General features: G+C 62.2%; 49 protein-coding genes (2 of these 49 running past the window's edge). 26 read left to right on the forward strand and 23 right to left on the reverse strand.

Going from position 1 to position 57,529, the window contains the following annotated elements; genetic code table 11:
* Together denD and QD228_RS09195 are read left to right on the forward strand one after the other, a co-directional pair.
* Positions 1-134, forward strand: partial view of a D-erythronate dehydrogenase gene (gene denD / locus QD228_RS09190; protein ID WP_279875310.1) — the end only. Its footprint begins 862 nt before the window's first position; 134 of the gene's 996 nt are visible here — the last part of the coding sequence; its start codon lies off the left edge, out of view; it ends in the stop codon at positions 132-134.
* 156 nt (positions 135-290) lie between these two features.
* On the forward strand, positions 291-1,667 hold the full coding sequence (locus QD228_RS09195) for a gluconate:H+ symporter (protein WP_279875311.1): 1,377 nt from the start codon (positions 291-293) through the stop codon (positions 1,665-1,667).
* Between the two features lie 94 nt (positions 1,668-1,761).
* Here QD228_RS09195 and QD228_RS09200 read toward each other — a convergent pair whose 3' ends face one another.
* Positions 1,762-2,706, reverse strand: a complete 945-nt coding sequence (locus QD228_RS09200; protein WP_279875312.1) for a hypothetical protein — start codon at positions 2,704-2,706, stop codon at positions 1,762-1,764.
* A gap of 411 nt (positions 2,707-3,117) precedes the next feature.
* Here QD228_RS09200 and QD228_RS09205 point away from each other — a divergent pair, with 411 nt between their 5' ends.
* The 3 genes from QD228_RS09205 (at position 3,118) to QD228_RS09215 (ending at position 6,425) form a co-directional block, all read left to right on the forward strand.
* Positions 3,118-3,453: a hypothetical protein gene (locus QD228_RS09205; protein WP_240499702.1), complete on the forward strand. Its 336-nt coding sequence runs from the start codon at positions 3,118-3,120 to the stop codon at positions 3,451-3,453.
* Complete coding sequence (locus QD228_RS09210) at positions 3,446-4,957, forward strand: sodium:solute symporter family protein (RefSeq protein WP_077371197.1); 1,512 nt, start codon at positions 3,446-3,448, stop codon at positions 4,955-4,957. The genes QD228_RS09205 and QD228_RS09210 overlap by 8 nt, the downstream gene beginning before the upstream one ends.
* A 241-nt stretch (positions 4,958-5,198) precedes the next feature.
* Positions 5,199-6,425, forward strand: coding sequence for a GGDEF domain-containing protein (locus QD228_RS09215; RefSeq protein WP_279875313.1), 1,227 nt, complete (start codon positions 5,199-5,201; stop codon positions 6,423-6,425).
* Here the strand turns inward: QD228_RS09215 and QD228_RS09220 are convergent.
* From QD228_RS09220 to QD228_RS09230, 3 genes are all read right to left on the reverse strand, one after another.
* On the reverse strand, positions 6,409-8,028 hold the full coding sequence (locus tag QD228_RS09220) for a sigma 54-interacting transcriptional regulator (RefSeq protein WP_279875315.1): 1,620 nt from the start codon (positions 8,026-8,028) through the stop codon (positions 6,409-6,411). The two genes, QD228_RS09215 and QD228_RS09220, sit on opposite strands and share 17 nt — an antisense overlap.
* Before the next feature lie 65 nt (positions 8,029-8,093).
* Complete coding sequence (locus QD228_RS09225; RefSeq protein WP_077371203.1) at positions 8,094-9,527, reverse strand: hypothetical protein; 1,434 nt, start codon at positions 9,525-9,527, stop codon at positions 8,094-8,096.
* An 89-nt stretch (positions 9,528-9,616) separates the two neighbouring features.
* Positions 9,617-10,786 (reverse strand): iron-containing alcohol dehydrogenase, encoded by a 1,170-nt coding sequence (locus QD228_RS09230; RefSeq protein ID WP_077371205.1) that lies wholly within the window; start codon positions 10,784-10,786, stop codon positions 9,617-9,619.
* 342 nt (positions 10,787-11,128) lie between these two features.
* On the opposite strand from QD228_RS09230, the gene QD228_RS09235 reads away from it, so the two are divergent.
* From QD228_RS09235 to QD228_RS09245, 3 genes are all read left to right on the forward strand, one after another.
* Complete coding sequence (locus QD228_RS09235) at positions 11,129-12,223, forward strand: helix-turn-helix domain-containing protein (RefSeq protein ID WP_254696513.1); 1,095 nt, start codon at positions 11,129-11,131, stop codon at positions 12,221-12,223.
* Between the two features lie 63 nt (positions 12,224-12,286).
* Complete coding sequence (locus tag QD228_RS09240) at positions 12,287-13,141, forward strand: trimeric intracellular cation channel family protein (RefSeq protein ID WP_347882128.1); 855 nt, start codon at positions 12,287-12,289, stop codon at positions 13,139-13,141.
* A 160-nt stretch (positions 13,142-13,301) separates the two neighbouring features.
* The gene (locus QD228_RS09245) at positions 13,302-14,192 is read left to right on the forward strand and encodes a LysR substrate-binding domain-containing protein (protein WP_084208438.1); all 891 of its coding nucleotides are present in this window, start codon (positions 13,302-13,304) and stop codon (positions 14,190-14,192) included.
* Here the strand turns inward: QD228_RS09245 and QD228_RS09250 are convergent.
* Both QD228_RS09250 and umuD read right to left on the reverse strand, forming a co-directional pair.
* Complete coding sequence (locus tag QD228_RS09250; protein WP_279854889.1) at positions 14,149-15,480, reverse strand: Y-family DNA polymerase; 1,332 nt, start codon at positions 15,478-15,480, stop codon at positions 14,149-14,151. The genes QD228_RS09245 and QD228_RS09250 overlap by 44 nt on opposite strands.
* An 8-nt stretch (positions 15,481-15,488) precedes the next feature.
* Positions 15,489-15,950, reverse strand: a complete 462-nt coding sequence (umuD, locus tag QD228_RS09255; protein WP_176503848.1) for a translesion error-prone DNA polymerase V autoproteolytic subunit — start codon at positions 15,948-15,950, stop codon at positions 15,489-15,491.
* Between the two features lie 203 nt (positions 15,951-16,153).
* Between umuD and QD228_RS09260 the strand changes: the two genes are divergently transcribed.
* The gene (locus QD228_RS09260) at positions 16,154-17,068 is read left to right on the forward strand and encodes a LysR family transcriptional regulator (RefSeq protein ID WP_176494115.1); all 915 of its coding nucleotides are present in this window, start codon (positions 16,154-16,156) and stop codon (positions 17,066-17,068) included.
* A 21-nt stretch (positions 17,069-17,089) separates the two neighbouring features.
* On the opposite strand, the gene QD228_RS09265 is transcribed toward QD228_RS09260, so the two are convergent.
* The 7 genes from QD228_RS09265 to QD228_RS09300 form a co-directional block, all read right to left on the reverse strand.
* Positions 17,090-17,839: a 2OG-Fe(II) oxygenase gene (locus QD228_RS09265; RefSeq protein WP_176503849.1), complete on the reverse strand. Its 750-nt coding sequence runs from the start codon at positions 17,837-17,839 to the stop codon at positions 17,090-17,092.
* A 110-nt stretch (positions 17,840-17,949) separates the two neighbouring features.
* Entirely contained in the window at positions 17,950-18,270 is a 321-nt protein-coding gene (locus QD228_RS09270; protein ID WP_136939268.1) for a multidrug efflux SMR transporter, read from the reverse strand.
* Positions 18,271-18,284: 14 nt separating this feature from the next.
* Positions 18,285-18,653, reverse strand: coding sequence for an SMR family transporter (locus tag QD228_RS09275; RefSeq protein ID WP_279875317.1), 369 nt, complete (start codon positions 18,651-18,653; stop codon positions 18,285-18,287).
* A 202-nt stretch (positions 18,654-18,855) separates the two neighbouring features.
* The gene (locus tag QD228_RS09280) at positions 18,856-20,259 is read right to left on the reverse strand and encodes an NAD(P)/FAD-dependent oxidoreductase (protein WP_136939270.1); all 1,404 of its coding nucleotides are present in this window, start codon (positions 20,257-20,259) and stop codon (positions 18,856-18,858) included.
* A 171-nt stretch (positions 20,260-20,430) separates the two neighbouring features.
* A complete protein-coding gene (locus QD228_RS09285; RefSeq protein ID WP_279875319.1) occupies positions 20,431-21,288 on the reverse strand; it encodes a PAS domain-containing protein in 858 nt (285 codons plus the stop codon).
* Complete coding sequence (locus tag QD228_RS17155; protein WP_347882129.1) at positions 21,285-22,172, reverse strand: response regulator transcription factor; 888 nt, start codon at positions 22,170-22,172, stop codon at positions 21,285-21,287. The genes QD228_RS09285 and QD228_RS17155 overlap by 4 nt, the downstream gene beginning before the upstream one ends.
* Positions 22,169-23,476 carry a histidine kinase gene (locus QD228_RS09300; protein ID WP_279875320.1) on the reverse strand — a complete coding sequence of 436 codons (1,308 nt, stop codon included), beginning with the start codon at positions 23,474-23,476 and terminating at the stop codon, positions 22,169-22,171. Before QD228_RS09300 ends, QD228_RS17155 begins: the two co-directional genes overlap by 4 nt.
* A 274-nt stretch (positions 23,477-23,750) precedes the next feature.
* On the opposite strand from QD228_RS09300, the gene QD228_RS09305 reads away from it, so the two are divergent.
* From QD228_RS09305 to QD228_RS09315, 3 genes are all read left to right on the forward strand, one after another.
* Positions 23,751-26,177 (forward strand): aminomethyltransferase family protein, encoded by a 2,427-nt coding sequence (locus QD228_RS09305; RefSeq protein WP_279875321.1) that lies wholly within the window; start codon positions 23,751-23,753, stop codon positions 26,175-26,177.
* Positions 26,178-26,532: 355 nt separating this feature from the next.
* Positions 26,533-27,891, forward strand: a complete 1,359-nt coding sequence (locus QD228_RS09310) for an ammonium transporter (RefSeq protein WP_077371230.1) — start codon at positions 26,533-26,535, stop codon at positions 27,889-27,891.
* Positions 27,892-28,029: 138 nt separating this feature from the next.
* Positions 28,030-28,197, forward strand: a complete 168-nt coding sequence (locus QD228_RS09315; RefSeq protein WP_157109453.1) for a hypothetical protein — start codon at positions 28,030-28,032, stop codon at positions 28,195-28,197.
* A 140-nt stretch (positions 28,198-28,337) separates the two neighbouring features.
* Here the strand turns inward: QD228_RS09315 and QD228_RS09320 are convergent, their stop codons facing one another.
* Entirely contained in the window at positions 28,338-29,747 is a 1,410-nt protein-coding gene (locus QD228_RS09320; protein ID WP_279875322.1) for an NAD(P)/FAD-dependent oxidoreductase, read from the reverse strand.
* An 899-nt stretch (positions 29,748-30,646) separates the two neighbouring features.
* Between QD228_RS09320 and arfA the strand changes: the two genes are divergently transcribed.
* On the forward strand, positions 30,647-30,826 hold the full coding sequence (gene arfA, locus QD228_RS09325; protein WP_077371234.1) for an alternative ribosome rescue factor ArfA: 180 nt from the start codon (positions 30,647-30,649) through the stop codon (positions 30,824-30,826).
* A gap of 111 nt (positions 30,827-30,937) precedes the next feature.
* On the opposite strand, the gene QD228_RS09330 is transcribed toward arfA, so the two are convergent.
* On the reverse strand, positions 30,938-32,149 hold the full coding sequence (locus QD228_RS09330; RefSeq protein ID WP_279875323.1) for an oxidoreductase: 1,212 nt from the start codon (positions 32,147-32,149) through the stop codon (positions 30,938-30,940).
* A 118-nt stretch (positions 32,150-32,267) separates the two neighbouring features.
* Here QD228_RS09330 and QD228_RS09335 point away from each other — a divergent pair, with 118 nt between their 5' ends.
* Both QD228_RS09335 and QD228_RS09340 read left to right on the forward strand, forming a co-directional pair.
* The gene (locus tag QD228_RS09335) at positions 32,268-33,161 is read left to right on the forward strand and encodes a LysR family transcriptional regulator (RefSeq protein WP_279875324.1); all 894 of its coding nucleotides are present in this window, start codon (positions 32,268-32,270) and stop codon (positions 33,159-33,161) included.
* A 100-nt stretch (positions 33,162-33,261) separates the two neighbouring features.
* Positions 33,262-34,071 carry an NYN domain-containing protein gene (locus QD228_RS09340; RefSeq protein WP_279875326.1) on the forward strand — a complete coding sequence of 270 codons (810 nt, stop codon included), beginning with the start codon at positions 33,262-33,264 and terminating at the stop codon, positions 34,069-34,071.
* 144 nt (positions 34,072-34,215) lie between these two features.
* On the opposite strand, the gene QD228_RS09345 is transcribed toward QD228_RS09340, so the two are convergent.
* Positions 34,216-35,328, reverse strand: a complete 1,113-nt coding sequence (locus QD228_RS09345; protein WP_084208453.1) for a CNNM domain-containing protein — start codon at positions 35,326-35,328, stop codon at positions 34,216-34,218.
* 569 nt (positions 35,329-35,897) lie between these two features.
* Here QD228_RS09345 and QD228_RS09350 point away from each other — a divergent pair.
* Positions 35,898-36,914, forward strand: coding sequence for a helix-turn-helix transcriptional regulator (locus tag QD228_RS09350; protein ID WP_279875328.1), 1,017 nt, complete (start codon positions 35,898-35,900; stop codon positions 36,912-36,914).
* 137 nt (positions 36,915-37,051) lie between these two features.
* On the opposite strand, the gene QD228_RS09355 is transcribed toward QD228_RS09350, so the two are convergent.
* The 3 genes from QD228_RS09355 to QD228_RS09365 form a co-directional block, all read right to left on the reverse strand.
* Complete coding sequence (locus tag QD228_RS09355) at positions 37,052-39,031, reverse strand: tripartite tricarboxylate transporter permease (RefSeq protein ID WP_279875330.1); 1,980 nt, start codon at positions 39,029-39,031, stop codon at positions 37,052-37,054.
* 79 nt (positions 39,032-39,110) lie between these two features.
* On the reverse strand, positions 39,111-40,244 hold the full coding sequence (locus QD228_RS09360) for a tricarboxylate transporter (RefSeq protein WP_254696510.1): 1,134 nt from the start codon (positions 40,242-40,244) through the stop codon (positions 39,111-39,113).
* Positions 40,245-40,450: 206 nt separating this feature from the next.
* Positions 40,451-41,566 (reverse strand): 4-oxalomesaconate tautomerase, encoded by a 1,116-nt coding sequence (locus QD228_RS09365; RefSeq protein ID WP_279875332.1) that lies wholly within the window; start codon positions 41,564-41,566, stop codon positions 40,451-40,453.
* Between the two features lie 134 nt (positions 41,567-41,700).
* Here QD228_RS09365 and QD228_RS09370 point away from each other — a divergent pair, with 134 nt between their 5' ends.
* Together QD228_RS09370 and QD228_RS09375 are read left to right on the forward strand one after the other, a co-directional pair.
* Positions 41,701-42,591 carry a LysR family transcriptional regulator gene (locus tag QD228_RS09370; RefSeq protein WP_084208457.1) on the forward strand — a complete coding sequence of 297 codons (891 nt, stop codon included), beginning with the start codon at positions 41,701-41,703 and terminating at the stop codon, positions 42,589-42,591.
* Between the two features lie 267 nt (positions 42,592-42,858).
* A complete protein-coding gene (locus tag QD228_RS09375; RefSeq protein WP_279875334.1) occupies positions 42,859-44,691 on the forward strand; it encodes a dipeptidase in 1,833 nt (610 codons plus the stop codon).
* A 203-nt stretch (positions 44,692-44,894) separates the two neighbouring features.
* Here QD228_RS09375 and QD228_RS09380 read toward each other — a convergent pair whose 3' ends face one another.
* Positions 44,895-46,343: an amidase gene (locus QD228_RS09380; protein WP_279875335.1), complete on the reverse strand. Its 1,449-nt coding sequence runs from the start codon at positions 46,341-46,343 to the stop codon at positions 44,895-44,897.
* Between the two features lie 275 nt (positions 46,344-46,618).
* On the opposite strand from QD228_RS09380, the gene QD228_RS09385 reads away from it, so the two are divergent.
* Positions 46,619-46,813, forward strand: coding sequence for a DUF3008 family protein (locus tag QD228_RS09385; protein WP_077371330.1), 195 nt, complete (start codon positions 46,619-46,621; stop codon positions 46,811-46,813).
* A gap of 233 nt (positions 46,814-47,046) precedes the next feature.
* On the opposite strand, the gene QD228_RS09390 is transcribed toward QD228_RS09385, so the two are convergent.
* On the reverse strand, positions 47,047-47,838 hold the full coding sequence (locus QD228_RS09390) for an OBAP family protein (protein WP_136939284.1): 792 nt from the start codon (positions 47,836-47,838) through the stop codon (positions 47,047-47,049).
* A gap of 262 nt (positions 47,839-48,100) precedes the next feature.
* On the opposite strand from QD228_RS09390, the gene QD228_RS09395 reads away from it, so the two are divergent.
* Complete coding sequence (locus QD228_RS09395) at positions 48,101-48,829, forward strand: HAD family phosphatase (protein ID WP_176494099.1); 729 nt, start codon at positions 48,101-48,103, stop codon at positions 48,827-48,829.
* A 230-nt stretch (positions 48,830-49,059) separates the two neighbouring features.
* Positions 49,060-50,112 (forward strand): capsular polysaccharide synthesis protein, encoded by a 1,053-nt coding sequence (locus QD228_RS09400; RefSeq protein WP_279875336.1) that lies wholly within the window; start codon positions 49,060-49,062, stop codon positions 50,110-50,112.
* A gap of 267 nt (positions 50,113-50,379) precedes the next feature.
* Here the strand turns inward: QD228_RS09400 and QD228_RS09405 are convergent, their stop codons facing one another.
* Positions 50,380-50,811, reverse strand: a complete 432-nt coding sequence (locus QD228_RS09405; protein WP_279854749.1) for a hypothetical protein — start codon at positions 50,809-50,811, stop codon at positions 50,380-50,382.
* A 388-nt stretch (positions 50,812-51,199) separates the two neighbouring features.
* Here QD228_RS09405 and QD228_RS09410 point away from each other — a divergent pair, with 388 nt between their 5' ends.
* A complete protein-coding gene (locus QD228_RS09410) occupies positions 51,200-52,831 on the forward strand; it encodes a BCCT family transporter (protein WP_176503865.1) in 1,632 nt (543 codons plus the stop codon).
* A 102-nt stretch (positions 52,832-52,933) separates the two neighbouring features.
* Here QD228_RS09410 and QD228_RS09415 read toward each other — a convergent pair whose 3' ends face one another.
* Positions 52,934-53,944, reverse strand: coding sequence for an LLM class flavin-dependent oxidoreductase (locus tag QD228_RS09415; protein ID WP_176503866.1), 1,011 nt, complete (start codon positions 53,942-53,944; stop codon positions 52,934-52,936).
* Between the two features lie 232 nt (positions 53,945-54,176).
* Between QD228_RS09415 and QD228_RS09420 the strand changes: the two genes are divergently transcribed.
* The 4 genes from QD228_RS09420 to QD228_RS09435 form a co-directional block, all read left to right on the forward strand.
* Positions 54,177-54,947, forward strand: a complete 771-nt coding sequence (locus QD228_RS09420) for an extensin family protein (protein WP_279875337.1) — start codon at positions 54,177-54,179, stop codon at positions 54,945-54,947.
* Positions 54,948-55,217: 270 nt separating this feature from the next.
* Complete coding sequence (locus QD228_RS09425) at positions 55,218-55,598, forward strand: hypothetical protein (protein WP_084208465.1); 381 nt, start codon at positions 55,218-55,220, stop codon at positions 55,596-55,598.
* An 80-nt stretch (positions 55,599-55,678) separates the two neighbouring features.
* Positions 55,679-56,425 (forward strand): SAF domain-containing protein, encoded by a 747-nt coding sequence (locus QD228_RS09430; protein WP_191237161.1) that lies wholly within the window; start codon positions 55,679-55,681, stop codon positions 56,423-56,425.
* Between the two features lie 133 nt (positions 56,426-56,558).
* Positions 56,559-57,529 carry the 5' portion of a pilus assembly protein N-terminal domain-containing protein gene (locus QD228_RS09435; RefSeq protein WP_279875338.1) on the forward strand. 1,012 nt of this gene lie beyond the right edge of the window, so only the first 971 of its 1,983 coding nucleotides appear in the window; its start codon is at positions 56,559-56,561; its stop codon lies beyond the right edge, outside the window.

The following is a 57,529-nucleotide window of genomic DNA, read 5'->3' on the forward strand; positions in this document are numbered from 1 at the left end:
CGCGGATCACCGCCATCGTCGGCAGCTGGCCGGCGCGCTTTGACACCCGCAAGGCGCGTTCGCTGGGCTTCGTCGGCGATGCCGACCTGCACGAGATTCTCAATGCGTATCGCGACGAGAGTGCCATCGCCTAGCCAGCGTATGGGCATCTCATCCAGAACGAGCTCGCCAGACACTTTTGCCAGACCTGCTCGTCACATCAGTACGTCAATAACAACGATCGGCGTCATGCCAGCCGGCAGCGCCGACACCGCACGCCACACAATAACAAACTACAGGAGTAGCACCCCATGACAGACGCCGCCGTCGCGGGGCCACAGGTCATCATCGGCCTGGGCATCGCCATCTTCGTCATGATCTATCTGGTATTGAAAACCCGCGTGCATGCCTTGCTGGCCCTGATCATCGCCGCCTCGCTGGCGGGGTTGATCGGTGGCATGCCGCCCAATGAGGTCATCAGTGCCATCACCACCGGTTTCGGCAAGACGCTTTCCACCATCGGCCTCGTGATCGGCTTCGGCGTGATGATGGGGCGTGTTCTGGAAGTGACCGGTGCCGGGCAACGCATGGCCTACGCCATCCTCAATCTGCTGGGCAAGAACAAGGAAGAGGCCGCGATGGCGCTGACGGGCTACATCGTCTCCATCCCGATCTTCTGTGATTCGGCCTACGTCATCCTCAACCCGCTGGTACGTTCACTGGCGCGCAACAGCGGACGTTCGGTGATCGGTCTGGGCATCGCGCTGGCGGCCGGCCTGATCATCACCCACTCGAGCGTGCCACCGACCCCGGGCCCGCTGGGCGTGGCCGGTATCTTCGGTGTCGACATCGGTCTGATGATCGGCTGGGGCCTGGTGATCACCGCTCCTGCGCTGATCGCACTCGTCATCTATGCCCGTATCATGGGCCCGCGCATCGAGGCGATGCTGGAGTCCCAGCCGGGTGGTTTCGAAGGTAGCGTCAAGCATGACACCGACAGCATGCTGCCTGAATCGGAGCTGCCGTCCCTGCTGATGTCCTGCATGCCGATCGGCCTGCCCATCGCGCTGATCTTCCTCAATACGCTGGTCAGTGCCGTGATGGGCGATACCAGCAATGCGCTCACCAGTACCATCGCCTTCATCGGCAACCCGGTGATCGCCGTGGGCATCGGCGTGCTGGTCGCCATCTATGGCCTGATGCCGAAGACCCCCAAACAGGAAGTGTTCGATCATCTGGAAAAGGGCGTCGAGACGGCGGGGATCATCCTGCTGGTCACCGGTGCCGGTGGTGCACTGGGCTCGGTACTGCGTGCCAGTGGCGGCGGCGATTACATCGCCATGCAGGTCGCGGCACTGGGGCTTCAGCCGCTGTTGATTCCGTTCATCATCGCAACGCTGGTGCGCTTCATCCAGGGGAGCGGCACGGTGTCGATGATTACCGCAGCCTCGATCTCCGCGCCGATCCTGATGGGCATGCCGGACGTCAACATGGTGCTGGCCGCGCAGGCCGCCTGTATCGGCGCGATGTTCTTCAGCTACTTCAATGACAGTTATTTCTGGGTCGTCAATCGCATGCTCGGCGTCAAGAGCACCAAGCATCAGATGCTGGTGCTGACCCTGCCGACGACACTCGCCTGGGCCATTTCCATCATCACGTTGTTGCTGCTCAACGCCATCGTCGGTTGAGCCAGTCAGGACAGTCTTTCGCCTCAAGAACGCCGGGCCTCATCGAGGCCCGGCGTTGCTGTGTTGAGCTGCGTGTTCTTGAGCCGTGTATCCATCAGCCCTTGAGCTGCTCCTGATAATCGATCCTGTCGCTCTTGCCGATCAGCGCCTTTCGGGTCTTGAGATAGATCACCGGGAAGGACAGCACCAGGCAGAGACATGCGGCCCACCAGGGGTAGGTCAACCCGGGACCCAGCCCCTCGGAGAAGTGATCGATGAGGGCGATGATGAGGGAAGAGAGGAAAGGCAGCATGAGCAGAAGCACCATGACCAGAGCCAGCAGAGGTTTCCTCATCCTGCGTCGCCAGAAGAAGTGCTTGCCGTACTTCTCGAGGACACCATCGATGTTGATCTTGTCGTCATATTGCAGCACGACCATGTAGCCGTGGTCTGGGCTTCCCTGGCGCGCGAGTCTCAAGAACGGGAAGAGAGTCCGAAACGGTGGCGATACGCCGTCAGGAACATGGGCACCAATGACGGATATCTCCTCGCCAAGGGCTGGACGGACGATGGCGTCAGCCCCGGGCGGCAAGATCAGGCGGGTATTGCCCAGATAATAGTGGCGAGTGGTGATCTTTCTGGGGTTGCTGGAGTGATAGCTGATGCCTTCATGTGTCTGTTTCCATCCCTGTCTTTGAAATCTGTCCTCGATGATCGAGTCCGGAGGGGTAGTGGGGGTCGAGGATGTCACTTCCTCAAGTTGCCCGGTCATCCGTCCTGCCGTCGGTGGCACGCCATGACGGGCGTGGTAGGGCAGGCTCATGAGAAACAGGCCCACCCACACGATGACGATCACCACCAGGTCGGCAGGCCAGGGAAGGCTGTCCTTCGCCGGGAAGAGCAATGGCGCCATCAGGAATACGCATGAAAGACCCACCAGCAGGATGCCTACCAGCGCCAGGCTCCAGGCGGTATATAGCTTGCGTCTGCGGATCGGGGCGACATAGTCCTGTTCGTGCCGAGTGAAATATCGAATGTCCTTTTCGAAGATGGGGGTCACGGTACTAATGCCTTGTCGGTAGATGAGGGAGAGCTCGCTCAGCGCGCTGCAAGTGAGCGAGGCGTCTCAGGAGGTGGCTCTCGGCAGAATTTCTGCTCAGGAGGCCTAGGGATCAAGCACCTCTCGATGCTCCTCGGTTGAATGCGTCTTGTCTGATGAAAGATCGCGCGAACGCTACCACAGCCAGCCGATGCCCTCCATTCAGCGCTGGTGGAGACTCATCGCATCCGCATGACCGGACTCTGCCCTGACTCTGCCCTGACTCTGACCGGATGAGGAGATCGAGCATGGCCACTGACATCCCCGGCGGTCAGACCTTTTACCCTCATGGCAACTCCCCAGCCGCGCTTCAAGCGGCTACACTGCGCGCCGAGATTTTTCATTCACTCCCTGTTCATATCGGAGCTTGTCTTGGCTACGCCTGACACCTCGTCGTCTTCCTCTCCTTCCTCCGCGCCGGACACCGGCGAGGTTGCCTCCACGTCACGCCTGCCATGCGTCGTCATGCCTGCCAGCTGGCGGGGCTGGAGTCTCTTGGCGGTCTTTCTGCTGTTGATCGCGCTGGGTATCTGGCCGGTGATCGGCTGGGTCAATCAGCAGAGCTCGCTGTGGGGCATGCCGTCGTTGATCCTCTGGAGCTACCTGATCATCTTCGCCTGCAGCGGGGCTATGCTGCTGGGCAATCGTCTGTTGCCGGATGAGGAGGATGGCGCGCCGCGCGAGGATGAGAGGGCGTCACATGAGTGAGTCACTGACCCTCACGTCCTGGCAGGGCAGCGTGCCGCTGATGATGACCCTGGGCTATATCGCGCTGGCGATGCTGATCGGGTTGGGCGCGCGCGGCGGCCGACGCATGGATTCGCTGGAGCAGTGGGGCGTGGCCGGCCGCTCGATGGGGCCGATGACGCTGTATCTGTTGATCGCGGCGGGCAGCGTGAGTGCCTACACCTTCATGGGCGCGCCGGGTTGGGCCTACAGCAAGGGAGTGCCGGTCTTCTATGTCGCGATCTATCTGGCCTATCTGGCGCTGGTGGCCTGGTACTTCGGGCCCAAGGTGTGGAAATTCGGTGAGCAGTTCGGGCATGTCACCCAGGCAAGCGCGATCGCGGATCGCTATCAGAGCCCCGCACTCGGCGCGCTCTCGGCGCTGGTGATGTCGATCGCCTCGGTGGCCTATGCGGTGCTGCAGACCATCGGCTCGGCCTACATCCTGCTGGTGATGAGCGGCGGGCGTATCCCGCTGTGGGCCGGCGTGCTGCTGGTGCTTGCGGCGATCGCCGTGTATCTGTTCGTCAGTGGTCAGCGCGCCATCGGGCGTACCAATGTCTTCCAGGGCGTGCTGATGGTGGTGGTGGCATGGGTCATCGGCCTGTGGGCGGCGCACCTGGCCACGGGGGAGTGGGGCTTCAGCGGAGTGTTCGAGCGCCTCGAGCGGTCACATCCCGAGTATCTCCGCCTGCCGGGGGCGGGGGGCGACATGAGCTTCAGCTTCTGGACCACCTCGATCATCGTCTCGATGCTGTCCTTCATGCCACCGGTGTGGACGCAATGGATGAGCGCCTCCTCCGCGCAGACCATCCGCCGCAGCGCCAGCTGGCTGCCGACCTACTACGTGGTGATCCTGCCGCTGGTGGTGGTGGGCTTCATCGGCATCTTCAGCCTGCCCGAGCTTGAGCGTGCCGATACGGTGGTGCTGGAGTACGCGATGGCCAACATGCCGGTCTGGCTGGTGGGGCTGCTGGGGGCGGGGACGCTGGCTGCCTCGATGTCCTCCAGCGAGCCCTTCATCCATTCGGTAGCCCTGAGCCTGAGTCGGGATGTGCTGCAGCCCGGGTTCAAGCTCAGTGATGCACGCGCCGGCCAATGGGCACGGTGGCTGATCTTCCCGGTGATGTTTCTGATCATCGCGCCGCTGGCCATCATCGAGCCGGGCAATCTGGTGATGATCCTGCTGATCGGGCTGGGCTTTGCCTCCCAGGTGCTGCCGGCGTTTCTCGGCATGTTCTTCTGGCCGCGTGCCTCGGCCGCCGGGGTGTCTGCAGGCATCTGCGCCGGCTTTGTCGTCACGGTGCTGTTGACCATCGTCTGGCCGCATCCGCTCGGGATTCACGCCGGTTTCTGGGGCCTGATGCTCAATCTGCCGGTCTTCGTGCTGGTCTCGCTGATCACGCGTCCCGTGGACGAGGCCGTCACGCGGCGCTTCTTCCGGATTGCCGCGCCGTGGCGCTTTTCATTGCCTGCCGATCGCTGAGGGCGCACTGCCGATTGTCGCCTGCAGGGGGAGAATCTCGGGTGATGAGCGAGACGGGAGGGACCCCGTCGCCTCGTCCCACCCGCCGGGGCGTGGGGGCAATGTCCGAGGCCTCGAATATTTGGACAATCGTTTGACAAGCGTGAACGATTGTCACGTTTGGCCCGCATGCCTTATTCACCGGTGTCGCCTTGTATAGAGTGTGATCATTGATTGACTGTCCTCAAGGGAGGGGGCGTGGATGAATGATCTGATGGTACAGGTGGACAGGCAGATACACCGCAACGGCGGGCTGGGTATCGATTTCCCGGACGAGATCGAGGCGCGGTTCGAGCGGGACATCCACGCAGAGCGCAGTCACAAGCTTGTCTGCATGGGGGCGGTGGCGATCAGCATCTACCTGCTGTTTCTGATCAATGACTGGCGCTTTCGGCCGGATCACATGCTGGAAGCCATCATCATCCGGGTCGGAGTGATGACGCCCATCGCGTTGCTCTGCATCTACCTGCTCAAGCGCGGTGTGACGCCGGTGTTGCGCGAGATGCTGATGACCGCTCTCGTGTGCTTCGCAATGATCTTCACGGCCCTGTTGATCCAGTTGTCAGTGTCACCGCATTCCTTTCTGGATCTGTTCGCGCTCGGGCTCATCGTGCTGGTGGGAAATGTCCTGTTCCAGCTGCGTTTCTGGTACGCCCTGTGTTCCTCGGCCTTCCATTTCTGCGTGATGCTGTACCTGGTCACCGCCCATCCTGCCCCCTATGAGTCGGCAGGGTTCATGGCGTTGATGGTGTTCTTCTCCATCACGCTGTTTTCCATCATCTCCAATCTGCGCAGCGAGAAGGCCGAGCGGCTTTCCTACCTGTTGCTGCTGCGCGAGCAGTTGCGGGTCGAGGAGTTCACGGAGAAGAATGAAGAGTTTCGGCGACTTGCCTCCATCGACCCCCTGACGGAAGTCTACAACCGCCGCCACTTCGACAGCCTGGTGAGTTCCCTCATCGGCAAGCAGGTCGATCGCCGACTCCAGTACGGCGTCGCCATGATCGATGTCGATCAGTTCAAGGCCTACAACGATCACTACGGTCACGTGAAAGGCGATGTCTGCCTCAAGCGCATCGCGACGGCCATCTTCGAAAGCGTGCACCCCGATGTCGACATCGTGGCGCGTTTCGGGGGGGAGGAGTTCGTGGTGCTTCTGCCATCCTGCTCCCCGCAAGCGGCGCTGGCGCGAGCGGAGGAGATTCGCGAGCATGTCAGCGGACTGGCGCTACCGCATGCGGGCAATCCGCAGCAGGGGATCGTCACCATCAGCGTGGGGGTCTCCGCCGCAGGCAGCGGGGAGGATTACGACTTCGAGAATATCCTGAATCAGGCGGATGAAGCGCTCTATCACGCCAAGGCCAGAGGCAGGGACCGCTGCGTGCTGTCACCTCGCTCGCTGCCCGAGACCCCGGTCACCGCTGACGCCTGATGGCGTACTTCTGCATCTTCTTGACCAGTGTCGATTGATTGATGCCCAGCGAGGAAGCGGCAGCACGCGTCGTGGCATGTCGCTCGAGCGCCCGGTGGATCAGTTCCCGCTCCAGGGCCTGGGTGCATTGCGTGAGTGTGGCGTGGTGCTCGCGCACTCCGGCAGGTATCGTCGCAGCGGCAGAGGGGGCCGCGAGACCGCCTGGCCCCAGGCATTCTGCGGGCAGCATGTCCGTGGTGATGAGCGTCTGGTCGGTGGTGACGACCAGTCGCTCGACCAGGTTGATCAGCTCACGGATGTTGCCCGGCCACTGATGCGAGGCCAGCAGTTCCAGCACCTCGGGATCGAAGTGGCGAACGCGGGCATGGCGTTGGCAGAAGTGACCCAGATAGTGGCGTAGCAGCGGGATGACCTCACCACGGCGCTCGCGAAGCGGGGGCAGCGTGATGGGGACGACGCTGAGGCGATAATAGAGGTCTTCGCGAAAGCGCCCCTCCCTCACGCGAGCGGCCAGGTCATGATGTGACGCGGTCAGCAGGCGCACGTTGGTCCGCCTGAGCTCGGTCCCGCCCACGGGCATGAAACGTTGCTCCTCGACGACCTTCAGCAGCTTGGCCTGCAGCGAGAGTGGCAGGTCGCCAATCTCGTCGAGAAACAGCGTGCCACCATTGGCCACATCCAACAGCCCCTGTTTTCCCCGGGCATTGGCACCGGTGAAGGCCCCGGGCGCATAGCCGAACAGTTCCGCCTCCAGCAGTCCTTCGGGCAGGGCGGCACAGTTGAGTTCCAGAAACACGCCGGCAGAGCGTTCGCTGTGCTCGTGAAGATAGCGGGCCAGCAATGTCTTGCCCGTGCCCGTCTCGCCTTGGATCAGGACCTTCACATCGGTGGCGGCCACGCGTTCTGCCAGCGCGAAGCAAGCGGCCGTGGCCTCGCTGGTGACGAGTTCCAGTGCCTGCTCGTCGGTACCGGCGTTGACGCTGTAGGTCTCGTGCAGGGAGTGCAGCTGGCGAAGCTGTTCCTGGGCATGCTTGGCGCGCAGCAATTCGGTGATATCACGCACGCTGGTGACGACGTGACTCAAGGCGCCATCCCGCGCGTGCATGGGCAGGCCACTGACCAGGATCTTACGGCCATCGTGCAGGCTCTGGACCAGAGTGACGGGCTTGCCGTCACGGATGACCTCCAGAGAGACCGACTTGGAGATATAGCCTCTGCGCACCAGTTCCTGCATGTGCCGGCCCAGCACATCACTGCGCTTGAGCCCCGTGATGCGCTCATAGGCCTGGTTGATGGCCACGGTCACCCCGAGGGCGTCGGTGATGTAGACCCCGTCGTGCAAGGCATCCAGCACTCGCTGCACCGGAACCTCGGCCAGCAGGTCCGTGGCGGTGTCCGGTGGGCCGTCCGGCCCGGCGGCGAGGGTGCGCTGATTCGACCGGGCGAGGCGTTCCTTGCGCTCGGCGGCGGATTCCACTTCCTGGCGCGTCAAGACGCCGATCACCTCGCCGCGGGTGTCGATGACCTCGACGGCCTCCAGTGACTGACGTTCCAGCAGTGCCAGCGCCGCTTCCAGCTTGAGATCCTGTTCCACGTTCTGCATTGAGGGTTCCCCTGACAGAAGCCCCCGCGCACTCAGGCGGCGGGGGGCCATGGGGTTACGATACGTCAATGCGAGGATGTCGTGGAAACGGTTGGCGTCACGTCACTGGCGGGAGCGTCGATATCGCCCTTGCCGAGATCGCGGCTGAAGGTCTCGTCGTTTTCCCCCGAGAAGAAGCGCTTGCCGTAGATCAACAGGCACAGGGCGATCCCGATTCCGAAGGCCCAGGCGGCGCCCTTGATCACCAGAACGGCGGCGATCACGCCGGCAATGCCGAGGTCACGCTGGCTGCGGGCTTCGAGAATCCCCAGTCGTACGCTGACATAACCCTGGATCAACAGGGTCAGCGCCAGCGCGATCCCCAGAATGGGCTGGACCAGACTGACGATGGGCAGCAACAGCAGGCCGGTATTCGTGCCCCAGCGGAAGGAGCCTGAGCCCCCGAACAGCGAGTGCATCGCCTGCTTGCCTTCCTTGTAGCGCTCGACCACGACGACCTGCATGGCGGCCCACAGCGGCCCGCACATGGTGACGTCCGGACCGAACAGACTCATCAGCGTATTGCGGCCACCGAAGATCATGTGGGCACGGTTGGCGTCATAGTCGATCTTCTCGTCAGGCCGTGACTCATCGGCTTCCTCGACCAGCGCCTTGGATTGCAGGACATCGCCGAACAGCACGATATAGGCGGCCAGTACGGTGGGCAGGGCGGTCAGGAACATCGACAGCGGCGGCAAGCCCACGCCAAAGACGGTGTACTGGCTGAACATGGTCACGAAGTCCGGCTGACTGAAGCCCCACTGCACGTCAGGCCAGGCGGCCTCGCCGACCAGCGGTGCGACGATGATCGCCAGCAGGATGATCGGGAAGATCCCCAGCTTGCCCAGGTTGCCCCAGAACGGATTCGAGGTCTTCAGCCTTGCGAAGTGGCGCGAGAAGATGATGTAGAACGCCAGACCCACGGCGATGCTGATGGTGATGGGATAGGTATCGAAGCGTCCGCCTTCCTTGAAGACCACGCTGATCGCGGCCAGGCCTGCCCCCATGATGATGCCGGCCTTGATGGCCGAGGGAATCAGGTTGACCACCTTGCTGGCCAGCCCCGTTCGTCCGAGCACGATGGCCAGTATCCCGAGCATCAGCTGGAAGGCGATCAGGGCATGCACCCGCGTCTCGCCCTCGGGGAAGGTGGCCACATAGGCCATCAGCAGAGGGATGGCCGGCGTGATCCAGCCGGGAATGACCGGGTCGCCCAGCAGATGGTGAACGAGATACAGCAGCCCGTTGAGCATCACGATGGCCAGGGCGGCTTCAAACGGCATGCCCAGCAGCTCCGTCATCAGCGGGATGGCGGCGAGATCCACCGCGCACATCAGAAGTCCCTGCAGATAGTCGGGCAGCTCGAATCGGTAGTGCAGGAAGGGCAGGCGAATCTTGAAAGGCCCCAGGGCGTAGTAGGGGCTTTCCTCTCCGGGTTGGCGGGTTTTCCAGTGGCTCATGATGGCGTTCCTGTTGTTATCGTTATTCATCTTCACCTGGGGTGGAGATGGTGTTCACGAGAAGGGGCAGTGCTCATGCCTGGCGGGCTTCACCAGGCGGCGCGATAGATGCACTCGATGTCGTGCTGGGTCAGTTGGCGCGGATTGTTGCGCAGCAGGCGTTCCACCTTGACGGCATCTGCCGCAAGCGACGGAATATCCTTTTCGGAAATGTCGAAATGGCGCAGGCCACTGGGGATGTCCACGTCTCGGCACAGCTGGTGCAGGCGCTCGACGACCAGTTCGGCCGCGGCCTCATCCTTGAGTGCATGATGCGCAGTATCCAGTGCCTCTGCGATATCCCGGAAGCGTTCGACGCAGGCCAGCGCATTCCAGCGCATCACATGCGGCAGCAGCAGGGCGTTGGTCACGCCATGGGGCAGGTGGTAGCGCCCGCCCAGCGGGTAGGCCAGGGCGTGGACCGCCCCGACCCCCGCATTGCCGAAGGCCATGCCTGCCAGCAGACTCCCCGTGGCCATGGCTTCACGCGCCTCGAGATTGCCGGGATTGGCATAGGCCTTGGGCAATGCCTTGATGATCAGGCGCATGGCCTTGATGGCCAGCGCATCGGTGATGGGCGTGGCGAAGTTGGACAGGTAGGCCTCGATGGCATGCACCAGAGCATCGACGCCGCTGGCGGCAGTGACATGGCGGGGACAGCTGACCGTCAGCTCCGGGGCGACGATGGCGACGTCCGGCAGCAGGTAGTCATTCACGATACCTTTCTTCATGCGTGCTTCGGTGTCAGACAGAATGCCGATGTTGGTGACTTCGGAGCCGGTGCCTGCCGTGGTCGGCATCGCGATCAGCGGTGCACCACGCACACGGGCCTTGTCTTCCCCGAACAGGCTTTCCAGATCGCCGTCATGGGTGGCGTACACCGCCACGCATTTGGCGATGTCCATGGCGCTGCCGCCGCCCAGCGCGATCAGGCCATCGCACTGCGCCTCGAGGTAGACGCTCATGCAGTCCTCCACGATGTGCACTTCCGGCTCGGCACTGACCTCGCTGAAGATGCGGTAATGGGTCAGCTGGCCATTGGCCTTCAGTACATCGAGCTGATCCGTGATCGGCTTGAGGGTACCCGACCCCAGCACACCGGGGTCGGTGACCACCATCGGGCAGCGCATGCCCAGGCGAAGGATTTCTTCACTGAGGCGTGATGAGGCCTGTTGGCCCGTTATCAGGCGGTGGGCGGATTTGAAGCTGGCGATGCTCATGGCGATATCCTGTCCTGGATGACATGGGGAAGGGCGCTGGTTGGCGTCTCCTGTCATGATGGATAGCAAATGGCATGCCAGTTTCTTGCTCTTTACAAGCCGCTGAATTCATTGGGTTTTTATTGAGTTTTCGCCTAAGGTCGCTACGCCCAAGGTCGATGTTCTGATGCCATATGGAATCACTCGCGTGGCTTGAGTGATGCGTTATGTCATCAAACGCGATGCGATGATGGCAGGTGACGGACGATCGAAAGCCGCGATTCTGCACGGGTCACTGGTCTCTTTGCCCCAATGTCATTATCGTTTGATGAAAACCGCCGAAGAATTGATGAAAATCGCCATATGCCTGATACCCCGACCGCGCTGGACATGAAGCCCTTGAGCACTGGCGCGCATCCCTACCCGCGGCCGGACTCACCACCCGTGCTGGCGCCCGGCGCCGCCGAGAATACGCTGAATGTCTGGCTGGTACCGCGCTTCTCGATGTTGACGCTGTTCTGCCTGCTCGAGCCCTTGAGGGTCGCCAATCGCTTCGGGCGGGATCTGTTCGCCTGGCGGCTGTTGTCAGCGGATGGTGAGGCGGTGGTGGCCAGCAATGGGGTCCGTATCGATGTCGATGGTCGCCTCGATCAGCTGATGACGGGGGAGCCCCGGCAGGCACCGGAAGCGGTGTGTGAACAGGCCTCGGCGTCCATGGCCCGGATGCGCCTGATGGTGGTGTCGTCCTATGAGCCAGAAGCGAGTGTTGACAGTGAGTCGCGTGCCGTGCTGCGTTGGCTGGCGGCCCATGGTGCCTGGCTGGGGGGACTGGATACCGCCCCCTTCATTCTGGCGCGGGCCGGTGTGCTGGCGGGGCATCCGGTGGCGTTGCACTGGGAAAGCGTGCCGGCCTTTCAGCAGGAGTTTCCTGAGCTGGACGTCAGCTCGGCCCCTTATGAATGGCAGGGTGAGCGTCTGACCGGCTCCGGCGGGGCGGCCAGCATCGACATGATGCTGGCCTGGATCGAGCGGCTCTATGGCCCTTCGCTGGCCGATGCCGTGGGACGTCAGATCATGCACCAGCGCACGGCCGTGAATGTGGAGAGCCCGACTCCGCGCGATTCGTCGTTGCCGCGCAGTGTCGTGCGGGCGCTGGCGGTGATGGAGGCCAATCTTGCCCAGGCCCTGCCCATTCCGGTGGTCTGCCGGCTCGCGGGGCAGTCACAGCGCCAGCTGACGCGCCTGTTCGTGGCGCAATTCGGCGAGACCCCCAAGCAATGCTATCTCGGCATGCGTCTGGATCATGCACAGCGGGTGCTCGCCGACAGTCGGGTCAGTGTCTCCCAGGCGGCCTTTGCCACGGGATTCACCCATCTGGCGCACTTTTCTCGTGCCTATCAACAGCGTTTCGGTGAGGCGCCCAGCGTGACGGCGCGTCGCGGACTGGCCGCTGAATGAACGGCCATCACGCTCGCGTGTGGCGCATGAATGACAGTTTCGTCGTCTGAGGATGCTATGGGTATGAACTGGATAACCTGGCTGGATCTGGCCGGTGTGATGATCTTCGCGCTGACAGGTGTCGTCGTGGCCTGTCGTTCGCGGATGGACCCGATCGGCATGCTGGTGCTCGGCGCCGTGACCGGTATCGGCGGCGGCACCCTGCGTGATCTTGTGCTGGGCATCAGACCGGTGTTCTGGGTCGAGCAGCCGGTCTATCTCTGGGTGATCCTGCTCACGGTGGGCGTGGCGACATTGGGCTTTCACTACATTCACCGTCTGACGCGGGTCTTTCTGCCCGTGACGGATGCCTTCGGCCTTGCGCTGTTCACCGTGCTGGGCGCTCACAAGGCCCGCATGATGGGGGTAGAGGGCATCGTTGTCGTGGTGATGGGCACCATGAGTGGCGTGGCAGGCGGCATGATCCGGGATGTACTGGCGCGCCGCGTGCCGATGGTGCTGCGTCAGGAAATCTACGCCTCGGCGTCGCTTGCGGGCGGGATTCTCTATATCGCGCTGCTCGAGCTCGAGATGCCGCTTGCCTGGGCGACAGGCGCGGCCATCGTGATGGTATTGATGATTCGACTTCCGGCTATCTACTGGAATCTGACGCTGCCGACCTTCGCCTGGGTCATCATCCCGCCACCGGACCTGTCAGCGAGTGGTGAACCCCGCACGTCGGGCACGCCCTCAGACAATCAGCGCGAGCAGGGTGACGCCGAATTCGCCACCACCCTGGGGGGCTCAGTGGGGCTCAGCAAGCTCGAGGCCTCGATGAAGATCGACCAGCCCCCCGAACCGCCGATGCTGCCACGCCGTACTCCCAAGGCGCGGGTGCGCATGCTGCGCCCCGGGGAGAGTCGGCGAGGCAGGAACTGAGCACGGAAGGCCATGGCGTGATCGCTTGGAAGCGGTGCGTGATTGTGGTGCAAGAAGTGCCTGACAGGTGCCGATCATTGCGATTTCTGCAAAGATACGGGCCGAACAAGGGGTCATCAAGGTCTGACAAGGGCCATCGTCTTCTGGGAGAAGTTTCATCATGCGCAGTCGCTCACAAGACCTTGAATGGTTGCTGGCGGTGGTCGACAGCGGAGGGTTCAGTGCTGCCGCCAAGCAGCGGGATGTGCCCGTGGCCAAGGTGTCGCGGGCCATCCAGCGGCTGGAAAGCGAGCTTGAGACACCGTTGTTGACTCGTACCACCCGCAGTGTCGCCCTGACGGACGAGGGGCGTGCTTTCGTCGAGCGCATCAGGGAAGGGCTGCAGCAGTTGAGCGAGGCCGAAGACGTCTTGCGTCAGCAGCGTGATCAACCCAGCGGCCGTCTGCGGGTCGATGCCGCCAGTCCTTTCGTCCTGCATCAGCTGGTGCCGCTGGTGGGAGAGTTCGAACGTCGCTATCCCGGCATTTCCCTGGAGCTTTCGGCGGGTGACGACATCATTAATCTGCTGGAGCAGCGCACCGATGTCGCCATTCGCATCGGCGAACTCGAGGATTCGACCCTGCACGCCAAGGTACTGGGGCGCTCGACCCTGCACCTGGTCGCCAGCCCCGCTTATCTGGCAAGGCATGGCACGCCGACGAGCGTCGCGGCGCTGGCGTCGCATCGCCTGCTGGGATTCCTGCCGCCCAGTCGCCTGAATCGCTGGCCACTCAAGGGTGCGCCCCGGGAGCTGGAAACGACGCCGCACCTTTCCACTTCCAGCGGTGAAGTCATGCGCCAGCTATGCCTGGCCGGCCACGGCATCGCGCTGATCTCCCGCTTCATGCTCGCCGATGACCTGGCGTCGGGCGCTCTGGTGGAAGTGCTGCCGGGGCAGGTCCAGTCGCCCAATCCGCGTGAGCTTATCCAGGCGGTGTACTACCGCAACAGCACGCTCTCGCCCCGTATCAGTGCCTTTGTCGAGTTTCTTGCGTCGCGCCTGGCGTTGTAGGGAGCCGAGGGGGGCTCCCCAGTCGTTTCAGCTCCTGCCAGCGGGTGGTATAGCGTGAGCTGCGATGCGCGCAGCGCAGCTGCCAGGCGGCATCCGGGCGCGCGACGCCCAGACGCACGGTGCCACGGCCCATCTTCTGATTCATCGCATCCAGTGTCGCCATCAGCTGCTGGTTGCGTTCTCGTCTGGCGATATCGGCCTCGCTGTCGAGCAACGAGAGCTGCTCTCGGGGCTGGTCGATGAGGTCCAGCAGCATCACGCCTGCCTTCATGAAGCGATAGCCGCGCAGATAGATACGCTCGAGCGCCTGATGGGCGGCGGCGAGTATCTCGCGGCTGTCGCTGGTCGGTTCGGGGAGTTCGATGATGGTGCTGGGCGAGTATTGCGGGAGATCCGGGCGGTGGCGGTTGCTCTTGAGGAAGACCAGCACGGCACGTGTCTGGCTGCCCTGATGGCGCAGCTTCTCGGCGCCGCGCTGAGCGTGCTGGCGAATGGCATCCTTGAGCTCATTCATGTCATCGGTCATGCGGCCGAAGGAGCGTGAGGTCATGATGCGCTGACGGGCATCATCGGGGTCGTTCATCTCGAAGCAGGGCGTGCCTTGCAACTCGCGCACGGTGCGCTCCAGCACGACGGAATAGCGCTGACCGATGGCGCGCGGGTCCGCACAGCGCAGGTCCCAGGCGGTATGCAGCCCTTGCAGTGCCAGCCGTTCGACCAGGCGATGGCCCACGCCCCAGACATCGCCCAGCGGTGTGTCTTCCAGCAGGCGCTGGGTGCCGACTTCGGCAGGTTCCAGCACGCAGACGCCGCCGAATTCCGGCCGCTTCTTGGCGGTACGGTTGGCCAGCTTGGCCAGGGTGCGAGTGGGGGCTACGCCGACACATACCGGGATGCCGGTGAACTTGCGCACATTGCGGTGCAGGGTACGACTCAGCGCCAGCATCGCGTTGCGGTCAAAGCCATCGAAGCGCACGAACATCTCGTCGATGGAGTAGGGTTCGACCCCCGCGCTGTATTCCTCCAGCACGTCGCGCACGCGCGCCGACATGTCGCCATACAGCTCATAGTTCGAGGAGAGCAGGTGGATGCGTCCCTCGCGTACCAGGGATTGCAGCTGGAAGGCCGGGGTCCCCATCTCGATGCCCAGCGCCTTGAGTTCCTGAGAGCGCGCGATCACGCAGCCGTCATTGTTGGACATCACCCCCACGGGGCGGCCTTCCAGGCGCGGATCAAAGACTCGCTCACAGCTGGCGTAGAAGTTGTTGCAGTCGACCAGCCCGATCATCGGCGCGCTCATACCGCGTATTCGTGGATGACGGAGCGCACCACCCCCCAGACCTGACACTCGAGATCGACGATGGCCACCGGTGGATACAGGGCATTGCCGGAGCACAGATACGGCCGCTGGCCGATCAGTTCGTAGCGCTTGACCACCACCTCGCCCTCGACCAGCGCCACCACGATATGTCCGGGGCGGGCATCGATGGAGCGATCCACGACCAGGGTGTCATTCTCGTAGATGCCGAAGCCTTCCATGCTGTCACCTGCCACCGTCATGAAGAAGGTCGCTGCCGGACGCTTGATCAGCCGCTCGTTGAGATCCAGCGTCCGGCCAGCGTAATCCTCGGCCGGTGACGGAAAGCCGGAAATTCCCGCACGCCCCGTGATGTGGGGGTATGGCAGCTCACATGGCGCAGGAGCGGGATGAGGGCGAGCCAACGTCTCGTGAGTGGCAAGGGGGGCAGATGCGGTCATGGAAAGCTCTCCTGTCATGGCTGTATTTATATACAGTATCCGTGGCAGGCAAGCGTTAGGCAACCGCTAATATGCAAAGCCGCCTCAAGTGAAAGTGGCCGCTGCGAAGCCCGGATGGCGAGGGTGTTATGCTCGGCATCGGCGAATGCCATCGGGCGCAAGGTCCGGTGTCTACGTGAAAGGCGGATTCACTGTGGAGAGCCATGAACGAACTGACCCAACGACTGCGCACCTTCCTCAAGGTGGCGGAGCATCAGAGCTTCAATGCGGCTGCGCGTGAGCTGGAGATCGCCAGCTCCACGGCGACGCGTCACGTCAATCATCTGGAGCGACAGCTGGGCGAGCCGTTGCTGGTGCGCACCACGCGCCATGTGCGGCTTTCGCCTGCCGGTGAGCGAGCCGTGATCCGTTTCCGTGCCATCCTGGGCGAGGTGGCTCAATTGACGGATGAGCTCGAGACGCTGAGTGAGCGAGTCGCGGGGCCGCTGCGCATCTCGGTGCCGTGGCGATATTCGCGCCTCTATCTTGCGCCGCTGGTGAGTGAATTCATGCAGTGCTACCCCGAGGTGGCGCTGGATATCGTCAGCAGTGATCAGCGTGTGGATCTGATCGAGGAGCAGTTCGATGTCGCCATCCGCATCGGCCATCTGGAAGACTCGAGTCTGATCGCACGGCACATCAGTGACCAGCGTTTCGTGCTGGCCGCGGCGCCGTCCTATCTCAGTGCCCAGCCGCCCATTCGTCAGCCTGAGGACCTGGAGCGGCACCGCCTGCTGACCTTCAGCTATACCACCGCCAATCATCACTGGCGGCTGGTGCAGGGTGAGCGGGAGCACCGCATCTCGGCGCGAGCACGCGCGTTGCGCACCAACAACGCCGACATTCTGACCCAGGCAGCCCTCGAGGGAGCTGGTGTCGTGGTGCAACCGCTCTGGGCCATCCGTGAAGAACTGGACCAGGGACGCCTCGTGGCGGTGCTGGAGGACCATCAGGTCACGTCGTCGGATTTCGACACTGGCATCCATGTCGTCTTCGCGCGCGAGAATCAGCACAATCCGCGCGTGCGTGCCTGGGTCGACTTCCTGCTCGCCCGCCGCGAGCGGCTGGCCGGTCGCTAGCAGGTTCTCATCAGGCAGCCATCAATAGAGGATATCGCTGCGGATGATGTACTTGGCACCGTCGCGGATCGGCTCGCCGGCATGCACGCAGTGCTGCGGATGCGAGCCATGCGGGAAGCACAGTACGCCACCCTTGGGCGTTGCGACCGAGACTGTCTGGATGTCGTCCCGTGACTGGGCAGGCCTTTCGGGGTCGCGACGGCTGACCAGAAACTCGGTGCGCCCGCCGGTATAGCCATCGCTCAGGAAGATGAGGAAGGTGTACTGGCTCATCAGGCCCGGATAGGCGTCCTGGACGATCTCGCCATTGATGACGCGACTGCCCGGCCAGGCACCATCAGTATGCGGCTTGAAGAAGTCACCGGTCTCGTAGCGATAGACACGAAAGCGCGCATTGATGCCTTTTGCGCCCTCGCCTTGGATCTGCTCGGTCACCAGCGGCGCCGAGCGCGCCCAGATGACCTGATCGATGGCGTCACTGACGACCCAGTTGACGTTGTGGTTGTGGCGTACCGAACGCGGCAGGGAGACGGGCGCATCCTCCTCGAAGCCCATTGCCTCCAGGGTGGCGACGAAGTTGTCGGCCTCGGCAGGCGTCAGCACATTGAGCAGCTGGAAGGCGCCCGGGACACCCTCGACCTCCTGACGGACCACCTCTGGTGTCGCCTCGGTCTCGAAGAGGTCAGACACGTCACCGTTGTCGGTCCAGATGGGCAGGGGCGTGGGAGAGAAGCCGCGTTCGTGACTGACGGCGTAGAAGGACAGGCTCATGGCAAGACTCCTGAATGGCATGATCACGAATGTTGCCCGAGAGGCTAGTGCACTGCCGACGACAGAAAAAGGCACCTGACGGCAATTGGTCATTGCACGAATGGCAATGATCAATGTCCGCCTGTCAGGTTGAGGCCGACGATCGACAGCACGATGAGGCCGATGCAGGCCATGCGGCGAAACGAGAAATGCTCCCGCCAGAACAGCACCCCGATGATGGCGCTGACCACGGTGCCGATGCCGGAGAATACGGCATAGGCGATGCCCAGGCTGATGGTGTCCATGGCCAGATACAGCAGGCTCAAGGAGGCGCTGAAGCCCAGCGCGACCAGCAGCACACCCCGTCGGCGGCGGTGGTTGGCGTATTGATTGAAACCGGTGACGCCGACGACTTCACAGCAGCCGGCGGCGATCAGATAGACCCAATCCATGTCATCCCTCCTGCTCATTCACTGACGGTGGTCTGTGGTGTGGCACTCGCGCGAGGTTGCTTGTCGGCAGGCGCGCCGGGGGCCGTCTTGAGCACGATGATGCCGATCAGCATCAGCACCACGAAGCCCAGCGTGGACCACTGGAACTCGAGATCGAAGAACAGCAGGTCAGTCACCACCGTCCCCAGCGTGCCCAGGCCGACGAAGATGGCGTAGGTGGTGCTGGCGGGCAGTGTCCTGGCGATCTGGGTGACCAGACTCAGGCTGATGATGACCAGCAGCACCGTCAGTGCCCATTCCAGTGGACTGTCGGCGACCTTCAGGCCCGTGGCCCAGCCGATTTCGCACAGGGTCGAGATCAGGAAATAGAGCGTGATGCGCATGGTGATCGGGCGTCCTTGTGAGGTGTCGGGAAAATGAGGCGTTCAATCGCCAGCGAAAGACATGCGTTGCATGAATGCGAGTCTATATGAGTTTTTGTTGATGTTTCTGGCCATGAAAAGGCGGAGGGAGCCCCTCCGCCTGGTGCCTGGCAAGTCGTCCGCGCAGCTCCTTCTCACAAGAGCGTCAGATGACCAGAAAGCGTCAGGAGGCCAGCGGCGTGGTCGTCGCCTGAGCAGCTGACTCCTCGTCGGATGGCGCCTCGGCCGGCTGGGCCAGATAGGCTTCCAGCGAGTCATCCATCGCCTCAAGCCACGGCGTGTGATGTCTGGGCGCCAGGGTGCCGGTCATCAAGGAGCGATAGCCGTGATCGCGGAAGGTCATGATGTTCTCGTGCTTGTGATGCTCCCACTCGAGGAAGGTGCGATTCACGCCATCGATATCGAAGCTCGGGTAGTCGGTCTCGCTGATCAGCGATTTCACGTAGTCGCCCTGGAAGACGATCATCGCCTCGTCGCTATCCAGCGTTTCCTCACGCTCGCGCCATGCCTGGCTATCGGCTTGCATCGCCGCTTTCGCCGGCAGTGTCTGGGTGCCGAGAATCGCATCGCGCACCCACCAGGCCTGGGCATCGAACATGTTGAAGGTGTACCACTGGTCCTGCATGCCGAGATAGAACAGGCGCGGATTCTCTTCCCACACCACGCCCTTGTAGAGCCCCAGTGGCCACATGCGGTTGGCAGTCTTGAGGCGCAGCGACTCCTCGAGGAACGGGAAGTGATGCAGATAGCCGGTGCACAGGATGATGGCATCGACTCGCTTGTGGCTGCCGTCACTGAAATAGGCGGTATCGCGATCGACCTTCACCAGCAGCGGCTTCTCTTCCCAGTTGTCCGGCCATTTGAAGCCCATCGGAGCGGTGCGATAGCTGGTGGTGATGCTGCGCGCACCGTATTTGTAGCACTGCGAGCCGATGTCCTCCGCGGAATAGCTGCTGCCGAGCAACAGCAGATCCTTGCCCTTGAATTCCAATGCATCGCGGAAGTCATGTGCATGCAGAATGCGGCCATTGAAGGTCGCGAAACCGGGGAATTCCGGCACGTTCGGAGTCGAGAAATGCCCGGAAGCCACGATGACGTGATCGAATTCTTCGCTGGTCACCAGATCGAGCGCCTGATCATGCACGCTGACCGTGAATTGCTGGGTAGTCTCATCGAAGGTGACCTGACGGACCGGACAGCCGAAGCGAATGTACTTGCGCACGCCAGCCTTCTCGACACGCCCCTTGATGTAGTCGAACAGCACGGCGCGCGGCGGGTAGGAGGCGATAGGGCGCCCGAAATGTTCTTCAAAGGAGTAGTCGGCGAACTCGAGACACTCCTTGGGACCATTCGACCACAGGTAGCGATACATGCTGCCGTGGACCGGCTCACCGTGGGCATCCAGGCCGGTGCGCCAGCTGTAATTCCACAGACCACCCCAGTCATCCTGCTTCTCGTAACAGACAATCTCGGGGATCTCGATGCCCTTGTCGGCTGCGGATTGAAAGGCGCGCAATTGAGCCAGTCCACTGGGGCCTGCGCCGATGATCGCGATACGTTGGGTCATGGATACCATCCTGTTCTTGTTGTGTCTTGATGCGTTACCTGAGGTTTCGTGACGTGATGACGTCGAGAAACACTGACAACGAAACAGGCTAGCGAGATGTGACCTGGCTGCACATTGCTCGGAAAGGGTAGCCATAAAGGAGTATGCGACGTCGATACCATGCTCGCCGGATCATGCGGAATCCCCTGCCAGGTCCGAGGTGTCGACGGCGAAGATGATGCCTTCCACGGCCAGCGGCGTGCCGTCAGGTGAATAGATGCCATGGCCCTTTTCCTGTACCCGGCGCACGTCGCCATCGCGGTGGCGAATGCGGTAGGCAAGGGTGAAGGGCGTGTGTGCCTGAAGGGCGGCCTGTACCTGGTCCCACACGCGGTCGGCATCCTCGGGGTGGATCATGTCGCCGTAGGTGAGGGAGGGATGATCGAGCAGGTCGCGCGGGCTGAGGCCGGTGATGGCCAGGCAGCCGTCACTGATGTACTCCATCGACCAGTGGCGGTTGTTGCGCGCGCGATAGACCATCGCGGGCAGGCCCTTGATCAGGCGCGTCAGGCTGCGCAGGTTGGCGGCGTCGATCTGCTCCTGCTGCACGCGCTCGCTGATGTCATGCAGAGTGAGCGTGGCGGGCCAGGGCGAGGCCAGCGAGAGCGACTGGCTACGGACTTCACACCAGCGATAGTGGTGGTCCGGCCCGAGGATGCGCAATCGCCAGCAGTCAGGCCGCTCACGGCGTGACACGTGCCGGGCGAGCACGTCCCAGCGGGCGTGATCTGCGGGGTGCAGTGCTTCCCGCAGGCGCCGCGGTGCCGTGCCGCCCCCCTCCGTCCGAGAGGCGGTTGGCGTGTCTTCCCGTGGGCCGCTCGATTCGTGTCCGCTCAGGGCCTGCCAGCCACGCGAGGCATAGAGCAGCGTGCTGTCAGCATCCACCACGACCACGGCATCACTCAGGCTGTCGAGAATCGCCTGTGCGCTGAAGGGCGAGGCCGTCGAGGCGGGTGAGGCGGAGGCGAACTGTTCGAGAAAGCGCATCATCTCAGGCTCTCCTTTTCGGCCCGTGTCATGGCCTCTTTGGCGCTTGTCGCGTCCTCGGCGGGCGCTCGGCTGGCATCACTCGCTGGCGTCAGCGGGTGGGCGTAGACCCAGGCGGCCAGCTCCAGTCGCGAATGCAGATCCAGCTTGCGCAGCAGATTCTTGACGTAGACCTTCACCGTGCTGTCACTGATGCCCAGCTCGCGGGCAATCAACTTGTTGCTGAGGCCGCGCCCGATCCATTTGAGGGTATCGCGCTCACGCTCGGTCAGACCGCGATGCCAGTCCGCCGTCTCGGTCTCAGCCATGCCGTCAGTCAGGGCAGCGTCTGTCGCCTCGGTCAGCGGCACGCCCGGACCCGGCGTGGGAACGCCACCTTCCGGCGGTGCATGTTCGCGTGCCGAGCGCTGGCGGTGGTCCTGCTGCAGGCGCCTGGCCAGCAGCAGCAAGGTCTCTTCCTCCAACCCCAGCTTGCCGTCGATGACGGCCTGCAGGCGCTCGAGAATGCGTTCGGGGGCGGTGTCCTTCATCAGGTAGCCATCCGCCCCTTGCTGGATGGCATCCAGCAGATGACGGCTGTCGTCGGAGGCGGTCAACAGTACGACCTTGAGGGCGGCATCACGCTGCTTGAGATGGCGCATCAGGGTCAGGCCATCGAGTTGCGGCATCTGCCAGTCGACGATCACCAGCTCGGGGGCGAGGGCGGGGAGGCGCTCGAGCAGATGCGCACCATCATCGAAGTCGGCCACGACCTCGAACAGGCCACCTTCACTCAAGAGCTCGGCAAGCCCGCGCCGAAACAGCGGATGGTCGTCGACGAGTACCACTCTTGTCGGGAGTGTCGGGTGCGTCGAGGGTGTCGAGGGTGTCTGTCGTGTCGCGGTCATGTGTCGCGGCGCTCCCAGCTCAGTGTCACGCGGGTACCGCCCTGGCGGGGCTGGGTGATGGCGAACTCGGCCCCGAGGTGGCGCGCGCGATCCTGCATGATGCCCAGCCCGAAATGCGCGGCGGGGATCTCGGCGGGATCGAACCCGCAGCCGTTGTCCTCGACGGTCAGCAACACCCGTGCCGCCGGCTGCGGCCCTGAAGATTGATAGAGCAGTTGCAGGCGCAGGTGGGTGGCCCTGGCATGACGCACGCTGTTGGTCATCGCTTCGCGCACGATGAACATCACCTGCAGGGACTGGGCATCGGGGAGGTGCAGTGACTGGATGCGATTGTCGAGCTCGAACACCATGCTGGAACGGGTCTCGAATTCCTCGATCAAGGCCTCCAGCACACAGGCAAGCGGCGCGTCTCCCCAGGTGGCGTGCGCGCCATTGATCAGTTCACGGGTCTGGCGGAAGGCGCGCCGGGCCTGGGTATGCACCTCCTCAGCCAGTGCCTGCACCTCCTGTGGCGCATGGCGGGCGGCACGTGTCAGGCGTGCGCTCTGCATCTGCAGATAACTCAATTCCTGGGCGAGGGTATCGTGCAGCTCCGCCGCCAGTTGTCGGCGTTCGTTCTTCAGGGCCTGCGCCACCGCTGCCTGCCTGTCTTCGGCGTGACGCGCCTGTTGCTGCTGCAATGCCAGCCCACGGCTCAGAGCGTCGATGACGGCGTGTGCCAGCGGTGTCTCGCGTGAGGGGGCTGCGGCTGCCGGCTCTCCAAGCCACAACCAGTCATCGCCCGTCGCCCCTCTGCCCGTCTCCCCTCTGTCAGCGGCGTCCGTGAGGGCGATCAGCACGCCACCCGGCGTGCCGGCTATGCCTGACGCCTGCTGTCGGGCGCCGGGATCGCGAGCGATATCCCTGACGACTTCCTGCAATCTCTGGCGCGCAGCGGCTGACAAAGCGATGCCGGCAGGGGAAATCACCGCATGGGTCGCCTGACCGGGTGCGCGATGCACGACACAGAGTTCGCCAATCGAGGAGTGCGCCATGCCGCTTTCAGGACAGCCGTTCAGCATGTCCAGCAGCTCTCTCAGCACGGATGGCAACGCCTCCTCGAGGTCAGCGCAGGTAGCGATGCGCAAGGTGATGGCATCGAGGTGGTGTCTGTCACGCAGATCAGGCGGCGGGATGGCAGCAGGGCGAACGGGAGTCTCGGCATCGGCGCGACAGCCTCGTGCGCGCTGGACATCAAGGCGATGCGCTATCCCTTGCGATGCAGGCGCCTTGCCTGTCTTCGATGCGCCGAGACTGAGTGCCATGCGAGTTCCTCTGTCGTTTCGCCGCCCCTGCGGCGCGCCATGATTCGAGTGTCACACCAGCAAGCTTCATGCCAGCGAATGGATTACTCCTTCATGGGTACCTCTCTTGATGGATTGTCGGCGCATCTACTGAGAGTAAATTTAATTAACCATGAAGAACGTGGTGCGCGACGCAAGGGGTCATGCACCATCCAGGCACATCTGATCCAGGCTTGCCCTTCGAGGACTTCCTTCGACTGGCTCGCCTGCCATGACAACAAGAGGTATCACCAGGATGGGACTTGCAGTCGAGATACCCGCAGCCACGCCGAACCAGCCGTATCGTTACCGAATCGCCGGCCTGGAGGTGTTGGCACTTGATCTGTCGCCTGGCGATAGCGTGCAGGTGTCATCCGTGGACGGTGCGCAGTCCTGTGAGTGGCTGGCACTGAAGGCCACGGGTGGTGAAGTCGCCGAGGCGGCACAGCAGAGCGGGGAAAGCCCCCGCGAAGCGGTGAAGGGGGCAGGCACGACAATCGAGGCGTCGCTTGCGCACTTCGCGAGCGTCGTCAGTCCGGGAGATCACGCCTTCGCCAGTCAGCCTCAGGCCAGCGAGGCGCAGGAGACGTCCGGCAACAGGAGTCCGCACACTCGGAGTCCGCACACTCAGGCACGCCTGGAGGCGCTGGGGGTCGCGCATTGCCCGCCATCGTACTGGCAGCGCCTGTCAGCGGCCGAATTGCCGGCCGAGATTCGCTGGCCGCTGGAAGCGCCTGCCGCACGCCTGATTCTGCTGGCCCCCGGCAGTGACATGACGATAGAAGGAGAGCGGCTGGCCACCGAGCTTGAGGTGTCCCATTTCTGCACCGGGCTTGTGGGGCTGGAACATCTGCCGGTGCCGCTGGCGCCGATCCGCCAGGAGACGAGAGTCGCGGCGGGGACGGTCGAGGTCTATGAGGTCAAGCAGGGCGAGTGGATCCAGATCATCGATGTGGCGGGGCGTCAGTGCTCCGACTTCGTGGCCTTCGACGCCACTGCCTGGGCACAGGGCGAGGAGCTGGGGCTGGATGCCGGCGCCACGCGCAGCCTGTCCGGGCATTGCATGCCCAATCCGGGACTGTATTCGGTGTTCTTTGATCAGCACCTGCATCCGATGCTCGAGGTGATCCAGGACACGGTCGGACGCCATGACAGCTTCATGCTTGCCTGCTCGCCGCAGTATTACGAACACCACGGCTACTTCGGTCACGACAGCTGCACGGTCAACTTCAACAATGCCCTGTCGGCGTCTCATGGTATCCGACAGCGTGCCAGCTGGCCGGCCATCAACTTCTTCTTCAATACCTGGGTACAGCCCTGCGGCACCCTGGCGGTGGATGAGCCCTGGTCACGACCCGGCGACTATGTGCTGCTGCGCGCCGACCGTGACCTCATCTGTGCCTCATCCGCCTGTCCGGACGACATCGACGCCGCCAACGGCTGGGTGCCGACCGATATCCATGTGCGTATCTACGCCGCTGAACATGACTTCCCCCGCGGTATCGCCTATCGCAACCGGCCCGAGGAATTGCCGCGCATGACATTGCCCACCGCCTTCCATCCCTGCACCTCCGCCTTGACCAAGCAGTACATCGATTACCACGGCTACTGGCTGGCCACCCATTACGAGGGGTGGGGGGCCAAGGCGGAGTATCTCGCCTGTCGCGAACGGGTCGCGGTGATGGATCTCTCCGCATTGCGCAAGTTCGAGGTCGCCGGACCGGACGCCGAACGCCTGTTGCAATATGCGCTGACCCGCAACGTGCGCCGACTCTCCATCGGAGAAGTGGTGTATTCCGCCATGTGTCAGGAAACCGGCGGCATGCTCGATGACGGCACCCTGTTCCGCATGGGCGAGCAGACCTTCCGCTGGATCTGTGGTGATCCGGCCAGCGGCCAGTGGCTGCGGGATCTCGCAGAGCAGCAGGGCTATCGCGTCACGGTGCGCGACTCCACCCATCAGCTGCACAACATCGCGCTGCAGGGGCCGAAGAGCCGCGAGGTGCTGGCGCCGTTGATCTGGAATGCGCGTACCCAGCCGGAGGTGGAAACGCTGGGCTGGTTCCGCTTCATGGTCGGTCGCCTGGCGGGGCCGAATGGCATCCCGCTGATGGTGTCGCGGACCGGCTATACCGGTGAGCTGGGCTATGAAGTCTGGTGTCATCCCAAGGACGCCCCGGCCGTGTGGGAGGCGATCTGGGCGGCCGGTGAGCCGCATGGCATCGCGCCGCTGGGACTGGATGCCCTCGACATGCTGCGGATAGAGGCGGGGTTGATCTTCGCTGGCCATGAATTCTGTCCGCAGACGTCTCCCTACGAGGCGGGCATCGGCTTCACCGTGCCGATGAAGAGCAAGGAGGATGATTTCGTCGGGCGTGCGGCCATGCAGCGCGAGACGCCGGAATCCCGCCATCGGATCATGGGCCTGAGGGTGGACAGCAGCGAGCTGGTCAGCCACGGCGACCTCGTCTATCACGGGCGTTATCCGGTCGGGGTGATCACCAGCGCGACCCGCTCTCCCTTGCTCAACCAGTCCATCGCCATGTGTCGTCTCGCCCCGGATTTCTCAAGCCCCGGAACGCAGCTTGAGATCGGCCAGCTGGATGGCCATCAGAAGCGCCTCGCCGCAGAGGTGGTGACATTGCCTTTCCATGATCCTGAGCGCCTCAAGGTGCGTAGCTGAGGGATGCATGGCGCATGACCGAGACCTTGCGCGTGAGGCTGGCCGGTGACGATCCGTATATGCAGTACGACTCACGTCATATCACGGTGCAGGACGCCGCCTGCCTGCCTCAATAACGAACACCCTCTTGCCAGGTGGTGATTTTCGGGCTTCATATGTGAAGAGGTGTCCACGATTTCGAGAAGATATCAATGAAAACAACGTATTGCTGAAGGTGGCCATCAGGGGTCATCTGGCATGTCGCTTGCTTTATCCAGCAGGTCCCCCTTGAAAAACAACAACAACCTTCGGGCAGACAGGGTTTCCACCGGCAGGCATGCGGTGGCAGACCCGGCCCGGAAAAGGAGAAAAGACGATGGATGAAAAGACGTTGCAAAGCATATTGGATATGCACCAGGCGATGAACATCGAGGTGTTCTACTGGTGGTGTACCGCCATCATGTTCCTGATCCACGCAGGCTTTCTGGCCTATGAAATCGGTGCCTCCCGTTCCAAGAATGCCCTGGCGTCCGGCATGAAGAACGTGCTGACGCTGGCCTCGATCATCCCCGCCTTCTACTTCGTGGGCTGGTGGATCTACAACGCCTTCCCCAACGGGCTGATTCCCATCGAGGCTTCCGCGGCACTGCCCTGGAGCGCGAGCATGCGCCCGGACGCCGATGACATGGGCACCGGTATCTTCTTCGCGGCCTTTGCCCTGTTCGGTGCGACCACGGGCTCGATTCTCTCGGGCGCGGTGATCGAACGCATCCGCCTGGGCGCCTTCCTGTTGCTGGCGGTGATTCTCGGTGCGGGTGTCTGGATCCTGGCGGGTGCCTGGGGCTGGCATCCGGATGGCTGGATGCTGCACAAGCTGGGCTACCACGATGTCGGCGCGGCGGGCGTGGTGCACGCCGTGGCTGGCTTCTTCGCGCTGGGCGTGCTGCTCAATCTGGGCGCGCGCATCGGCAAGTACAGTGACGATGGCAAGCCGCAGGTGATCGCACCGCACAACATGCCGATGACCTTGATCGGGCTGATGCTGATCATCGTCGGTTTCTTCGGCTTCCTCGGTGGCTGCATCATCTTCAACACCGGTGACATCGGCTGGACCACCATCTATGGCAATCGCACCAACCTCTCTGCCTTCGCCTTCAATACCCTGATGGGCTTCGGTGGCGGCGTGATCGGTGCCTATCTGTCCTCGCGTGACCCGTTCTGGACCATGTCAGGTGCACTGGGCGGTATCATCACCGTCGCGGCGGGGCTGGATCTCTACAACCCGGGCCTGGCCTTCGTGCTGGCGGTCACCGGTGGCGCCCTGATGCCGAAGATCGGCGCGCTGCTCGAGAAGCGTGGCCTGGATGACTCCGTCGGTGCCTTCGCGGTACATGGCTTCTGCGGCTTCTATGGTGTGGTACTGGTGGGTGTCTTCGCCGCGGGCTTCCCGAATGTCGGCGAAGGCGTGCCGGACGTCTCCTTCACCGGGCAGCTGACAGGCGCGGTGGTGATGGCAGTGACGGGCTTCGTGCCGGGTTGGGGCGTTGCCTATCTGCTCAAGAAGTTCAACCTGCTGCGTGTGCCGCCGCATGTCGAAGTGCTCGGGCTGGACCTGTTCGAAGTCCCGGCCAAGGCCTACCCGGAGAGCATGGCAACCGAGTCATCTTCCAGCGTGCCGGCACGTTCCGGTGGGGTAGTGGCAGCACCGATGGACAAGCGTCCCGATATCAGCTGAGTCGGTTCTGACGATTACCCGCATGAGGATTGGCTCGTTTGTTGCAGCGTTCATTGCCATCTGTCCTGAAGTCTGGCTGCCAGCCAGTGACGGAGCGAACGGGCCGATTCGTTTTCTTTCTTCTCCAGGAGTCTTGTCATGGAAACTGTCGATACTGCGGTACATGCTGCCAACTATGCGTTCTTCTTCAGCAATTCAGGGATGGTGGCGGTCAGTCTGTTGATCGCGGCTGGCGTCTGCATCTCGTTGAGCGTCAATATCCTGCGCCATGAGAAAGCGTCATTCCGCAGCAAGAAGACCCTCTGATCCATCGGGGCCTTCTTGCTCCGCAACCACAGAATGCACAACGCCGCGAAGCCATGCTTCGCGGCGTTGTGCATTCTGTGGGCCCGATGTCACATGTCAGGTGACACAAGGCCGTCAGTCACTCAGATCCTGTCCGTCACTCAGACCTTGTCAGTCGCGAGGGAGCGTTCGGCGGCTGTCTCGCCGCCTGCTTGTCTGGCGCTCTTGTCGGGCTGCGCCAGGAAGGCTTCCAGCGAATCATCCATCGCGTCGAGCCAGGGCGTGTGATGGCGCGGGGCCAGGGTGCCGGTCATCAGCGAGCGGTAGGAGTAGTCACGGAAGGTCATGATGTTCTCGTGCTTGTGGTGCTCCCACTCGAGGAAGGTGCGATTGACGCCGTCGATATCGAAGCTCGGATAATCCGTCTTGGAAATCAGTGACTTCACGTAATCGCCCTGGAAGCGGATCATCGATTCATCGCTGTCCAGTGTCTCTTCCCGGTCACGCCATGCCTGACTGTCTGCCTGCATGGCCTCGCGGCTGGGCAGCGCGATCTCACCGCGAATCACGTCACGCACCCACCATGCCTGCGCATCGAACATGTTGAAGGTGTACCACTGATCCTGCATGCCGAGATAGAACAGGCGCGGATTGGCTTCCCAGGCAGCGCCCTTGTAGAGACCGAGCGGCCACATGCGGTTGGCTGTCTTGAGGCGCAGCGGTTCATCGAGGAACGGGAAGTGATGGAGGTAGCCGGTGCACAGGATGATGGCATCGATCTTCTTGTGGGTGCCATCGCGGAAATAGGCGGTGTCGCGGTCCACTTTCTGCAACAGCGGCTTCTCTTCCCAGTTCTCCGGCCAGGTAAAGCCCATCGGGGCGGTGCGATAGCTGGTGGTGATGCTGCGAGCGCCATACTTGTAGCACTGTGAACCGATATCTTCGGCAGAGTAGCTGCTGCCGATCAGCAGCAGATCCTTGCCCTTGAACTCCAGCGCATCGCGGAAGTCATGTGCATGCAGAATACGGCCATTGAACTCCGAGAACCCCGGGAACTCAGGCACGTTGGGGGTCGAGAAGTGACCGGAAGCGACGATGACGTGGTCAAAATGCTCCTGAACGACCGCATCGGCCTGCTGGTCATGGACACTGACGGTGAACTGCTCGCGGGTGTCGTCAAAGCTGACGTGGCGCACCGGGCAATTGAAGCGGATGTACTTGCGCACGCCTGCCTTCTCGACCCGACCCTTGAGGTAATCGAAGATGACCGCGCGAGGCGGGTATGAGGCGATCGGGTGGCCGAAATGTTCCTCGAAGGAATAATCCGCGAACTCCAGACATTCCTTGGGGCCGTTGGACCACAGGTAGCGATACATGCTGCCGTGGACGGGCTCACCATTCTGATCAAGACCGGTTCGCCAGCTGTAATTCCACAGGCCGCCCCAGTCGCTCTGCTTTTCAAAACAGACTATCTCGGGAATGTCGATACCCTTGTCAGCGGCAGATTGAAAGGCGCGCAGCTGTGCCAGGCCACTCGGCCCTGCGCCAATGATCGCAATGCGTTTTGTCATGGGTATTTCCTGTTGAGACTGTAATGAGACGTCGTGTTCCGTGAACCCCGCGTTGCGGGATGTCGTGTTGACCAGGTGCTTTTTCCTCTGTAGTGGAACGCGATAATAATGAGCATTATCCAGCGCTTGGGTGGCCTGGAAAGGTAAGGAATCCAGTTGACTGGCCACCTGTCATTTCGCTGAGCCTGAGCACGGAAGGCGTATTTTTTATTGCCTTGAGAGTCATCTACGGCTCGCGGAGCGTGAAGCATCCTCGCAGAAATGATGCGTCATCTCAAATGTGAGGTATTGATTCTGAGTGCATGAAGTGTACACGATCATGAGAGTATTTAGACTTTAGTGGCAAGATCCTTGTGGATTGTGTCTTTCTCCAGAACGGCCAGGGTGAAGGATGTGATTTATCGGCTCATGGTTGGTGTGGCTCTTTAGTAAATTGTTGATTTTCAGCATTTTTTTATGTCGTGGTGGTTTGCCATGGCGTTGTCTGGCGTGTTTTCCGTGTAGAAAAAAGAAGATTTACGTGTTGCAATGCTGCTTGTAAGATGGATGATTTTCTGTCTCTTCAATGCGTAATTTGTCAAACGGGTGGTGGTCTGAAATATCCTCATTGTCAAGCAGGTTGGCGCTCGTGATTTTGAGGTGTGGAGTAAATAAGGGTGTGAGAAGGATGTAAGCGTAGTGTCAGAGTAGTGAGTGGCGTGAGAATGGAGAAAGAACAGAAATCAGAAAGGAAAAGGGTGCCAGATTATCGAATGATCCTCGCTGGAGGATTTTCTAGAGGATCTGCGGGGCTATTCACTCACCAGACCAGTGACGAGGGGAAAGCGGAGGTTGATCACTCTGCATGGCGAAAGGGCGTATACTGGGCCGGTAACAGAGAGGCCACAGGAGAAGACACCATGACTCACAAGCGCAAGGTGCAGGACAACGCCCTCAAGGCAGTGCTGCGTACCCCGATGTTCAAGCAGCGTGTCGTGAAGGCGCGCAAGGGCAAGGGCAGCTACCAGCGCAATGGCAAGCAACAAGGGGGTAGCGGTGGCAGTGAGGCTCCTTCAGTCGGTGTGTATTGCGCCGCTTGAAGAAGCCTCATTGCCGCCTCTGAAGGGAGCCCCTGTCTGAGGCGCTGGTCACATGAACGCCGCAGCATCAGCGCTGCGGCGTTCGTGTATCTGGCCACTTCGAGAAGCGGCTCAGTCGCGGAAACAGTCGGCGAAGTGCGCGTTCCAGGTCTCGGCGCGTGCGGCGTCACGGGCTTCATAGTCGGCCAGCACCGTCTCCAGTTCGCCCAGTGACTCCTGCTCACGGTCCTCGCCCAGCTGGGTCAGGCGCAGGGTATACCAGGCGGTCACGCCGCCTTCCGGCGGGGCGCTGAAACGTGGGAACTCTGGCGCGGGGCATTCTCCCGCTCGCCATAGCGTGGGCAGTGACGGGTGCAGCGCCAGTGGGCGGGCCAGGCCGACGAAGTCGACGGCGCCTTGTGCCACGGCGTCTTCGGCCTGCGCCAGAGTCTTGAAGCCGCCGGTTGCCATCAAGGGCAGGGACGTCACCGCGCGTGCACGCCTGGCGAACTCGACGAAGTAGGGGCCGCTGGCACTGGCGTCCGACGCGGAGCTGGCGCCGGGGAAATAGGTGCCGCCACTGATGTCGATCAGATCGATGGGCAGCTCATCGAGCGCTGCTATCACTTGTAGCGCTTCGGCTTCCTCGAAACCGCCCTCAAGTTGATCACTCGAGTTGAGTTTCACCATGACCGGGTAGTCGTGGCCAACGGCCTCACGCACGGCAATGATCACCTCACGCATCAGCCGCATGCGGTTGTCGAGGCTACCGCCGTAGTCATCCGTGCGCTGATTGAAGAGGGGAGACAGAAACTGGCTGAGCAGAAAGCCGTGTGCCGCATGTACCTGAACCCCGCCAAACCCGGCGTCACGAGCCAGGCGCGCTGTGGTTGCCATGGCGGCAGGCAAGGCCTTGATGGCCTCCAGGCTCATGGCCTCGCAACGTAGCCCGGGGATATCCAGCGCGCTGGGGCCATGTGGCGTACTGGTCGGCGGGTAGGCCATCGCGCCGGCATGGCCGAGCTGCAGCCAGAGCTCGGCTCCGTGCTGCTGGCCGCGCTGCGCCAGTTGCGTGAAGGCCGCGAGATCGGATTGCGCATTGAGGACCAGATTGCCGGGCTTCTCGGCGTGGTGGTGGTCCGGTTGCACTTCCCCGACCAGCGACGCCGCCACGCCGCCTTCCGCCCAGCGCTCATAGAGGCGCATCTGGGCGTCACAGGGATGCCCCGTACCATCACCGAGAGAATCCGACATCGCGGCCTTGATGAGGCGATTGGCGAGCACTCGCCCGCAAGGCAGCGTGAAGGGCGTGAACAGGGCGGAATCGGTCGGCTGATCTATCATGGTGGCGATGTCTCTGGGCACTGAATATGGCATGGAAGGAACAGATGCCATGGTGACATGGGCAGTGTCTGGTGATAATCCGGTGTGTGAGCACAGCATCCGTGAGCCAATGGAACATATGAAAACGTATACGGATCTCGATATCTTTCATGCCGTGGTCGATGCCGGCACCTTCACCGGGGCGGCGCGCCAGCTCGGCATTACCCACTCGGCGATCAGCAAGCGCATCGCGCATCTGGAGCAGCGCCTGGGCGCGCAGTTATTGATTCGCTCCACTCGGCGGATGCGCCTGAGTGAAGCGGGTCAGCTCTATGCCTCGGAGACACGGGAGCTGCAGGAGCGGCTGCGCAATGTCGAGCAGGAGATCGCCGAGGGCAGTGGTGCACTCAAGGGGCGCATTCGTCTCTCGTGTTCCAACGCATTGGGAAAATTGCAGGTAATGCCGTTGCTGATGCGCTTCATGGAGCGCTATCCCGAGGTCATCGTGGACCTGACCCTGACGGATGCCGTGGTCGACCTGGTGCATGAGGGGATGGATCTGGCCATCCGCAGCACCGCAAAGCCCGAGCCCGGCCTGATCGCCAGGCGGTTGGCCACCAATCAGCGTGTCATCTGTGCATCGCCGGAGTATCTGGCAAGACATGGCACGCCGCGCTCAGTGGCGGATCTGGCGGAGCATGTCAGCCTGATCCTGAATCTCCCCGGTGGCTTCAACGCCTGGTGGCTCACGTCACTGCCCGAGATGCGCTGCGGCTTTCTCTCGAACTCCCTGGAAACCCTGCATACCGCCTGTCTGGGAGGGCGTGGCGTTGCCTGTCTGCCGTACTACCTGATCGCCGATGACCTGGCCTCTGGGCGCTTGATCTCGCTGCTGGAAGACATTCGTGGCGACGGTGCCGATACCAGCATCTTCCTCGTCCGCCCGGAGGCGTCGATTCTGCCGCGCCGGGTGAGAATGCTGATGGATGCCTTGATCGCGGGTTTTGACGCAGAGGAAGCTCAGCGTACGTGAGTAAACGACGATTTACCGAGTGATTGTCTTGCAGGATTCATGACATATTGACCCAGGGAGCGACCTTGAGACTCCTGTGACGTAGATCATGGAGCGAGACATGTCACCAACGGGAAAAGATCGATTTGCGGTACTGATTGATGCAGACAATGCCCAGGCAGCCGTCTGTGAGGAATTGCTGGCGGAGATCGCGAAACTGGGAGTCGCCAGTATCAAGCGCGCCTATGGGGACTGGACTACCTCCAACCTGACGCCCTGGAAGGAGCCACTTCTGCACCATGGCATTCAGCCTATCCAGCAGTTCCGTTATACCCAAGGCAAGAACGCGACGGATTCCGCCTTGATCATCGATGCCATGGATCTGTTGTATGCGGGCAATGTGGAGGGATTCTGTCTGGTGTCCTCGGACAGTGATTTCACGCGCCTGGCGACACGTCTGAGGGAAAGCGGCATGCGCGTGCATGGCTTCGGGGAAGTCAAGACCCCTCAACCCTTCGTTTCCGCCTGTGACAGTTTCCTGCGTACCGAGTGTCTGCGCAGGGAGCCGGATACGCCTGCCGTGGCGAAGCCCTCGAGCAAGTCGCCTGTCGTGAAGAAGTCCCCGAGCAAGCCGCCGGCCGAGACGGTTACCCTCGTCAAGCCGACCAAGGCACAGCGACAGCTGAGGTCGCATATCCTCAATGCACTGAACGAGCTGCCACAGACGGATGGCTGGACGGCCCTGTCAGCGCTGGGAAGTTACCTGAAAAAGAAGATGCCCGGCTTCACGCCGGCGGATCATGGTGCCAGCAAGCTGGGGGGAGTGATTCAGCAATTGGAGTATCTGGACAAATGGCAACGCCCTGTCAAAGGCGGTTCCGTGCATTTGTATGTCCGGAAAAAGGCCAGGGAGACGGCAAACGCCAGCTGAATCCTCGTCATCTGACGATGCACGATGTCTTTCGACACAGAAGCCCCGTGATGGCCAGTCTCCTGTCTGGCTGTCACGGGGCTTCTGTCGTTCAGCGTGGCGGTGGTTTCACGCCTGACGCGCGCGGGGCTCGCGCAGTCCATGTCACGACTGGCCGGGCTTGGAGTCCTCCGTTGATGCCTTGTGTTCTGTCGGTGATGTGTCGTTCTGTGAAGAGCTCTCTCGGGCGTCGTCCGGTGTCGAGGGGGCGGCACCGATGCGCTTGATCCAGCGCTGGCGGGCGAAGCGACGCAGATTGGCCACGTTGTCCGTCTCGTCGATGATGTCCTCGCCGAGAATCGTCTCCATCACGTCTTCCAGCGTGATGACCCCCAGCCAGTTGCCGAGATTGTCGTAGACGACACACAGGTGCTGGCGCTCGCGCTGCATGCGAGCGAAGGCCTGTTCGACGTTGTCTTCGGCGTGCAGTTCGCTGATCGGGCGCATCAGGTCCTTGAGCGGAGTGGTGGGTTCGGCCTGATGCGCATCGGCGCGGTGGATCATGCCCAGCGTTCGCTCATCGGCGGTCATCACCGGGTAGCGGCTGAAGGGCCAGACCGTCAACTGGTCATTGAACTCGGCCACGGTCATCTCGGGGCTGACCGTCTGGCAGACAGGACGTGGCGTGAGCACATCACGCACCTTCATCTCATGCAGGTTGAGGATGTTGGTGATGACGCGTTGCTCATCATTTTCCAGCGCCTTCTTTTCCAGCCCCAGTTGTGCGAGCGCCTTGATCTCGCCACGCAGATCAATGTCATGCGAGTGCTTGCCGATCCGCGAGGTGATCATTTCCGACAGCCAGATCAGAGGCTTGAGCGAGATGACCATGATGTTGAGCACGCCGGGCAGCATGGGGGACAGCTGACGCCAGTAGGTGGCACCGATGGTCTTGGGGATGATTTCCGAGGCCACCAGGATCAGCAGCGTCATGACCGCCGAGGCAACGCCGACCCAGGCCTCGCCGAACACGACGGACACCTGTGCCCCCACGCCTGTCGCACCGACCGTATGTGCGATGGTATTGAGCGTCAGGATGGCGGCCAACGGCTTGTCGATGTTGTCCTTGAGGGTGGCCAGCGCCGCATGGCGCTTGGGGTGTTGCTCACGCAGGCTTGCCACATAGCTTGGGGAAAGCGACAGCAGCGCCGCTTCCAGCACGGAGCAGATGAACGAGATGCCGATGGCGATGGCGGCAAAGAGAATCAGCAGAAACATGCAGCGTGCTCCTTGGGTGGATAGGCCACCATTAGTGACAGATGCCCGGTGGCTGTCAAACCTTTGGCGTTGATTGCCTGGCGCTTGTCATCGCGACGCGCATGCGGGCGTCGGAGGGACTGTCGGGAGAGGGTGCGTGGGAGAAGGTGAGTGGAGAAGGTGAGTGGAGAAGGTGAGTGGAGAAGGCGAGTGGAGAAGGCGAGTGGAGAAGGTTAGGGGAGAGTCGCAGCGCGAAATATGAATGAGATTGTTTTGCTTTTGAGATCTGTTGTATTTTAAAGCAGCTCTTATCAAGGGAATTTGCATAAATAAAGGTGTGAGGCAGTCAATTCCTCGATTTTTCGATGTCATGGCACGTCGCTCGCACGCCCAGAGGCAACTCCTACCTATCCATGACTCCAGGGAATGGCGCTTTCATGCAGCAGGGCTTGAGACAGCAGGGCTTGAGACAGCAGGATGCTTCCTCCTTGCCTCCGTGTGGTGTGCGGAGGGAGGGCTGGCAGTCCGTCCGCTATGCACACAGCATCGGCTGGGTTCAGGAGATCCCGGTCTGGCCCGGAGGGCGTCTGGTGCTGTGTGATCTGACGATCCGTGACGGCTATCAGGAAGTGCATCCCTTCCATGAAGGACTCTATGTCTGCCTGATACTGGAAGGCACGCTGAGGCTGTCGGGCATGGCAGCGACGCCAACTGCCACGTGTCCGTGTCCTGAGCCCTTGTCGAGTGCAAGCGAGAAGGTCGCGGAAGAGGCGCGAGTCCAGATCGATGTCACCCGGGGAGAAGGCGGCGCCTTTCGTGCCCCGATGGTGGGCTCCCCGCATGCTCTGAACGTCGGGTACTTCCCCGGGCGGCTGCGGTGTGTGGTGCTGCATATCGAGGATGAACGTCAGCAGTCCGACAACATCCTGCAGCGCTTTGCCGAGTGGGATCTGCATTCGCCCCCCTGGCCGGCTCAGCCTCGCCGGTGGCGGCCGGGGTCAGGCCTTCGTCAGCAGCTGGCGGAATGTCTGGCGCAGCGCCTCGACGGCGCAGAGCACACTCGTGAGACATGTTGTCTGCTGGAATGGCAAGGGCTGGGCCTGCAATTGCTGGGAGGTGCCTTGCGCCGCCGGCATGCTCGGCAGTGTCATGCCGGTCAGGTGTCCGAGGATCGGGTCGCTCGTGACAGGGGCGCTGACGGCCGAGCCCCGAACGCCAATCGACGAGAGAAACGGGCTCACGAGAGGCTGACGCCGGGGTACCCGGAGACATCCAACAGTACGTGTCGGCATCTCGAGGCGGTGCGTCAGCGGTTGAAGATGGCGCCGGAGCGTCAGCATGCCTTGCCGGAACTGGCGCGGCTTGCCTGCATGAGCGCGTCGAGTCTGCGCCAGAAGTTTCGCGAGACCTATGGTTGTTCGCTGAGCCAGTATCAGCGCGAATGTCGCATGCAGCGCGCACGTCAGGCCTTGTTGCAGGGCATGAGTGTGCAGCAGGTGGCGCATCGTGTCGGCTATGCGCATGCCTGCAACTTCGCGACGGCCTACCGGCGTCATTTCGGGCTCTCGCCCCAGGCTGTGCGGGCTCGGCCGCAGCGGGCTGACTGAGCACTGCTGGCCGTCAGCCTCTGTCACGGTCGGGCGTGAAAAGAGAACGGGCACCCTCAGGGTGCCCGTTCTCTTGTCGTTGCCAGGTGTCTCTTGCGCTGCGTTGCGTTGCGTGGCTGTCTGCGGCGCGAGAGGCCTTACAGGAAGGGAATCATCGGCAGTACCACGTCATCCAGCAGTCCCGTCGGATAGTGCAGATTCATGGCCGCCTGCATCCCGAGCAGGAAGACCGCGACGCCCAGGGCGAAGAGTCCCGCGAACGCCGCTGACTTGCGTGCGACGATGAGCTGGAAGCCCAGGCAGAACAGCACGGCGGTGGAGACGAAGCCCAGCAGTGCGCTGACGCCGATCAACCCGAAGAAGCCGAGTACCACACCCACTGCCTTGAAGGCCGGTTGCTTGACGCGAATCATGCCGCGACGCCAGCCGTTGAAGACCACGGCGATCACCGAGAGCAGCGTGATGAAGGCGGCCAGCGTCGGGAAGGCCTTGCCGAGTGGCATCAAATCCTTGACGTCGTAGAGCGCCCAGAGGCCGGCGAGCCCCATCAGGCCCAGCAGCAGGAAGTCGACGCCACCGAAACCGCGTGATTCCAGCACATCCTCTTCTGGGGACGGCGCGGTCTCGACCACTTCATGGGTCTGGCGACGACGCATGATTGCCTTGCGGATCACCGGCAGGAAGAAGGCCAGCAGGATCAGGCCGAGGATGATCAGCACGCCCGGACGCAGGAAGGCTTCGGCGCCGTGGAACTGCATGCTCTGATAGAAGTAGTTTTCGGCACCCGGTGCCAGCACGAAGCCGATCAGGAAGGCCGGACGCGACCAGCCTGCCGTCTTGAACAGCACGCCCAGCATGCCGATCATGCCCAGCGCGGCCCAGTCACCCAGCGAGCGACTGGCCTGATAGGCAGCGAACAGGATCAGCACGGTGATGGCCGGCGCCAGAATGGCGAAGGGCACACGTGTCAGCTGCGCGACCGGACGCGCCAGCATCAGACACAGGCCCGCGCCCAGGATATTGGCCAGCGCCAAAGACCAGATGATGGTGTAGGTCATGTCCAGATTGGTGGTGATCATCGACACGCCCGGCTCCAGGCCCAGCAGCAGCAGGCCCCCCAGGAAGACGGCGGCCGTCCCGGAGCCCGGCACCCCGAACAGCAGGGTCGGCACCATGGCACCACAGGCGCAGGCATTGTTGGCGGACTCCGGCGCGATGACGCCGCGGATGTCGCCCTTGCCGAACTGGCTCGGGTCCTTGGCGGTCTTGACCGCGAAACCGTAGGTGATCCAGTCGACCACGGAACCCGCCAGACCCGGAATGGTGCCGATCAGGCTGCCGATCCCGGCGCAGCGCGCGACCAGCCACCTGTTCTTGACCACATCCTTGATGCCGGCAGACCAGCCCTTGCCTAGGTCGGTGTTGCCGTCCTTGGCGATGCTGCCACGTCCCAGCAGCAGCTCGACGATCTCCGGCAGGGCGAAGATGCCCAGGCCCAGCACGATCAGCGGCACCCCGTCGTAGAGATAATCGATATCCAGATTCATGCGGTACTCGCCGGTCGCCGGCGCGGCGCCGATGGCACCGACCAGCAGGCCAAGACCACAGGCCGCCGTGCCCTTGAACAGGTTCTTGCCGGACAGCACCGCCACCATCGTCAGACCCAGCAGCGTCAACACGAACAGCTCTGCTGACGAGAAGGCCAGCACCAGCGGTCGCGCGACGAGGATGAAGCCGGTCAGAATGATGGCGCCGATCACGCCCCCACACAGGGAGGACAGGAAGGCACTGGTCAGCGCGCGCGCCGCCTGGCCTTTCTTGGCCAGCGGGAAGCCATCCAGCACCGTGGCCTGTGACGCGCTGGAGCCGGGAATGCCCATCAGCACCGAGGCGAAGGTATCGCCGGTCGGGATGACCGCGACCATGCCCATCAGCATGCCCAGTGCATAACCGGGGTCGAGCCCGTAGAGGAAGGGCAGCAGTAGCGCCATGCCGGCGATGCCGCCCAGGCCGGGGATGATGCCGACCAGCAGGCCGACGAAGATGCCGATCATCATGAACAGCAGATGCGTCAGCGTGAAGACGTGTCCAATGCTGGACAGGAGGGTGTCGATCATGGCGTTGCTCAACCTCTTGTTCTTCTCTGGTGCTTCTTGCGCTCTCCAGCGTCATGGCGCTGGAGAGCGTCAGCGGGCTTCAACGAGATTGCAGGCGAATACCGTGTCGTTCCATCAGCCAGTGCTTGACCCATTCGTGCTGGGTTTCGCTCAGTTGCATGGCGTCTTGCAACTGCGCCGCTGCGGCCTTGCCGACCATCAGGCCATAAGGACCGACCTTCACCGCCGCTTCCTTGAGGAACTCGGGGTCCTTGGCCATGTCACGTGCCGCCTGACGGTATTGCTCCAGCAGTGCTGGATCGACACCCTTCGGCACCAGCAGCATCTTCTGCATGGCGTAACCGGAGGCGAAGAACTTGTGGAAGATCTGATAGGCCTCGTCATCGCGTGAATGGCCTTCCTGCGCCAGATACAGCTCGGAGAAGGTCGGCAGGTCCGGGAAGGACGGGTCGCGCTCGATGTGGCCTTCGTCATCCATCACGCCGAGGCTGAACAGCGGCACGGCCTGGCCGGCGTCGACCAGCGGCGTGACGTTGCTCCTGTAGGCGGAGGTGGTCTGGAAATCGAGGGCGACTTCGCCACGCTCGAAGGCCAGGCGACCTTCACCACGGCTCTTCATGCCGAAGACCGGATCAACCTGGAAGTCGAGCAGATCGAACGCCATCAGCACCGGCATCTCGAGCCCGGTCGGGTTCTGGCCGGCGAACTTCACCTTCTGGGAGGCGAGGGCCTTGAGTGCACTGGCGCTGTCCTTGCCCAGCGAGCTTGAGGCATAGACGACACCGCCTGTCGGGGCGGCGAGGATCGGTTCCCAGTCGGCATAGTCGTAACGCACGCGGCGATCACGCAGCATGGCCGGATACTGGGTAGAGGCCGAGGTGACGACCATCTCGTCGCCGTCATCGCCGGCACGCTTGCTGAACAGATTGACGCCGGTGATGGAACCGCCCCCCGGCACGTTGTCGATGACGACAGCCGGGTTGCCCGGCAGGTCCCTGGTCACCCAGTTGGACATGAAGCGTGCCCAGACATCGGTGCCGCCCCCGACCCCGAAGGGCACGGTCCAGGTCAGGGTGTCAGGGATTTCCGCCTCGGCGTGCACGGCGGAAGACAGCGGCAGAAGGCCCATGACGGGCAGCATGACGGCCAGGGCGGTGGTGCGGGCATGGCGCTTGAGGGCATGGCGTTTGGGCGTAGACACGATGAGGGACATGGTCTGACTCCTGATTATTGTTGGAATGCGTTGTCAATCAGTGATGCGCTAACTGCATGGCGGCGCAGAGAGGTCATTTCATTTCAATCAAATGCATTGTAAATCAATCTTCTGCAGTGCTTTCGTCGCGCTTGTCGAGGCGTTGTCGGTGCTGAGACACATGCGATCGTGAAAGCCTGGCGATCCTGCACGCGCGCGGACTGCGCTCAGGCGAGTTCAGGCATTTCCAGCGAGTCCGGGAGGTTCAAGAACACCTCGCCACTCATGATCTTGCGTGCCGTGCGCAGCAGGGACACACGGCTGGGGGTCATCGGGTCGTCATCGGCGTGTTCGACCTCGACGTCCAGGAACCCGGCCGGGTGTTCGAGCTTCACCTTCTCCGCCAGAGTCCCCGGTGTCAGGGTGCCGGCGGCCAGCGCCACGCGGTTGGCCAGAGTGCCGGGGAGACTGGTCGCGACGGCCAGCGTGATGGCCCCCGTGACGGCTAGTGCGCCATGGCAGCGGTGCGGCACGAAGTAGCGTGCGCACAGGGTGCCACCCTCGGTGCGCGGAGCGGAGAGAATCACCGGCTTGGGCAGCACCGAGTCACTGACGTCGCCCATGCCCATCAATTCCCCCGCCTTGAGGCGAATCTTCTCGAGGCGTGCCATCGCGTCACGGTTGGCGTCCATCTCGGCGGGCGCTTCGTTGCCTGCCCAGCCCAGACTTGCCGCTTCGATCAGTACCACCGGCGTGGCGGAGTCGAGGCAGGTCACCTCCACGCCCTCGATCACGTCGATGACCTGACCGCTGGGCAGCAGCTTGCCGGTCTTGGCACCGACAGCGCCCAGAAAGCCCAGCTTGATGGCACTGCCGGCGCCGGGCACACCACTGATGCGCGTGTCGCCCTGGTAGGCGACGCGACCATCGGGTGTCGGGACCTGGCTGTCGATCAGGGTGCCGGTGTTGAGGTTGTGAATCCGCAGACGGGTCAGGTCACCCTTTGCCGGGATCATGCCGGTCTCGATGGCATAGGGGCCGACCGCGGCCAGCATGTTGCCGCAGTTCGGCGAGAAATCGACCTTGTCGCCCTCCACATCGACCTGGGCGAACAGATAGTCGATATCCGCTTCAGGATGCGTGGAGGGGCCGACAAGGGCGACCTTGCTGGTCAACGAATTGCCGCCGCCCAGCCCATCGATCTGCAATGCGTGGCCGGAGCCCATGACCTGGCGCAGGACTTCGCGACGGCCGTCGTCATCGGCGGGGAGGTGATCCAGACGCAGGAAGGGGCCCCGAGAGGTACCGCCACGTAGGATCATGCAAGAAAGTGAATGCATCATGTTGGAACGCGCTCCTGTCTGTTTGCGCCTTTCTGAAGCATCACAGCCGATGATCTATGCATCAAATGCAAATAAAAACTATACTGTCACCATTACACGCATTAATCCGAATAATGAATCAATAGGATAGTTGCATGCATAGATTGGAGTTTCTGGATCTGTCGGCATTTGTCGAAGTGGCCGAGAATCATTCCTTCAATGAAGCGGCGGAGCGACTGCACATCTCGCAGCCGGCCCTGTCGCGCCGTATCCAGAAACTGGAGGAAGTGCTCGGTGCAAAAGTGCTGGAGCGTACGACGCGGAGAAGCCGACTGACGCCAATTGGACGTGATTTCCTGCCAAAAGCCCGTAAGTTGCTCGAAGATTACGAATCCTCTCTGGTGGGCGTTCGCGAGCTGGCCACCCACCGCAAGGGGGTGCTGACCATCGCCTGCCTGCCCACGGCAGCCTTCTACTTCCTGCCCAGCGTGGTGCGCGAGTTCAACACCGCCTACCCCGGCATCCGGATTCGCATCCTGGATGTCAGTGCCAATGAAGGGGTCGAAAGGGTGGTCTCGGGGGAGGCAGACTTTGGTATCAACATGGTCAGTGCCCACCATCCGGCAGTGGATTTCACCTCCATCTATCGCGATCCCTTCGTGTTGGCACTGCGTCGCGACCATCCGCTTGCACAGAAAAAGCGCGTCGAGTGGAGCGATCTGGATGATGTGCGCCTGATCACCGTCTCGCGTGACAGCGGCAACCGCATTCTGCTCGACAACACCCTGCTGTCCGCCGGATTGCATCTGGACGGCTTCTACGAGGTCCAGCATCTCTCGACCTCGCTGGGGCTGGTCGAGAGCGGGCTTGGCGTCGCCATCCTGCCGTCGATGGCGATGCCCGGGCCGGAGCACGAGGTGCTGTGTCAGCGTGAGCTGCCCGAGCCACGCATTGACCGCACCATTGGCCTGTTGCGGCGTCGCGGTGAGTCGCTGTCACCGATCGCGGAGCTGTTCATCGAGATTCTGCTCAAGCGCTGGAACTGACCACACGCAAGGGAAGGGCCCATGAGTGTCAGGCGTGCAGGGGCTGGCCAGCCTCGGCTCAATATATGAGTTGTTTATGTATAAGTTTTTTGTGTTTCACTAAAGGAACAGGTCACGGCCAGCATGTTCGACGGCGTGGCCGATGACAGCGTCTCGATGTCGCGGGATCCGCCTGATGGCGCAGGTCGGTGAGGGGCTTGCTCCCACCTCCTGCCGTCAGGCCATTGATGACGTGGATACCTGCCCAATACAAGGATGCACATGCCCATGAGTACCCGAATAGCCACTCACGCCACCTCCCGTCAGACAGCCCTTGCGCTGGGCCTGGCGCTCGGGCTTGGCAGCGCGCTGCCTGTCAGCGCGGATGAGCCGATGGCAGCCGATGACACTGGCAAGCGCGCGCCGCAGGGCGAGCACACGCTCAAGCATGAGCAGCTGGCCAGTCTGGTCGAGCAGGGGCAGGAGACACTGGCGGCAGACTTCAACGGTTTCCTCAAGCAGGTCGCGGAACGCAATCAGGAAGACAGCGCGGTTTCCGGTGCCATTGACCACTATCTGGCCGGCGAGTCGCTGGAGGGGGATGACTTCGTCAACGTCTATCGCCTGCTGGGGGTCTACAACCGACTGCAGTATGGCGATGACGTCCAGGAGCTGCTCAAGGAAATGGTCGCGATCCCGACCTTCAAGGTCGGTGAGAAACCCCAGCATGAAAACCCCGAGATCTCGCGTTTCGGTGAGTTGATCAAGGACAAGGCAGAGGCATTCGGCTTGACGTTCCGCAACGTGGATGACCGTGTCTTCGAGGTGGAGCTCAAGGGGACGGGGGAGGATGTGTTCGGCATTCTCACCCACGGGGATGTGGTGCCGGCGGACCAGGAGGGCTGGACGCTTGAGGATGGCACCCACCTGGATCCGTTCGAGGTCACCGAGATCGATGGCAAGCTGTACGGGCGTGGCACCGAGGATGACAAGGCCTCCATCGCCGCGGCGCTGTATGCCATGAAGTCTCTCAAGGAGAATGCGGTGCCGGTCAAGCGCACCATTCGCCTGATGATCGAGACGACGGAAGAGACCGGTGGTGACGGCTTCGCCTATTACAAGGCGCACAACGCGCTGCCCGAATACAACATCGTGCTGGACAGCGGCTATCCGGCAATCACCGCCGAGAATGGCTTCGGCACCATCGATGCGCGCTTCCCGCTGGCACGCGAGACACAGACGGGGCAGGCGGCGGATGCCCTGCCGGCGATCACTTCCTTCAAGGGGGGACTTGCGACCAACCAGATTCCCGAGCGCTCCGTCGCCACCCTGCACGCCAGTGATGCCGCGGGCGCCAAGGCGCTCAACCACAAGCTGGAAGCGCTTGGCAGCCGTTACGTCAACGAGCACGGCAAGGATTTCAGCGTCGCCAGTGAAGTGAAGGGCGAGGATGTCATCGTCACGGTGACGGGCAAGTCGGCCCACTCATCGGCACCGGCCAATGGCGTGAATCCGGTGACACGACTGGCGGGACTGCTGGCCACCTCCGGTATCGATTTCCAGGACAGTGCCTATGAAGATGCCGTGCACTACCTGAATGACAATTACGGGCTGGATTATCACGGCAAGCTGCTGGGCATCGCCTACTCCCATGATTTCATGGGACCGCTCAAGGTGACGCCGACCTATCTGGAGAAGGAGGACGACGCGCTGCGTGTCGCGGTCAACGTGCGGGCTCCGGCGGGCGAGAAGTCGCCTGAGGAACTCAGCCAGGTGATCAAGGAAAAGCTCACAGCTTATGCCAGGGAGCAGGGCATGGACGTGGCGCTGAACGTCGAGATTCGCGACTGGATGCTGCGTGACCCCAGCGGTGCCTGGCTCCAGACGCTGCTCAACATCTTCGGCGATACCACGGGACTCGATGCCGAGCCGCGTTCCTCGGCGGGGAGCACGACCGCCAAGCTGCTGCCCAATGCGATCAACTTCGGGCCGTCGATGCCGGGCGAGACCTATACCGGACATACCTCTGAAGAGTTCAAGCGTGTCGACAATCTGCTGCTGGACATCCAGATGTTCACCGAGATGATGGCCCGCATCGGCAATCAGGATTCGCTCAAGTAATCGGGTGAGTTCGCGGGGCCGACGTCATGGGAATCGCCTTTTGCATGGCGTATTGAAATAGACTTTTGAATAGCCCCGGAAATTGCCTCTTGCCTGGGTGACAGGCATCACATGCCAACGCCCGCCACCGCCCCTGATGAAGGGGCAGTGGCGGGCGTTGTCGTCTGTGAAGGTCGCCGGTCAGCCAATGCGGCCGCGCGATCTCACCTCGGGCGGTAGGGCTCGGCCGGATGAGCGGTCGGGTAGGCGTCCATATAGGCGGTGGCTGCTTTCAGGAGATGGACGTCAGCGTGCCTGGCGCCTGCCAGCTGAAAGCCGACCGGCAGTCCCTGCGAGGTGAATCCGCAGGGGACCGAGGCGGCGGGTTGGCCGCTCAGATTGAAGGGGTACGAGAACGGCGTCCATTCCTCCCAGTCGTGCCATTGGCTGGCGGGCGGCACCTGATGATTCAGTGCGAAGGGGAGGACGGCGACGCTTGGCGTCAGCAGCAGAGGGTAGTCCTGATGGAAGCGCTCAAGCTGTTGGGTGAGCCGGTGCCTGGCCTCGAAGGCCTCGAACAACTCCAGCGAGGTCCAGTCGCGGGCACGCATGGCATTCTCGACCAGGCCGGGGTCGAGCTGTTCGCGCTGGCGGGCATCACAGCCTTTCCAGACCCCTAGCGACGCGGTGAACCAGATCTTGCGAAACATCTCGAGGCTTGAGTCGATGGGGGGATCGACCTCCACGATCTCGGCGCCAAGCCCTGCCAGACGCTCTGCGGCGCGTGCTACCCGACTGGCGATCTCGGGGTCGACATCGGCCTGCCCGAGGCGCGGGGAGTAGGCGATTCGCAGGCCTGTCAGTGGCGTGCCGATCTCCACGCCCCAATCCTCGGGTTGTCCGCGGGTGGCGTAGGGGTCCTGTGCATCATGACGGCCGATGACATTGAGCATGGCGGCGGCGTCGCGCGGGCTGCGGGTGAGCGGCCCGATACTGGACAGGGACGCGGCCTGGGCGGGAGGCCACTGGGCTGTCCAGCCGAAGGTGGGCTTGAAGCCGAAGACACCACTGAAGGCGGCGGGAATGCGAATTGACCCGCCGGAATCCCCACCCTGATGCAGGACTCCCAGGTTCAGGGCGGCGGCGGTGGCCGCCCCCCCTGAAGAGCCGCCCGGGGTCAGCGCGGTATTCCAGGCATTGCCGGTGGCGCCATGCACGCGATTGTCGGTGACGGCCTTCCAGCCGAACTCGGGGGTATTGGTCTTGCCCAGCAGAATCGCGCCTGCCTCGCGCAGGCGCCGCACCGGAGGGGCGTCCTGCTGACAGGGCGTGGCCGCCGTGGTGAGCGAGCCCTCGCGCGCCGGCATGCCGGCGACATCGGTGAGATCCTTCAGCGAGGTCGGGATGCCATCGAGCGGGCTCAGGGGCTTGCCCGCCTGCCAGCGCTGTCTGGCGTGATGCGCCGCCTCCAGCGCCGTGTCATGCGCGACATGCACGTAGGCGTTGACCGCCGGATTGAGTCGCTCGATACGGGCGAGCACTGCCTGTGTCACTTGCAGCGGGTCGAATTGGCCACGTTGATAGCCGCGCGACAGCTGCTCGGCGTCCAGGGTGGTCAGGTCATCCTGGGCGGAATGTGGCGTCAGGTCGTGGGGGAATTCGGCGTCGGGCATGGCGGCTCTCCTGCGGGTGAACGGGGCCTATCGATGGATGGCATATGGCGCTTGCATGGACGAGCGGTACGCTGTGGCTGACGCATCGCTGACAAGACGTGGCCTGTTGTTCATGGCCTTGGGTCAGCGGGGCGAAACTCAAGGCTTGTCGAGGCTTGAAAAGCTCGCGGGAGAGCCGCATGGCGGTGAATGAGCATGACAGCGAGTCACCGCGTCAGGCTCGCTGGCGCCGATCATGGCGCATGGAATTCATCCAGAGTGACGGGAGGAGAGTCATGCCAGCCAAGTCCAGGGCACAGCAGATGGCAGCAGGAGCGGCGTTGGCCGCGCGCCGGGGAGAGCAGAAGGCGAGCGAGCTGGAGGGCGCGGCGCGTTCGATGTACGACTCCATGAGCGAGGAGGAACTCGAGAAGATGGCCTCCACCTCACGCGAGGGGAAACCGCGGCACGACAACCAGAGCGACGATTAGCACGACGACCAGAGCGACGACCAGAACGACAACCAGCACGACAACCAGAGCGACAACCAGCACGACGACCAGAACGACGACCAGAACGACAACCAGCACGACCGCCACGATCGAGGTGGTGCCGAGAAGAAGCCACCCCGAGTGGTTTGCTCAGATGACAGGGCGCCCGGCAATTGCCGGGCGCCCTGTCATGAGTGCTGTCATGAGTCGCGTCATTCGTTGTCGAGAGGGGTTCAGCGCTGGTCGTCCAGGCTCTCGTGAGGCGGCTGATGCGACTCGCTGTCAGGCGGTGTCGGGCCGCCATTGGCCTTCGGACTGACCTTGGGCATCGCGATATCCGCACGCTTGCTGCGGCGCTCCTCGGTGCTGATGCCCAGGCGTTCATCGCGGCGCTTCATCAGCTCCTCGTCGATCTGGCCGTCACGGGTGAAGGCCATCATCAGTTGCGGAATCCCGTAGGGGAAGTCGTCGCGGTCGATCTGCCAGGTGTGGAAGGTCTTGCCGTAGGTCGTGACCAGATCCTCGAAGTAACTGCGCTCGGCCAGTTCCGGGATGCCCGGAGCGACCAGAATGCCGGACTTCACCTCATAGTGATGGCTGTGCCAGAGCGGCTTCTCTTCTTCGGGGAGTCGCTCGTAACGTTCGGCGCTGATGATGTACTCGATCCCGATCAGACGTGCGTCGCTGCGGTTGGAATCGAAGATGACGCACTGGTGGAGATCATGTTCCAGGTGGATGCAGAAATGACTGGCTTCCACCTGGCGGCCCATGTCATCGGCGTAATGGTGGAAGCCGTTGAGGTAGGTGCTCATCGCTTCCATCGGGTACTTGCGCTGCATGACCTGCGAGGCCGCGTCCAGCACCTGGTGCTTGAGCGGATGGCCGCTGCTGACCTTGCGAGCACGGTTGAGACGGCGTCCCAGAAAGAAGGCGGTCGCCGCGGCCGCACCAGCGAGCAGGCCAGTGCCGAAGCCGCGCGTGGAGTGTGAGGCGTGATGGCATGGGGTGGACGTACGATGATGCATACTTCCTCCTGCGTGGTCGTCTCGAGTAAGTGAGAATCCCTGTCACACCTTCTCATTGCAGTGCATCTTGCTTGGCGAGGTCAAGGGATGTGCGATGGTGACGTTCGGAACACGGCAATTCGTGCTCAAGGATTGCCTTGTGTCGCCTCCGCCCTCATGAATGAGGGAAATGATGACTGTCATGGCGTCATCGTTGCCCTGACAAGCCCCCTCGGGTGACAGGCCGATGCCATGCACCTCCCTTTGATTGCCTGGAGATTGAATGAAACAGCTGATATTTGATTGTGATGGAGTCCTGGTCGATAGCGAGATCATTGCCGACGGCGTGCTCAAGGAGAAGCTGCCGCTGTGGCTGCCGGATCTCGGCACGAGCGAGCAGATCGAGCATGAGCTGGATCGCTGCCTGGGGATGATGACGCGCGACATCCTGGTGGACCTGGAAGGCCGCAGTCAGCATCGCCTGCCGGCCGATGCCCTGGAGCAGGTTCGTCTGGAGGTGGATCAGCGTCTCGCCAATGGCCTCGAGGCCATGCCGGGCGTGGTGAAGACGCTCGAGTGGATTCGCGATCAGCGCCTGCCCCTGGCGGTGGTGTCCAACAGCTCCGCCTCACGCATGAAGATCAATCTCGAGAGCTCGGGACTGCGTGGCATTCTGGACGAGATCGCCGCGGCCAATGGCGACCGGGAACTGCCGATCTTCACCTCCGATGACGTCATCAACCCCAAGCCGGCGCCCGACCTCTATCTGCTCGCCCTCAAGACGCTGGGTCGTTCCGCCGAGGAATGCCTGGTGGTGGAGGATAGCCGCACGGGGATGCAGGCAGCCGTGGCTGCGGGTCTCAAGGTCGTGGGGCATCTGGGGGCCAGCCACATTCCGCCGGGCCACGCCGAGGTGCTGCGGGATACCGGCGCCTGGCAGCTCATCAAGCATTGGGAGGAATTCCCCGAACGCTGCCGGGAGGCAGGCCACCAGGTGCAGGAGCCGGCATGACACGATGCCGTCCGAGGTGAACGACTGACATTGTGAACCCGCAGGACGGCACTGGCCGGCTGTTGTAACATCGCGGGAATGCCGTCATCGAAAAAGCGTCACAAGGGTGTCGCCACAGCGCCGCAAGCCGCTGTGCCTGATACCGTCGCGTGTCGAGATGCCGGCAGTCCTGTCCATTCATCGCTCCCTCGTGGCTTCTGGAGCTACCTCTTCGTCTTTCGGAAATCGTGATGATCAACGCCTTCATTGCCAGTGATACCTTTGAAAACAAGGGCTATTGGCTGCGCAAGCGTGTCCCCTGGTTCAGTCGTCGTTACGACGCCCATTACGGCATTGACCAGCTTGAGCCCGGCACCCCTCGGCATCAGCAAGCCTCTGCGGCGCTTGAGCATCTGCGCGCCGCGTGCGAATGCCAGACGAGCGGACACCAGACGAGTGAAGAGCAGCAGGGCGTCGAGAAGATCATCTGGATGTATTGGCATGCCCCGCTACAAGAGGCGCCGGAAGTGGTGCAGTTGAGCGTGGCATCCTGGCAGAGACAGAATCCGGACCACGAAGTGCGCCTGTTGAACGCTGACAATCTCGAGCAGGTGCTGGGCGTGGACCTCATGGCGGCGTTCGAGCTATCCACCGTCAGGCTGTCGATGGCGATGAAGACGGATGTTCTCAGACTCTATCTGTTGAGTCGCTTCGGTGGCATCTGGGCGGATGCCACGACGTTCTGCCTGGCGCCGCTCGCGACATGGTTGCCCGGCGCCACCGCCAGACATGGCGTCTTCACCTTCCGTCAGCACAAGGCACCCAGCCGGCCCGTGGAAGCCTGGTTCATCGCTGCCCGGCAAGGGTCCCCGGTGGTCACGCGGGTTCTGGCACTGTTCGTGGAGCATCTGTTCCAGCCACGCCAGACGGCCGTGTTCGTGTCCAATCGTGCCAAGAATCACGCGAAGCTGGGGATCGGACGTCAGCATCCCACGCTGCTGTATGCCGATTTCGTTCGGGACGCGGAGCGCCATGGTTTCATGCCGTATTTCTCGGTGGGCTACTTCTTCAACGAGAGCCTGCGTCAGCACTACACGCCCTCTCTGATCGAGGCGTTCATGGCGCTGGACAACCGCTTCGCCAGCAATGGTGCACCGTTCGAGGTGTTCGAGACGGCCGTGGTCTCCAAGCAGACCTACAAGCGAGACTACGAGCACCGTGAGTTGTTCAAGGCACGCAAGGCCCACCTGCTGGCGCTGCTGGAAAGGCATCCCGAGGCTGCGCCAGAAGCGGCCGAGGTCTGAGCCTGGCCAGTGTCCATCCCTGGGTGTCTATCCTTGGGTGTCGACAAGCGAGGTCAGCGGCGTCGGCGGGAGGGTGACGCGAGGGTGATGCAAGAGTGACGCGAGAGTGACGCGAGAAAGCAAGATGACAAGACGGGCCCCGGAGTCACTCCGGGGCCCGTCTTGTCATGGGACGTAGCAGTGGGAGCTGGCAGCAGGAGCTGATGGCAGAAGGACGTGCTTGCCGGAGAGCCCCACAGAGCCTGTGAGGCGTTGGGCATGTCATCGCTAGCGAAAGCAGATCCGCGTTCCCCAGGCCAGCAATTCCTCCTGAGTGAGGGAGCGCGACACCATGCCGATCATCTCATCCCCCCACTGATCCGCCCAGGTCAGCACGCCGTGACTGATGCCCCGCGATCTCATCAGATCGCGTATCTCTCCCGTGCCCTTGAACCACAGGGCCTTGCCATCGAGGCGAGTCAGATCGGAAATGCCATGGCAGTGGTGAATGCGCACCTTGTAGATGCCATCCAATGACATGACCTCGACGACCGGCACCATGCCCTGTTGCAGGGCGCGCGACAGGGAGTCGAGCGTCATGCTGGCCTCAGCCTGCCGCTCGGCAGGTGAGCTGACATGCAGTGTGTCAGGGGGCGTTGTAGGGAGGGTGGCATTCTCGGTGTTCGCCGTGTGGCGCGAGGTGGAGGCTTGAACAGGCATCGGGGATTCTCTCCGTGGCAGGTCATCTTTCTATCACTTGTGTACAAGTAATGTAGAAGTCTTTCGGCGTGTTCGCCAATGCCCGTCAGGAGCCGCCTGCCAAAAACCGCCTGTCATGAGCTGCCTATCAGGCATCATCTGGCAAGCTTCGCCTGCCATGATTCACACACCGCTTTCCGACATCAGGATGATGCCCGTCATCTGACTGCCCCTCGGTGCACGCAGCGCCGGCCAGACGCAAGTTTTCCGTCGCTGGCCCTTGAAGTTCTGGGGAATCAGAGTCATGTCTACAAGGCACTGCGAATATTCGTTGGCGATAGCGCTACTCGTTTCTCGCTGGTGCGCGATCCACCTCACCGCTGTCACAGCTAACAGGGAGTAGCGATATATGACATCTGGAGGAAAGCGCGTATTCAGCGCGTCAGTCATCATCATTCTGGGTCTGGTCGCGTTGGGGGCAGGATTCCCCACCCGTTTCGGTGAATTGGCTGATCAGGCGCTTGGCGCCGTGACCAGCATGTTCGGCTGGTTCTATCTGATTTCCGTCTTTGGTTTCGTGATCTTTCTGGTCAGCCTCGCGCTGAGCAAATACGGCAAGATCCGCCTCGGGCCGCAGGATTGTCGGCCCTCCTACAGCTTCTTTTCCTGGGTCAGCATGCTGTTGGCGGCGGGGTTCGGGGTCGGGCTGGTGTTCTACGGCATGGCAGAGCCCATGCAGCACTATCTGAAGCCTCCCTTCGGTGACATGCCGGGGGAGACGCCTGAGTCCGCGCGCTACGCCATCCAATATGCCTTCTTCAACTGGGGCGTCCATCAGTGGGCCGCCTTCTCGGTCGTCGGGCTGATCATCGCCTATTTCCAGTTCAGGAAAGGGCAGGCGGGGCTGGTCTCCTCGGTGCTGTCGTCCGTGACGGCCAAGCACCCCAAGGTGCGCCGCTACGGGCCAGTTCTGGATGTCTTTGCGGTGGTGGCCACCGTGATGGGGGTCGCGACGTCGCTGGGGCTTGGTGTGTTGCAGATGAATGGTGGTCTGCACTTCGTCTTCGGAGTGGAGGAGAGCTGGCAGTGGCAGTTCATCATCATGGGGGTGATGTTCTGTGCCTACATGGCCTCGACCTGGTCCGGGCTCGACAAGGGCATCAAGCGGCTGTCCAACCTCAACATGAGCATCTGCATCGCGCTGATGCTCTATGTGCTGTTCACCGGGCCGACGCTGGACATCCTCAAGACGATCACGCTGGGGATCGGCGATTATCTGCAGAACTTCATTGGCATGAGTCTGCGCATGTCGCCCTATGACGGCAATGACTGGAACAGTTCCTGGACCGTCTTCTACTGGGCATGGGTCATCGCCTGGTCACCCTTCGTCGGTACCTTCGTGGCGCGTGTCTCGCGGGGACGTACCATCAAGGAATATGTGGTGGGCGTGCTGATCGTGCCGCCGCTGCTGGCCTGTCTGTGGATCGGTGTCTTCGGTGGCGCGGCGCTCAACATGGAGCTGAGTGGGGATGTCGGACTGGCTGCCGCAACGGATGCCAACATCACGTCCGCGCTGTTCGAGATGTTCGATCTGATGCCCTTCAGCAATGTGCTGTCCGTTGTCGCGATATTGCTGATCTTCGTGTTCCTGGTGACGTCGGCGGATTCGGCTTCCTATATCGTGGCGCAGATGACGGACGCCGGCTCGATCAACCCGCCGCTCTACAAGCGTGTGGTCTGGGGCGTGCTGATCGCGGCTATCTGTCTGACGCTGATCTCGACGGGCGGTCTCAAGGGCCTGCAGTCGGCCTCGGTCCTCTCGGCCTTGCCCTTCACCTTCATTCTTTACGGAATGATCGTGGTGCTGGTGAAGGAGCTGCGTGCAGACCGCCGCCAGATGCTCAGCCAGCTCTATCGCCGTCATGGCGAGACACCGGTCGGTGCGGATGTCTTCGAGGCTGATAGCCTGGCCGAGGAAGACCGCATCCGTCGTGCACCGGACGTCAAGAATCGCCGAGTGAACCCGCGCGATCACCATTGAGCCGAGCCCGTGCTCTGACAGCAAGACGCCGCTCACATGTCATGTGGGCGGCGTCTTGCGTGGGGCAGGAGGGTGAAGCGTGGTGGGGAAATCCCCTTTCGGTCAACGCCTGGCGACCTCGGCGAGTATCTCGTAGCTCTTCAGACGGTCTGCATGGTCATAGAAGTCCGAGTTGAACATCAATTCGTCCGCCTGCGTCACTTCCAGCAAGTGCTCGAGTTCGCGGCGAATGCGCTCAGGCCCACCGATGATGGCGGCTGCCAGATTCTGGCCGACCATGGCTTCTTCCCGCGCTGACCAGTCCAGCGTCTCGCGGGGTGGCAGGGCGCGCGTGCTCTCGCCGCGGATCAGGTTCAGGAACTTCTGTTGCTGGGTGCTGGCCAGGAAGTGGGCGCGTTCATCGCTCTCGGCGGCGATCAACGGCAGGCCGAGCATCACGTAGGGCGCGTCCAGCACCGCGGAGGGCGTGAAGTTCTCACGATAGAGCCGGATGGCCTCCAGCATGTAGCCGGGCGCGAACTGGCCGGCGAAGGCGAAGGGCAGTCCCTTCTCGGCCGCCAGGCGAGCACTGAAATCACTCGACCCCAACAGCCACAGGGGCACATGAGTGCCCTGACCCGGCATGGCCTTGACGCGCTGAGCGGGGGAAGCCTCGCCCAGGTACTGCTCAAGCTCGGCCAGCCGCTGAGGGAAGTCGTGCACGCCGGCGGAGGGATCGCGGCGCATCGCCTGCATGGTGATGCCATCGGAGCCCGGCGCTCGCCCGAGTCCCAGGTCGATGCGGTCAGGATAGAGCGTGGCCAGGGTACCGAACTGCTCGGCCACCACCAGAGGGGGATGGTTGGGCAGCATGATGCCGCCGGAGCCGACTCTCAGACGTGATGTCTTGCCGGCGACATGGCCGATCAGCACTGATGTCGCGGCACTGGCGATCCCATCGATGTTGTGATGCTCTGCCAGCCACAGGCGATGAAAGCCCAGCGCTTCGACATGCTGGGCGAGGCTGACGCTATTGTGGAAGGTTTCGGCAACACTGCCGGTGTCTCGGATGGGGGCAAGGTCCAGCACCGAGAGCGGTATCCTGCCCAGTCGTGAGGTGGATGCTGTCGTCATGTTCGCTCCTGAAATCGCGTTGCCGTGCAGAGGCAGTCAGAGGATCGCGGCCCATCAGGGTGCGTCTGACCGCTCTGCTGGATTGCGCCCAGCATAGTGGACAGGCGAGTGTCTGGCAGCGCCTCATCCTTCATTTCACTGTTTCTGATATGGCATGCATGGGAGATGTCTCAGGCATGCCGGGAGCCGAGCACGGCGACGAGGGACTCGAGCCACGAAGAGGAGACATGTCATGGACAGACCGCAACGCAAGGCAGGACACAAGGGCCGCTGGATCACGCTGATGTGCCTGGCAGTCATCCTGCTGGGCGTCGCGCTTCAGCGGGACATCCTCGTGCTGTCACGCTGGATACCCGCGCATCATCTGCCGTGGACGCCTCTGCAGCTGGGTGACCCGCCCGGCATGCTGACCGGCTGGAAGCTCTCACGACTCGACGATGACCCGGCCGCCTGTCGCGCCTTTGTCGAGCGGGAAGCCCCGCAACGGGTGACCTTTCTGCCGGATCGCCCCAGTGACAGTGGCTGTGGGCTCATCAACAGCGTGCGCATGCATGCCGTGCCCGGGGACACGGACAAGGGGCAGGGCGTTCGCTTCAACCAGTCCTTCATCGCCAGCTGTCCATTGGCCGTGAGCTGGTTGCGTTTCGAGCGCCATGGCCTGCAGACGGCGGCGCAGGAGGTGATGGGGAGTAGGGTGACGCAGGTGACCCATCTGGGGAGCTATGCCTGTCGCAATATCTATGGGCGGGAGAACGCACGTCGCAGTGAGCATGCCACCGCAGATGCGCTGGATGTCTCAGGCTTCACGCTGGCGGATGGGCGTCAGGTCCGCCTGCCACGCGACTGGACGGCACCAGAGGATGAGGATGCCCCGGGGCGTTTCCTGCGCGCCGTGCAGGACGCTGCCTGCGAGAGCTTCGGCACCGTGCTGGGGCCAGATTACAACGCGGCACATCGTGATCATTTCCATCTCGGCACACGGGGCTGGCGATTCTGCCGGTGATTCCTCACGGCGTCTGAGCGGCGCTTTCCAAGCCGACCAACATTGATCGAAAAAGGCACTGATGCGACTCGCACAGTGCCTTTTTCATGCCTGATGTCTACGCCATTTCCGGTGTGACATGGCGCGACACATTGGTTTGCAGTTGAAACTCTCTGAATCCATTAGTCTTCATGGCGTAGGCAGACGATGCAGATGACAGTCTGACGGTGGCCACGAATTGTCGGACAGGAAAGCGACGCTGACGCAGATATCCTCACTGGAGATTCTCAGATGAAAAAGACAACCAAGAAGTCCCAGGCAGGTTTCGTGATGACGACCGAGTTGGTGTTGATTCTCTCGGTGATGGTCATCGGTATGGTGGTAGGACTTGTCACCATGCGAGATTCATTGACGGCGGAAATGGAGGATGTGGCAGAAGCTATCGGCCAGCTTGATCAATCCTATGCATTTGATGGTCTGGTCAACGCGGAAGGTACGGCATTCCTGGAAGGTTCGGGCTTCATTGACAGTACCGATACCAATGCCGGTGACGAAGTCACCTTTGATTTCGTGGCGGTCGACTTCACCGAGTCCGGCGCTGCAAATGGCTCCGGGCCAAGTACGGGTGGCGCTGCGGATGATGCGGCAAGTGCCAGCAGCTTCACTCCGTAATCGACATCGTCACGGGTCGGGTATCAGCGTCAGGATGCCCGGCCCGCCCGCCATGCCATAACTGAATATCGGAGGATGCCATGAACATTCGTCTCAATGGCAGCACGACGATCGCCATGGTCGTTTTCCTGATATCCACCTCGATGGCAAGCCTGTTGGGGTATCGACAGTACGAGCGTGTGGGGGCTGAAGAGGTGCTGGTGGCCAACGATCTCATCGCTCGGGGTCAAATCGTCACCCCTCAGATGCTGGAGCTCAAGATGATGAAGGATGTGGCAGGAGGGTTGCAGGACATGAGCATGGCAATCGGCAAGGTCATGACGCGCAATCGTCTGCCGGGGGATGTCATCCAGTCCCAGGATCTCCAGCCGGTGAAACGTCAAAGTCTCTCGCACTACATTCCTGAGGATAGAGTACTTTTCTCGCTCCCCATGGCGAGCCATTCCTTCCCCGTCTCACAGATAAAACCCAGTGATACCTTCGATGTCATCGGTAGCCTGAACGGGCGAGTCCGTGTCATCGCACAGCAGGTTCGCCTGATGGGTACCATGAACAATCCGCAGCCTTCTCCGGTGGAGAGTGGCCCCCTTTCATCGCTGTCACCTCAGGTCATCGGCAAGTCTTCCAGTCAGACATCCGGCCTGGTCATCGCGGCTCTTCCTGAGGATATCTTCCGGCTTGCAAGTCTGGGCGCCCAGGAAAGAGTGTCATTGGTATTGCATGGCAAGGAGGTCAAACATCGCTTGCCAATCGCACCTGCCGTTCAGACGCGTCAAATCGAGATCTTCCAGGGATTGCAGCGTCGAAGCGTGGACATAACGCTGTAGGATTTCCGCTGGTGGAGACAGGGCCTTTTCCTCATCTGATGCCCGACGATTCGTGAAAGGAATACCGAAAACGTCTTTCTTGGATCAGCGGTCTCGGCGTGATCCTCGAGATCAGCCTTACCCCGGAGCGCCCATGAACAAGCTTTCCACTCTTCTTCCCGAGACCCCTCGTCTCCTGTTGTGCCTGGCACTTTTCAGTGCCGGCACAAGTCACCTCGTCATTGCGGCCGAGATGGACAATGCTCCCCTTGCCGTGGGAAAGCCGGCCTTGGCCGGCAGTGATCTCCCCGCCGCCGGGCTCATCAATGTGGATACGGCCTACAGCAGCGGCAGTTCCCGTTCGCGCACTCTGGTGCAGTGGACACACGCGCGATTGGCCTTCGGCAAGGACATCGAACGCATTGCCGTCGGCAAGCAGAGCATCATCGAGGTCGAGGTGATCGGCGGCCGTGAAGTCCTGATGCTGGGCAAGGAAGTCGGTCGTACCACGGTGATGGTGTGGTACGCCGATGGCAGCAACGAATCCTTTCTGTTCAGCGTGAGCCCGGATCTGAGTGTCCTGGGCAGTGCGCTGCGCGAGATTCACCCCTCCATCTCCATTCATTCCGCCCCGGACAGGCCTGTACTGGTGATGCGCGGCAAGGTGCCCACGGCAGACTATCGCCAGGCCGCCCAGCAGGCCGCGATGGATTACCTGCTCTCCGGTCAGCGTGGCGCCGCCCAGCCTGCCGCCGCCATGGGGCTGCAGGCAGGAGCACCGACGATGGGCATGAGCACCAGCATGGCAAGCCCGGTCATCAACCTCATCAAGGTGACCCAGAAGCCCAAGCCGATTGCCGACAAGCTCAAGGAGGCCATCGCGTCGCTGGGGGGAGAGGAGGTCAAGGTCAGGCGGCTGCAATTCGGTGAGATGCCCAATGATCTCTTCGATACCTTCCTGCTGGAAGGGGAGGTGCGTGATCAGGTGGCGTTGACGCGGATTCTGAACGTCGCGGCGCGCGTCGTCGGGGGCAGTCCGCTGGCCGGTGGTGATGCGGGGATCGATGTGCTGGCGGATGAGTCCGGGGCGCTGATGGGGGACAACGCTCGCGCCGGGGGCTACGG

Origin of the sequence: Cobetia sp. 3AK (genome assembly GCF_029846335.1) — a bacterium.
Taxonomy (GTDB): domain Bacteria; phylum Pseudomonadota; class Gammaproteobacteria; order Pseudomonadales; family Halomonadaceae; genus Cobetia; species Cobetia marina.

Excerpts from the sequence above, each read along its gene's own strand:
- QD228_RS09360 (WP_254696510.1), bottom strand. The coding sequence starts at position 40,244 with ATGTCCCTCATCGTGTCTACGCCCAAACGCCATGCCCTCAAGCGCCAT.
- QD228_RS09415 (WP_176503866.1), bottom strand. The coding sequence starts at position 53,944 with ATGACGACAGCATCCACCTCACGACTGGGCAGGATACCGCTCTCGGTG.
- QD228_RS09310 (WP_077371230.1), top strand. The coding sequence starts at position 26,533 with ATGGATGAAAAGACGTTGCAAAGCATATTGGATATGCACCAGGCGATG.
- QD228_RS09370 (WP_084208457.1), top strand. The coding sequence starts at position 41,701 with ATGCATAGATTGGAGTTTCTGGATCTGTCGGCATTTGTCGAAGTGGCC.
- QD228_RS09425 (WP_084208465.1), top strand. The coding sequence starts at position 55,218 with ATGAAAAAGACAACCAAGAAGTCCCAGGCAGGTTTCGTGATGACGACC.
- QD228_RS09230 (WP_077371205.1), bottom strand. The coding sequence starts at position 10,786 with ATGAGCATCGCCAGCTTCAAATCCGCCCACCGCCTGATAACGGGCCAA.
- QD228_RS09405 (WP_279854749.1), bottom strand. The coding sequence starts at position 50,811 with ATGCCTGTTCAAGCCTCCACCTCGCGCCACACGGCGAACACCGAGAAT.
- QD228_RS09275 (WP_279875317.1), bottom strand. The coding sequence starts at position 18,653 with ATGCGCATCACGCTCTATTTCCTGATCTCGACCCTGTGCGAAATCGGC.
- QD228_RS09215 (WP_279875313.1), top strand. The coding sequence starts at position 5,199 with ATGAATGATCTGATGGTACAGGTGGACAGGCAGATACACCGCAACGGC.
- QD228_RS09375 (WP_279875334.1), top strand. The coding sequence starts at position 42,859 with ATGAGTACCCGAATAGCCACTCACGCCACCTCCCGTCAGACAGCCCTT.
- QD228_RS09385 (WP_077371330.1), top strand. The coding sequence starts at position 46,619 with ATGCCAGCCAAGTCCAGGGCACAGCAGATGGCAGCAGGAGCGGCGTTG.
- arfA (WP_077371234.1), top strand. The coding sequence starts at position 30,647 with ATGACTCACAAGCGCAAGGTGCAGGACAACGCCCTCAAGGCAGTGCTG.
- QD228_RS09225 (WP_077371203.1), bottom strand. The coding sequence starts at position 9,527 with ATGAGCCACTGGAAAACCCGCCAACCCGGAGAGGAAAGCCCCTACTAC.
- QD228_RS09210 (WP_077371197.1), top strand. The coding sequence starts at position 3,446 with ATGAGTGAGTCACTGACCCTCACGTCCTGGCAGGGCAGCGTGCCGCTG.
- QD228_RS09335 (WP_279875324.1), top strand. The coding sequence starts at position 32,268 with ATGAAAACGTATACGGATCTCGATATCTTTCATGCCGTGGTCGATGCC.
- QD228_RS09395 (WP_176494099.1), top strand. The coding sequence starts at position 48,101 with ATGAAACAGCTGATATTTGATTGTGATGGAGTCCTGGTCGATAGCGAG.
- QD228_RS09270 (WP_136939268.1), bottom strand. The coding sequence starts at position 18,270 with ATGGATTGGGTCTATCTGATCGCCGCCGGCTGCTGTGAAGTCGTCGGC.
- QD228_RS09265 (WP_176503849.1), bottom strand. The coding sequence starts at position 17,839 with ATGAGCCTGTCCTTCTACGCCGTCAGTCACGAACGCGGCTTCTCTCCC.
- umuD (WP_176503848.1), bottom strand. The coding sequence starts at position 15,950 with ATGACCGCATCTGCCCCCCTTGCCACTCACGAGACGTTGGCTCGCCCT.
- QD228_RS09315 (WP_157109453.1), top strand. The coding sequence starts at position 28,030 with ATGGAAACTGTCGATACTGCGGTACATGCTGCCAACTATGCGTTCTTC.
- QD228_RS09355 (WP_279875330.1), bottom strand. The coding sequence starts at position 39,031 with ATGATCGACACCCTCCTGTCCAGCATTGGACACGTCTTCACGCTGACG.
- QD228_RS09340 (WP_279875326.1), top strand. The coding sequence starts at position 33,262 with ATGTCACCAACGGGAAAAGATCGATTTGCGGTACTGATTGATGCAGAC.
- QD228_RS09365 (WP_279875332.1), bottom strand. The coding sequence starts at position 41,566 with ATGATGCATTCACTTTCTTGCATGATCCTACGTGGCGGTACCTCTCGG.
- QD228_RS09330 (WP_279875323.1), bottom strand. The coding sequence starts at position 32,149 with ATGATAGATCAGCCGACCGATTCCGCCCTGTTCACGCCCTTCACGCTG.
- QD228_RS09245 (WP_084208438.1), top strand. The coding sequence starts at position 13,302 with ATGCGCAGTCGCTCACAAGACCTTGAATGGTTGCTGGCGGTGGTCGAC.
- QD228_RS09410 (WP_176503865.1), top strand. The coding sequence starts at position 51,200 with ATGACATCTGGAGGAAAGCGCGTATTCAGCGCGTCAGTCATCATCATT.
- QD228_RS09220 (WP_279875315.1), bottom strand. The coding sequence starts at position 8,028 with ATGCAGAACGTGGAACAGGATCTCAAGCTGGAAGCGGCGCTGGCACTG.
- QD228_RS09260 (WP_176494115.1), top strand. The coding sequence starts at position 16,154 with ATGAACGAACTGACCCAACGACTGCGCACCTTCCTCAAGGTGGCGGAG.
- QD228_RS09235 (WP_254696513.1), top strand. The coding sequence starts at position 11,129 with ATGCCTGATACCCCGACCGCGCTGGACATGAAGCCCTTGAGCACTGGC.
- QD228_RS09380 (WP_279875335.1), bottom strand. The coding sequence starts at position 46,343 with ATGCCCGACGCCGAATTCCCCCACGACCTGACGCCACATTCCGCCCAG.
- QD228_RS17155 (WP_347882129.1), bottom strand. The coding sequence starts at position 22,172 with ATGACCGCGACACGACAGACACCCTCGACACCCTCGACGCACCCGACA.
- QD228_RS09240 (WP_347882128.1), top strand. The coding sequence starts at position 12,287 with ATGAACTGGATAACCTGGCTGGATCTGGCCGGTGTGATGATCTTCGCG.
- QD228_RS09280 (WP_136939270.1), bottom strand. The coding sequence starts at position 20,259 with ATGACCCAACGTATCGCGATCATCGGCGCAGGCCCCAGTGGACTGGCT.
- QD228_RS09430 (WP_191237161.1), top strand. The coding sequence starts at position 55,679 with ATGAACATTCGTCTCAATGGCAGCACGACGATCGCCATGGTCGTTTTC.
- QD228_RS09320 (WP_279875322.1), bottom strand. The coding sequence starts at position 29,747 with ATGACAAAACGCATTGCGATCATTGGCGCAGGGCCGAGTGGCCTGGCA.
- QD228_RS09390 (WP_136939284.1), bottom strand. The coding sequence starts at position 47,838 with ATGCATCATCGTACGTCCACCCCATGCCATCACGCCTCACACTCCACG.
- QD228_RS09285 (WP_279875319.1), bottom strand. The coding sequence starts at position 21,288 with ATGATGCGCTTTCTCGAACAGTTCGCCTCCGCCTCACCCGCCTCGACG.
- QD228_RS09195 (WP_279875311.1), top strand. The coding sequence starts at position 291 with ATGACAGACGCCGCCGTCGCGGGGCCACAGGTCATCATCGGCCTGGGC.
- QD228_RS09300 (WP_279875320.1), bottom strand. The coding sequence starts at position 23,476 with ATGGCACTCAGTCTCGGCGCATCGAAGACAGGCAAGGCGCCTGCATCG.
- QD228_RS09345 (WP_084208453.1), bottom strand. The coding sequence starts at position 35,328 with ATGTTTCTGCTGATTCTCTTTGCCGCCATCGCCATCGGCATCTCGTTC.
- QD228_RS09420 (WP_279875337.1), top strand. The coding sequence starts at position 54,177 with ATGGACAGACCGCAACGCAAGGCAGGACACAAGGGCCGCTGGATCACG.
- QD228_RS09400 (WP_279875336.1), top strand. The coding sequence starts at position 49,060 with ATGATCAACGCCTTCATTGCCAGTGATACCTTTGAAAACAAGGGCTAT.
- QD228_RS09250 (WP_279854889.1), bottom strand. The coding sequence starts at position 15,480 with ATGATCGGGCTGGTCGACTGCAACAACTTCTACGCCAGCTGTGAGCGA.
- QD228_RS09305 (WP_279875321.1), top strand. The coding sequence starts at position 23,751 with ATGGGACTTGCAGTCGAGATACCCGCAGCCACGCCGAACCAGCCGTAT.